Annotated in this window: 40 protein-coding genes (2 of these 40 cut by a window edge); 20 read left to right on the top strand and 20 right to left on the bottom strand. The window is 55.5% G+C overall.

Annotated features, from left to right (window positions below; translation table 11 throughout):
• Window positions 1-2276: the 5' portion of an isoleucine--tRNA ligase gene (ileS, locus tag AMM41_RS10370; RefSeq protein ID WP_089957281.1), read on the bottom strand. Its footprint begins 580 nt before the window's first position; the window shows 2276 of its 2856 coding nt (coding positions 1-2276); it begins with the start codon at window positions 2274-2276; its stop codon lies beyond the left edge, outside the window.
• Window positions 2277-2407: 131 nt separating this feature from the next.
• On the bottom strand, window positions 2408-3445 hold the full coding sequence (locus tag AMM41_RS10365; protein ID WP_089957525.1) for a bifunctional riboflavin kinase/FAD synthetase: 1038 nt from the start codon (window positions 3443-3445) through the stop codon (window positions 2408-2410).
• A 182-nt stretch (window positions 3446-3627) separates the two neighbouring features.
• Between AMM41_RS10365 and AMM41_RS10360 the strand changes: the two genes are divergently transcribed.
• Entirely contained in the window at window positions 3628-4185 is a 558-nt protein-coding gene (locus AMM41_RS10360) for an HNH endonuclease (RefSeq protein ID WP_089957522.1), read from the top strand.
• 109 nt (window positions 4186-4294) lie between these two features.
• On the top strand, window positions 4295-5281 hold the full coding sequence (locus AMM41_RS10355; RefSeq protein ID WP_228769223.1) for a DNA ligase: 987 nt from the start codon (window positions 4295-4297) through the stop codon (window positions 5279-5281).
• 44 nt (window positions 5282-5325) lie between these two features.
• On the opposite strand, the gene AMM41_RS10350 is transcribed toward AMM41_RS10355, so the two are convergent.
• Together AMM41_RS10350 and AMM41_RS10345 are read right to left on the bottom strand one after the other, a co-directional pair.
• Window positions 5326-6441 (bottom strand): acyl-CoA dehydrogenase family protein, encoded by a 1116-nt coding sequence (locus AMM41_RS10350; protein ID WP_089957278.1) that lies wholly within the window; start codon window positions 6439-6441, stop codon window positions 5326-5328.
• Window positions 6442-6451: 10 nt separating this feature from the next.
• A complete protein-coding gene (locus tag AMM41_RS10345) occupies window positions 6452-7633 on the bottom strand; it encodes an acyl-CoA dehydrogenase family protein (RefSeq protein WP_089957276.1) in 1182 nt (393 codons plus the stop codon).
• A 154-nt stretch (window positions 7634-7787) separates the two neighbouring features.
• Here AMM41_RS10345 and purN point away from each other — a divergent pair, with 154 nt between their 5' ends.
• Window positions 7788-8363 (top strand): phosphoribosylglycinamide formyltransferase, encoded by a 576-nt coding sequence (gene purN, locus AMM41_RS10340; RefSeq protein WP_089957273.1) that lies wholly within the window; start codon window positions 7788-7790, stop codon window positions 8361-8363.
• 68 nt (window positions 8364-8431) lie between these two features.
• Here the strand turns inward: purN and AMM41_RS10335 are convergent, their stop codons facing one another.
• Window positions 8432-9607 carry a serine hydrolase domain-containing protein gene (locus AMM41_RS10335; RefSeq protein ID WP_089957270.1) on the bottom strand — a complete coding sequence of 392 codons (1176 nt, stop codon included), beginning with the start codon at window positions 9605-9607 and terminating at the stop codon, window positions 8432-8434.
• Between the two features lie 145 nt (window positions 9608-9752).
• Here AMM41_RS10335 and AMM41_RS10330 point away from each other — a divergent pair, with 145 nt between their 5' ends.
• From AMM41_RS10330 to AMM41_RS10315, 4 genes are all read left to right on the top strand, one after another.
• Complete coding sequence (locus AMM41_RS10330; RefSeq protein ID WP_089957267.1) at window positions 9753-10502, top strand: Fic family protein; 750 nt, start codon at window positions 9753-9755, stop codon at window positions 10500-10502.
• A 319-nt stretch (window positions 10503-10821) separates the two neighbouring features.
• The gene (locus AMM41_RS10325; RefSeq protein ID WP_089957265.1) at window positions 10822-11181 is read left to right on the top strand and encodes a MerR family transcriptional regulator; all 360 of its coding nucleotides are present in this window, start codon (window positions 10822-10824) and stop codon (window positions 11179-11181) included.
• Entirely contained in the window at window positions 11178-11588 is a 411-nt protein-coding gene (locus tag AMM41_RS10320; protein ID WP_089957262.1) for a PaaI family thioesterase, read from the top strand. The genes AMM41_RS10325 and AMM41_RS10320 overlap by 4 nt, the downstream gene beginning before the upstream one ends.
• A 70-nt stretch (window positions 11589-11658) precedes the next feature.
• Entirely contained in the window at window positions 11659-11913 is a 255-nt protein-coding gene (locus AMM41_RS10315; protein WP_089957259.1) for a type II toxin-antitoxin system Phd/YefM family antitoxin, read from the top strand.
• Between the two features lie 154 nt (window positions 11914-12067).
• Here AMM41_RS10315 and AMM41_RS10310 read toward each other — a convergent pair whose 3' ends face one another.
• The 3 genes from AMM41_RS10310 to uvrA form a co-directional block, all read right to left on the bottom strand.
• Window positions 12068-12691 carry a CYTH domain-containing protein gene (locus AMM41_RS10310; protein WP_089957257.1) on the bottom strand — a complete coding sequence of 208 codons (624 nt, stop codon included), beginning with the start codon at window positions 12689-12691 and terminating at the stop codon, window positions 12068-12070.
• 93 nt (window positions 12692-12784) lie between these two features.
• The gene (locus AMM41_RS10305) at window positions 12785-13174 is read right to left on the bottom strand and encodes a glutaredoxin domain-containing protein (protein ID WP_089957255.1); all 390 of its coding nucleotides are present in this window, start codon (window positions 13172-13174) and stop codon (window positions 12785-12787) included.
• A gap of 55 nt (window positions 13175-13229) precedes the next feature.
• Complete coding sequence (uvrA, locus tag AMM41_RS10300) at window positions 13230-16157, bottom strand: excinuclease ABC subunit UvrA (protein ID WP_228769222.1); 2928 nt, start codon at window positions 16155-16157, stop codon at window positions 13230-13232.
• Between the two features lie 159 nt (window positions 16158-16316).
• Between uvrA and AMM41_RS10295 the strand changes: the two genes are divergently transcribed.
• The 3 genes from AMM41_RS10295 (at window position 16317) to AMM41_RS10285 (ending at window position 19193) form a co-directional block, all read left to right on the top strand.
• On the top strand, window positions 16317-17504 hold the full coding sequence (locus AMM41_RS10295; protein WP_089957513.1) for an MFS transporter: 1188 nt from the start codon (window positions 16317-16319) through the stop codon (window positions 17502-17504).
• A 78-nt stretch (window positions 17505-17582) separates the two neighbouring features.
• On the top strand, window positions 17583-18077 hold the full coding sequence (gene ssb, locus AMM41_RS10290; protein WP_089957252.1) for a single-stranded DNA-binding protein: 495 nt from the start codon (window positions 17583-17585) through the stop codon (window positions 18075-18077).
• A gap of 84 nt (window positions 18078-18161) precedes the next feature.
• Window positions 18162-19193 carry an SLAC1 family transporter gene (locus tag AMM41_RS10285; protein WP_089957510.1) on the top strand — a complete coding sequence of 344 codons (1032 nt, stop codon included), beginning with the start codon at window positions 18162-18164 and terminating at the stop codon, window positions 19191-19193.
• A 419-nt stretch (window positions 19194-19612) separates the two neighbouring features.
• Here the strand turns inward: AMM41_RS10285 and AMM41_RS10275 are convergent, their stop codons facing one another.
• The 8 genes from AMM41_RS10275 to AMM41_RS21905 form a co-directional block, all read right to left on the bottom strand.
• Window positions 19613-20077: a type III secretion system chaperone gene (locus AMM41_RS10275; protein ID WP_089957248.1), complete on the bottom strand. Its 465-nt coding sequence runs from the start codon at window positions 20075-20077 to the stop codon at window positions 19613-19615.
• The gene (locus AMM41_RS10270; RefSeq protein ID WP_089957245.1) at window positions 20074-20610 is read right to left on the bottom strand and encodes a hypothetical protein; all 537 of its coding nucleotides are present in this window, start codon (window positions 20608-20610) and stop codon (window positions 20074-20076) included. The genes AMM41_RS10275 and AMM41_RS10270 overlap by 4 nt, the downstream gene beginning before the upstream one ends.
• Complete coding sequence (locus AMM41_RS10265) at window positions 20607-21164, bottom strand: hypothetical protein (protein WP_089957243.1); 558 nt, start codon at window positions 21162-21164, stop codon at window positions 20607-20609. The genes AMM41_RS10270 and AMM41_RS10265 overlap by 4 nt, the downstream gene beginning before the upstream one ends.
• Window positions 21161-21697, bottom strand: a complete 537-nt coding sequence (locus tag AMM41_RS10260; RefSeq protein WP_089957241.1) for a redoxin family protein — start codon at window positions 21695-21697, stop codon at window positions 21161-21163. The genes AMM41_RS10265 and AMM41_RS10260 overlap by 4 nt, the downstream gene beginning before the upstream one ends.
• 17 nt (window positions 21698-21714) lie before the next feature.
• On the bottom strand, window positions 21715-23589 hold the full coding sequence (locus AMM41_RS10255) for a hypothetical protein (RefSeq protein WP_194944732.1): 1875 nt from the start codon (window positions 23587-23589) through the stop codon (window positions 21715-21717).
• 491 nt (window positions 23590-24080) lie between these two features.
• A complete protein-coding gene (locus AMM41_RS10250) occupies window positions 24081-24473 on the bottom strand; it encodes a hypothetical protein (RefSeq protein ID WP_194944731.1) in 393 nt (130 codons plus the stop codon).
• A 46-nt stretch (window positions 24474-24519) separates the two neighbouring features.
• Window positions 24520-26421 carry an ATP-binding response regulator gene (locus tag AMM41_RS10245; RefSeq protein ID WP_089957232.1) on the bottom strand — a complete coding sequence of 634 codons (1902 nt, stop codon included), beginning with the start codon at window positions 26419-26421 and terminating at the stop codon, window positions 24520-24522.
• Between the two features lie 73 nt (window positions 26422-26494).
• The gene (locus tag AMM41_RS21905; RefSeq protein ID WP_194944730.1) at window positions 26495-27022 is read right to left on the bottom strand and encodes a hypothetical protein; all 528 of its coding nucleotides are present in this window, start codon (window positions 27020-27022) and stop codon (window positions 26495-26497) included.
• A gap of 257 nt (window positions 27023-27279) precedes the next feature.
• On the opposite strand from AMM41_RS21905, the gene AMM41_RS10240 reads away from it, so the two are divergent.
• The 9 genes from AMM41_RS10240 (at window position 27280) to AMM41_RS10205 (ending at window position 39136) form a co-directional block, all read left to right on the top strand.
• Window positions 27280-28401 (top strand): HrpJ domain-containing protein, encoded by a 1122-nt coding sequence (locus AMM41_RS10240; RefSeq protein WP_089957229.1) that lies wholly within the window; start codon window positions 27280-27282, stop codon window positions 28399-28401.
• Between the two features lie 31 nt (window positions 28402-28432).
• The gene (gene sctV / locus AMM41_RS10235; protein WP_228769221.1) at window positions 28433-30532 is read left to right on the top strand and encodes a type III secretion system export apparatus subunit SctV; all 2100 of its coding nucleotides are present in this window, start codon (window positions 28433-28435) and stop codon (window positions 30530-30532) included.
• 36 nt (window positions 30533-30568) lie between these two features.
• Window positions 30569-31039, top strand: coding sequence for a type III secretion system chaperone (locus tag AMM41_RS10230; RefSeq protein WP_089957226.1), 471 nt, complete (start codon window positions 30569-30571; stop codon window positions 31037-31039).
• 72 nt (window positions 31040-31111) lie between these two features.
• A complete protein-coding gene (locus AMM41_RS10225; RefSeq protein WP_194944729.1) occupies window positions 31112-31438 on the top strand; it encodes a hypothetical protein in 327 nt (108 codons plus the stop codon).
• A 57-nt stretch (window positions 31439-31495) separates the two neighbouring features.
• Window positions 31496-33634, top strand: coding sequence for a hypothetical protein (locus tag AMM41_RS10220; protein WP_194944728.1), 2139 nt, complete (start codon window positions 31496-31498; stop codon window positions 33632-33634).
• A 9-nt stretch (window positions 33635-33643) separates the two neighbouring features.
• Window positions 33644-33934 (top strand): hypothetical protein, encoded by a 291-nt coding sequence (locus AMM41_RS21900; RefSeq protein ID WP_194944727.1) that lies wholly within the window; start codon window positions 33644-33646, stop codon window positions 33932-33934.
• Between the two features lie 7 nt (window positions 33935-33941).
• On the top strand, window positions 33942-35147 hold the full coding sequence (locus AMM41_RS10215) for a patatin-like phospholipase family protein (protein WP_089957219.1): 1206 nt from the start codon (window positions 33942-33944) through the stop codon (window positions 35145-35147).
• 71 nt (window positions 35148-35218) lie between these two features.
• Window positions 35219-37330: a hypothetical protein gene (locus tag AMM41_RS10210; protein ID WP_089957217.1), complete on the top strand. Its 2112-nt coding sequence runs from the start codon at window positions 35219-35221 to the stop codon at window positions 37328-37330.
• Between the two features lie 126 nt (window positions 37331-37456).
• Window positions 37457-39136: a hypothetical protein gene (locus tag AMM41_RS10205; protein ID WP_089957216.1), complete on the top strand. Its 1680-nt coding sequence runs from the start codon at window positions 37457-37459 to the stop codon at window positions 39134-39136.
• Between the two features lie 85 nt (window positions 39137-39221).
• On the opposite strand, the gene AMM41_RS10200 is transcribed toward AMM41_RS10205, so the two are convergent.
• The 4 genes from AMM41_RS10200 to AMM41_RS10185 form a co-directional block, all read right to left on the bottom strand.
• The gene (locus tag AMM41_RS10200) at window positions 39222-39833 is read right to left on the bottom strand and encodes a FlgO family outer membrane protein (RefSeq protein WP_089957213.1); all 612 of its coding nucleotides are present in this window, start codon (window positions 39831-39833) and stop codon (window positions 39222-39224) included.
• A gap of 87 nt (window positions 39834-39920) precedes the next feature.
• Window positions 39921-40418 carry a type III secretion system stalk subunit SctO gene (locus AMM41_RS10195; RefSeq protein WP_089957211.1) on the bottom strand — a complete coding sequence of 166 codons (498 nt, stop codon included), beginning with the start codon at window positions 40416-40418 and terminating at the stop codon, window positions 39921-39923.
• Window positions 40419-40428: 10 nt separating this feature from the next.
• Complete coding sequence (locus tag AMM41_RS10190) at window positions 40429-40899, bottom strand: hypothetical protein (RefSeq protein WP_089957208.1); 471 nt, start codon at window positions 40897-40899, stop codon at window positions 40429-40431.
• Window positions 40900-40938: 39 nt separating this feature from the next.
• Window positions 40939-43302 carry a secretin N-terminal domain-containing protein gene (locus AMM41_RS10185; protein WP_194944723.1) on the bottom strand — a complete coding sequence of 788 codons (2364 nt, stop codon included), beginning with the start codon at window positions 43300-43302 and terminating at the stop codon, window positions 40939-40941.
• A 532-nt stretch (window positions 43303-43834) separates the two neighbouring features.
• Here AMM41_RS10185 and AMM41_RS10180 point away from each other — a divergent pair.
• On the top strand, window positions 43835-57671 hold the 5' portion of the coding sequence (locus AMM41_RS10180) for a hypothetical protein (protein WP_089957203.1). The gene runs 6728 nt beyond the window's last position; only the first 13837 of its 20565 coding nucleotides appear in the window; its start codon is at window positions 43835-43837; the stop codon falls past the right edge of the window.

The following is a 57671-nucleotide window of genomic DNA, read 5'->3' as shown; positions in this document are numbered from 1 at the left end:
TAGAACGCACCCAGGTCTTCCGAGCAGTAGATCTGCAGTTTGGAGACCACGGGGTGGAACTCGTACTTGTCGAAGTGGGCGCGGATATCGGCCTGCAACTCGGCGGCGCGGGCCAGGGCAAAGCGGTCGATTTCCAGCAGCTGGTCGTCGGGCACGGTGTCTGTGGCCGGGTCGAAGTCGCTCACGTTGGCCAGCAAGAAGCGCAAGGTGTTGCGGATGCGGCGGTAGGCATCCACCACGCGGGCGAGGATCTTGTCGTCGATGTTCAGGTCGCCTGAGTAGTCGGTGCTGGCCACCCACAGGCGCACGATTTCCGCGCCCATCTTGGAGTTGATGGTTTGGGGCTCGACGGTGTTGCCCAAGCTTTTGCTCATCTTGCGGCCTTGGCCGTCGGTGGCAAAGCCGTGGGTCAGCAAACCGCGGTAGGGCGCACGGTCGTACAAGGCGCAGCCCAGCAGCAGCGAGCTGTGGAACCAACCGCGGTGCTGGTCGTGGCCTTCGAGGTACAGGTCAGCCTCTGGGCCTTGGTCGTGGAAAGGCGCCACGCCATACGCGTCTTTGTGGCTGGTGCGCAGCACATGCTGGAAGGTGGAGCCGGAGTCGAACCAGACTTCCAGAATGTCGGTGCTCTTGGTGTAGCTGGGCGCATCGGCCGCACCCAGAATCTCTTCCACCGTCACGCGGCTCCAAGCTTCGATGCCGCCTTTTTCGACGATGTCAGCGGCCTGGTCCAGGATGGCCATGGTGTTGGGGTGCAGCTCGCCACTGTCCTTGTGCAAGAAGAAGGGCACGGGCACGCCCCATGAGCGCTGGCGCGAGATGCACCAGTCGGGGCGGTTGGCGATCATGTCGCGCAGGCGGGTTTTGCCGTTTTCTGGATAGAACTGGGTTTGCTCGATGGCGTCCAGTGCCAGCTGGCGCAGGGTCTTGGGGGCTTTGTCCTTCGTGAACACGCCCTCGCCCTCGTCCATGCGCACAAACCATTGGGCGGCAGCGCGGTAGATGACGGGGGTTTTGTGACGCCAGCAGTGCGGGTAGCTGTGGGTGATGGTCACGGTGGACAGCAAGCGGCCCGCGTTGCGCAGGGCATCGAGTACCACGGGGATGGCTTTCCAGATGTGCAGACCGCCAAACAGCGGGAAGTCGGCCGCGTAGGTGCCGTTGCCTTGCACCGGGTTCAGGATGTCGTCGTACTTCAGGCCGTTGGCGATGCAGGAGTTGAAGTCGTCCACGCCATAAGCGGGCGAGGAGTGGACCAAGCCCGTGCCGTCGCTGTCACTGACGTATTCGGCCAGGTACACGGGCGACAGGCGCTTGTAGCCCGCGTCCACGTCGTACAAGGGGTGGCGGAAGTTCAGGCCGCCCAGCGCGGTGCCCTTGGCAGTGGCGAGCACCGTGCCGCCTTGCAGGCCAAAGCGCTCCAGGCATTTGTCCACCAGCGACTCGGCCAGCACCAGGCAGCCCTTGTCGGTTTGAACCAGCGCATAGGTCAGCTCGGGGTGGGCGTTCAGGGCCTGGTTGGCGGGGATGGTCCAGGCGGTGGTGGTCCAGATCACGGCAAAGCCGCTTTGACCAGCGGGCAAAGCAGTCAGGCCAAAGGCTGCAGCCAGCGCGGCCGCGTCATCGGTTTCAAAGGCCACGTCCAGCGTGTCGCTTTGCTTGTCCTGGTATTCGATCTCGAACTCGGCCAGGGAAGAGCCGCAGTCAAAACACCAGTACACGGGCTTGAGGCCGCGGTAGACAAAACCGCGCTCGATCACGCGCTTGAAGGCGCGGATTTCACCGGCTTCGTTGGCCGGGTCCATGGTGCGGTAAGGGCGTTCCCAGTCGCCCAGCACGCCCAGGCGCTTGAAGTCTTCGCGCTGCTGGCCGATTTGCTCGGTGGCAAAGGCGCGGCTTTTGGCCTGCATGTCGTCGCGGCTCAGGTTGCGGCCATGCAGTTTTTCAATCGCGTTTTCGATCGGCAGGCCGTGGCAGTCCCAGCCGGGGATGTACTGAGCGTCAAAGCCAGCGAGCTGCTTGGACTTGACGATCATGTCTTTCAGCACTTTGTTCAGCGCGTGGCCGATGTGCAGTTTGCCGTTGGCGTAGGGCGGGCCGTCGTGCAGCACAAACAGCGGGGCGCCTTGACGGGCGGCGCGCAGTTTCTTGTACAAACCGCCGTCGTTCCAGTCGTTCACCCAACCCGGCTCGCGCTTGGGCAGGTCGCCGCGCATCGGGAAAGGGGTGTCCATCATGTTGATGCGGGTATCGGGGTTCTGGGTTTTGTCGGTCATGGTGCGTCGGGTCGAGAGGGCTTCGACAAGCTCAGCCCGAGCGGCGGGCCGTTCGGAGAGATCAAGAGGGGGTGGGCCGTGGAGGTCGTTTGCCCTGAGCCTGTCGAAGGCGGCAAACGAGGGCCGGAGCGTCAAATTCGGTCGCGGGTGGTTTGGCGGCTGGTTTCACCATGGCGCGAAGCAAACCACGCCTGTGCGTCGTCGCAGTCTTTGGCGATGCCCTTTGTCAGGGCGTCCAGACCGTCGTATTTGAGTTCGTCGTGTAATTTATGCAGCAATTCCACCCGAATGATTTTACCGTAGCCCCCCTCGACCCCCAGTTGGGCTGGCCAGTCGAAGGCATGGGTCTCCAGCAGCACACGCCCGCCGTTGACGTCATTCGGGTCGAGCGAGGGGCGTATGCCCAAGTTGGCCACGCCCTTCAAGGGCTGATCGGCCAGGCCATGCACCTGCACCACAAAGATGCCGCTGGCGGCGGGTTTCCAGTGCGAAAAACGCAAATTCAGGGTGCGAAAGCCGTCGCCCGCGCCTTCGGCCGTTGCCGCCAACTCTCGGCCCAGCTTGCGCCCGTGCACCACATGGCCGCTGATGCTGTAGGGGCGGCCGAGCAGGGCCTGCACCGCTGGCAGGTCGCCTTTGGCCAGCGCATCGCGCACGGCCGAGCTGGACACGCGCAGGCCGCGCACCTCGTAGCTGTTCATGCGTGCCACATCAAAGCCCAGGTTTTGGCCTGCAGCGTCGAGCATGGCGTAGTCGCCCGCGCGTTTCGCGCCAAAGCGGAAATCGTCGCCCACCAGCACATAGCGCACGCCCAGGCCCTGCACCAGCACTTGCTGGATGAAGTCTTCGGGTGACTGGCTGGCCAGACGGGCATCAAAGGGCAGCACCACCACTTGGTCGACGCCGCAGCGCTCGAGTTCTTGCAGTTTGTCGCGCAGCGTGGCGATGCGGGCCGGGGCCAACTCGGGCTTGTTCAGGGCCTTGGCAAAGTAGTCGCGCGGGTGGGGCTCGAAGGTCATGACGCAGCTGGGCACACCCCGGTGTGCGGCTTCGCTGCGCAAGAGGGCCAGCATGGCCTGGTGCCCGCGGTGCACGCCGTCAAAGTTGCCAATGGTCAGGGCACAGGCGGGAGCCAAGTCGGGGTGGTGGAAGCCTCGGAAAACCTTCATGTCGCTGCTCATGTCCTGCCTGTGCGCTGGGCCCAAGCGCCAGCTTTCACGGATTTGTCAATGTAAGAGGGTATATTGTGACCGAGCCCGATCCCTTCATCCTTGCTCTCCAAGGCATGAGGACCGATCGAGACGGAACTTTTCGTGTCAGTGGTTTTTTAAACTGTTGGATGGAGGCGTCTGTGAAGGTTTTGAAACTCTCGGCCCAAGGCTTGCCGCAATCGTGGATCACACTGGAGCAAGCCGTCACCCATTACGCAGCGGACGAGGTGCGCTGGGAAGCGGGCCAGCAGGTGGCCGTGTTCCATGGCGGACACAACGCGCTCACTGGCCAGCAATCCATCATCACCGTCAACAGCATCATTGGCACCCAGGGGGTGCCCCGCATCAACCCCTTTGACATGCGCTCGGGTTTGACCAACCCCAAGTTGTTTGTGCGCGATCGCAATGTGTGTGCCTATTGCGGGGGGCATTTTCACGAGTCAGTGCTGACCCGTGAACACATCGTGCCCCTGTGCCAAAACGGCCCTGACCACTGGATGAATGTGGTGACAGCTTGCCGCTCATGCAATCACCGCAAAAGCAGCCGTACGCCCGAGCAAGCCCATATGCCTTTGCTGTACGCCCCCTATGTGCCCAGCCTGTGGGAAGACTTCATCTTGCGCAACCGCCGCATCCTGAGTGACCAGATGGCGTTTTTGATGGCGCATGTGCCCAAGAGTTCACGTTTGATGGTTTGAGTGTTGTGGGGCAGGGCCAAACAAGCTGGCCCAATGCGAAAAATCTTTGCCTATTTTTTGAATACCAAAGGTATCATTTCATGATCTGGTGGTATTCAGGAGAGACAGCATGCAAAGACGTCAATTTGTGCCCTCTTTGGCGCATTCAGGGTTCAGTCCACCGTTTCACAAGGGCCAGGATTCTCATCTCGGTGCCCACTTGCAACATGGGTCAGCACCATCACGGGTTGACCGCCGTCAAGCCTTGATGGCCTGCGTCTTTGGGGCGTGGTGGCTGCCCACTGTGGGGGCACAGGCCGCTTCTCCTGACCGACCCACAGCCGCCGTCAAGGAGGTGCAACTCGCCCTTGTTTGGTCGCCTACGCGGTCGCCCCATGGTTTTTTGGTGAGTGAAAAATTCGACGGTGTGCGAGCCGTGTGGGATGGCCAGGTCTTGCGCTTTCGCAGCGGCCGCCCCATCGCGGCCCCGGTTTGGTTCACATCGGCCTTGCCCCGGCAGTCCTTGGACGGTGAGTTGTGGATGGGGCGCGGCACTTTTGACCGACTCTCCGGTGTGGTGCGTCAAGCGGTGCCGAACGACGAGGCCTGGCGTGCTGTGAAGTACCTGGTTTTCGATGCCCCAAGGCACATCGCGGCTTATGCAGAAAGGGTGCGTGGGCTGCAGTCTGCGTTGGCGGCAGCCCGTGTGCCTTGGTTGATGCCGGTGGCCCATCAAACAGTCAAGGACCCGCAGGATTTGCAAAGCTTGCTGGCCGATACCGTGCGTCAAGGGGGTGAAGGTTTGATGCTGCACCGTGCCGATGCCTTGTGGCAATCCGGGCGAACCGATGCTTTGTACAAGTTCAAACCCGACTTGGATGAAGAGGGTTTGGTGGTGGGACATCAAACAGGCAAAGGGCGGTTGTCAAACCAAACGGGGGCCTTGCTTTTGGAGACCCCCCAAGGCCAGCGATTTGCTTTGGGTTCGGGCTTGAGTGACGCCCTGCGCCGTGACCCACCGCCCGTGGGGGCTTGGGTGACCTACCGCTACCAAGACCGCACGCCTTCAGGATTGCCCCGATTTGCCAGTTTTGTGCGTGTGCGTGACCCGGAATGAACAATGCTCCGACCTGGGTCGGAGCATCAAAGCGGGTGACCGACTCAGGCGAACACGCCTGCCGTGTCTTGCATGCGGGCCGAAACTTCGCCCAGTTGGTGCAAGGTGTCGCCAAAGGTCATGTCCAGCTGCGTCAACTTCTTGAAGTAGTGGCTCACGATGTACTCGTCGGTGACGGCAATGCCGCCGTGCAGCTGCACCGCTTGCTGGCCGATGAAGCGCATGGACACGCCCAGCTGGTACTTGGCACGGGCCAAGGCGCGGCGGCGTTCGTCGGCAGGGGCGTGCAGCTTCAAGCTGGCGTAGTAGCTCATCGAGCGGCCCAGCTCCAACTGCATCTTCATGTCGGCCACGCGGTGGCGCAGGGCCTGGAAGCTGGCGATGTTCACGCCGAACTGCTTGCGCGTGTTCATGTAGTCCACGGTGATGGCCAAGGTCTTGTCCATCACGCCCACGGCTTCGGCGCAGGTGCAGGCAATGCCGATGTCCACGGCTTCTTCCAAGGCGGTCAGGCCGTTCAGGGTGATCAGTTGGGCCGAGGCATTGTCCAGCATCACTTCGGCGGCGCGTGAACCGTCTTGTGTGATGTAGGCCTGGGTGCTCACGCCGCTGGTGCTGCGCTCGACCAAAAACAGGGCGATCTGGCCATTCACGGTGGCGGGCACCACAAAAGCGTCGGCTTGGTCGCCCACGGCCACCACGCTCTTGGTGCCGCTCACGGTCCAAGCGCCGCCAGACTCGCTGGCCTGGGCGGCGCATCGGCCCAATTGGTAACGGGCACCGCGCTCTTGCTGCGCCAGCACCACGATGGCTTCGCCTGCCGCCATGCGCGGCAGCCAAGCGGCTTGCAACTCGGCGGAGGCGTGTGTTTGCAGTGTGGCGCTGCAGATCAGCGTTTGGGTCAGGGGCTCGAGCACGATGCCGCGCCCGAGTTCTTCCATGGTGACCATGGCTTCGGTCGGGCCCATGCCCATACCGCCGTGCTCTTCGCTCACGTAAAGGCCCGTGAGGCCCAGTTCGGCCATTTCGCCGTAAGCGGCGCGGTCAAAACCGCCCGCAGCGACGATGGCGCGGCGGCGGTCAAAGTCATAGCCCTTGTCCACCCATTTGCGCACCGCGTCGCGCAGTTGTTCTTGGTCGTCAGAAAAATCGAAATCCATGTGTGTCTCCTTAACCCAGAACTGTCTGGGCGACGATGTTGCGTTGCACTTCGTTGCTGCCGCCGTAAATGGTGGTCTTGCGCATGTTGAAGTAGTTGGCGGCCAGGGGCGCGTTGGCCACCACACCACCAGGGAAGTTGCCTTGCCAGCCGGCGTCCATGGCTTCGAAGATGAAGGGCAGGGCGAAGGGGCCAGCGGCCTGCATCATCAGCTCGGTGTAGCGCTGCTGGATTTCGCTGCCCTTGATCTTCAGGAGACCGGCGATGTCGAGCGAGTTTTTGCCGGACTTTTCGGCCGACAAAACACGCAGCACCAGCATTTCCAGCGCGACGATGTCGACTTCGAGCTTGGCGATTTCGTCGCGGAAGCGCAGGTCGTCGTACACGCCTTCGGCTTTGGCAATGCGCTTCAGGCGCTCCAACTCGCGCTTGGCGCGGTTCACGTCGGCGATGTTGGTGCGCTCGTGGGCCAGCAGGTGCTTGGCATAGTTCCAGCCCTTGTTTTCTTCGCCAATCAGGTTCTCAGCGGGCACTTCGACGTTGTCAAACCAGACTTCGTTGACTTCGCACTCGCCGTCGAGCAGTTTGATGGGGCGCACGGTGATGCCGGGCGACTTCATGTCGATCAACAAGAACGAGATGCCGGTTTGGGGTTTACCTTCGGTGCTGGTGCGCACCAGGCAGAAGATCCACTCGCCGTATTGGCCCAGAGTGGTCCAGGTTTTCTGGCCGTTGACGATGTATTTGTCGCCCACACGCTCGGCGCGGGTTTTGAGGGACGCCAAGTCCGAGCCAGAGCCCGGCTCGCTGTAGCCCTGGCTCCACCAGACTTCGCCGCTGGCGATACCAGGCAAAAAGCGTTGTTGCTGTTCGGCATTGCCAAAGGCCATGATGACTGGGGCCACCATCACCGGGCCAAAAGGCACCACGCGGGGGGCACCGGCCAGGGCGCATTCTTCTTCAAACAAATGCTTTTGCACGGCAGTCCAGCCCGGGCCGCCAAACTGTGTGGGCCAGCCCCAACCCAGCCAGCCTTTTTTGCCCAAAATCTTGGCCCAGCGCTGCAGGTCTTCGCGGGTCAGGCGCATGGCGTTGTGCACTTTTTGCGAAATATCAGCGGGCAAGTTGTCCTTGACCCAGGTGCGGATCTCGTCGCGGAACGCGAGTTCGTCGGGGGTAAATGCCAAATCCATGGGGGTAATTCTCCGTTGGGGTCAGTGTTATTTGAAGCGCTGTGCAAACAAAATCAAACTATCGTGCTTTTTATCACGCAGCAGGCGCTTGCCCATGTCCTTGGAGCGACAAACAAGGGTTTGCAGGGGGTGTGCTGGGATAATTCCCCCTCTCATGAAAAACATTGTCCTTTTGATTTCCGGCTCGGGCTCCAACATGGGGGCCATCTTGCGTGCTGCCGAGCAGGAGCGATGGGCTGAACGCTTGAAGTTGCGGGTGGCCGCCGTGATCAGCAACAAGGCCGATGCCCAAGGCCTGGTCTTGGCTCAAGCGCAAGGCGTGACCACGGCCGTGCTGGACCACAAGGCGTTTGCCAGTCGTGAGGCGTTTGATGCAGCCTTGATGGCTCAGATTGACCAGTTCTCGCCCAGTCTGGTGGTGTTGGCGGGTTTCATGCGCATCTTGACACCGGGTTTTGTGGCGCACTATGCCGGGCGCTTGCTCAACATTCACCCCTCTTTGTTGCCTGCTTTTCCGGGGCTGAACACGCACCAGCGGGCCATTGACGCCGGTTGCCAATTTGCCGGAGCCACGGTGCACCAAGTCACAGCCGATCTGGACCATGGGCCCATACTGGCGCAGGCCGTGGTTCCGGTGCTGGCCGATGACACGGCAGATACGCTGGCAGCCCGTGTTTTGTCCCAAGAACACCTGATTTACCCGCGAGCTGTCGCAGCGTTTTGTCGTTGAAGGTCTTGGATGGCCCATCACGGCACAAATGCCGCTCTCACGGGTAGGGCAGGGCTGCCCGGGTTGACTCACACCAATGCCGCGTACACCAAGTCCCTGAACAGGGGGCGGTAGTAGTCCCGCTGGTTGGGTGCCTGGACCATCAACATGGCGTACATGTCCAGCACCGGGTCCACAAAGAAGGTGGTGCCCGCGATGCCGCCCCAGTAATACAAGCCCACCGAGCCGGGCACGGGCGACAGGCCCAAGTGTGTGCGCACCGCAAAGCCGAGGCCAAAACCATGGCCGGGTGGCAGCAAGGTGCCGTCTGCCGGGATGCTTCCTAAGTGGTCGGCGGTCATGAAGTCCACCGTGTGCGGGCCCAGCAAACGCACGCCGCCCAGCTCACCCCGGTTGCGCAGGCATTGCAAAAAGCGGGTGTAGTCCATGGCGGTGGACATGAGGCCACCGCCGCCGCCCTCCATGGCGGGCACTTGGCGGGGCTCCAAAACCTTCATCGGCACGCCGCCATCGGGGTCGTGTGCAAAGGGCTCGGCAATGCGGTGCTGCTGATCGGGTGGCACGGCAAAGCCCGTGTCCACCATGCCCAGTGGGCCAAAAATTTCGGCTTGCAGGAACGCGCCCAAGCTTTGCCCGCTGACCACCTCGACCAGCCTGCCCAGCACATCGGTGGCGCGGCTGTAGGCCCACACGCTGCCGGGCTGAAACTGCAAAGGCATGGCCGCCAGCGTCTGCGAAAACTCGGCGTTGGTGCGTTCGCGCGAGGCGATCTTCACTTGGCCGTATTGCTGCTGCACGGGCGATGTGCCCAGAAATTCATAGGTCAACCCGGCTGTGTGGCGCAGCAGGTCTTGCACCGTGGCGGCTTGCTTGACGGGCTCCAGACCCTGGGCGGTGGCCACTTGCTGGTTGGCGTATTCCGGCAGCCAGCGGCTGACCGGATCGCTCAGCAGCAACTGGCCGCGCTCGACCAGCATCATCACCGCCACCGACACGACCGGCTTGGTCATCGAATAAATGCGGAAGATGCTGTCGGTCTGCATGGGTGTGCCCGTGGCGGGGTCTTGCTGCCCCACGGCCTCGAACAAAGCTATTTGCCCTCGCCGGGCGACCATGGCCACTGCGCCTGGCAGCCTTCCGCTGTCCACTTCGCGGCGCAGCACGTCCATCAGCCGCTGCGTGCGGTCAGGGCACAGGCCAACGTCGGCGGGTCGGGCGTGGGGCAAAGCGGGGTGTGGGGTCATGGGGCGCTCCAGAAGAAGGGTGTTTTGTACACCAGCCGGGTGCGGTGGCTTATCACCTAAAGCAACTGAGGCGTCCATAATTGACGCATGCACGTTTAAGGGTGCATCCACCGACTTTGACCTTGCCCGCCTTGATAGATTTCACATGAACCTGAGTGACTTTGCCGACCTGGACGCGCTGAAAGCCCGGCTCGATGAACTGCGTCCATTGCCGCCTGCGGCGCTGCGCAATTTGCACGAACAATTGGTGTTGCGTTGGACCTACCACTCCAACGCCATTGAAGGCAACAATCTGACCTTGATGGAAACGAAGGTGGTGCTCGAAGGCATCACGGTGGGTGGCAAGTTGCTGCGCGAGCATTTCGAGGCGATCAACCACCGCGACGCGATTTTGTATGTGGAAGACGTGGTGCGCCGGGCTGAGCCTTTGAGCGAGTGGCAAATTCGCAATCTGCATCGCCTGGTCCTCAAGCAGATTGATGATGACAATGCGGGCCGTTATCGCCAGCTGAACGTGACGATTGCGGGTGCGCGCCATGTGCCGCCAGACATGCTGGCAGTGCCAGAGCAGATGGCGGCCTTGCTGAATTGGTACGACACCCAAGCTGGGCAAATTCACCCGGTGGAGCGGGCGGCACGCTTGCATGTGGATTTCGTGAAGATTCACCCTTTTGTCGACGGCAATGGCCGCACAGCTCGTCTCTTGCTCAATCTCGAATTGCTCAAAGCGGGCTTTCCGGCCATCGTGCTGCCGGTGGAAAAACGACTGGCCTATTACGAGGCGCTGGACAAAGCCCATGTGACGGGCGATGTACGTGACTTCATGGTGCTGGTGACCGACAGCGTGCGCGAGGGCTTTGCGCCCTATTGGCATGTGTTGGGCTTGGAGGGGTGAGGTGCTTGTCTGCTTGAATTTTGTGACCTCACGGTGGCCTATTGATCTGGCACGCTGAAGTTTGAAATGTGTGAGGCATGTCATCTTGTAGGTCTGCACTCGAAGAGTCCAACGTTTGGCAGCTTCGGCACAGACCCATGTCGTGGTCTTTGATCGCCGACCTACAACATCTTTGAGCATTGAAAACTTCACAGGGCTGAATCAATAGGCTGCTGGTGCAGGCCACTCCAAACTGACGTGGTTTCAGATTTCAGGTGTTGTCGCTCATGTGTCATCTCTGAAAACCTTGGCGCTGTGCGAGCGTTGCTAGACTGAATTCATGCGCATTTCAGAACTCTCAGCTAGAACTCAGGTGTCGGTGCATCGCTTGCGGCGCTACGAGGCGGCAGGCCTGATCGCGAGCCAGCGCTTGCCCAACGGCTACCGCGATTACGACGAGAAAACCGTCCGGCATGTGGTCTTCATCGCCATGTCGCGGGAGATGGGGTTTTCACTGCCCTTCATCGCCGAGTATTTGCCGCGCTTCAAAACGGGCAAATTGTCGGCGCAAGACATGATCGACGCGATCTTGGTGCGCGTGGCCGAGATTGACCAACTCATAACCGAGCAACAAGCACTTCGCAAAAAACTGATGGACCACATCGGGTGGTTCAAAACCCAAGCCAGGAGAAAACAATGAGCCCACTTGAGATGCTGAAAAAAATCAACGCCATGGCCGAATTCAACCGCTGGTGTGGCATTGAGGTGACAGTGGCGGAACCCGGATTTGTCGAAATCCAGATGCCCTGGCGTGCTGAGGTGGGGCAGTATTCAGGCTTCTTGCATGCGGGCTTGATCGGCACACTCATCGATACAGCCTGCGGTTTTGCAGCCGGTACCGTGGCGGGGCCGAATTTGTTGGCCGCCAACTTTTCGGTCAACTGCTTGCGGCCCGCTGTGGGGCAAAAGTTCATTGCCCGAGCGCGCGTGGTCAAGCCCGGCAAAGCGCAGGTGTTCACCAGCTGTGACTTGTTTGCGGTGGATGCAGAGGGCGAGAAGCTGGTGGCTAACGGTCAGACCTTGCTCACGGTGGTTCAAGCAAGTTGAGCGCCTGCTCGAGACAAAGCACACGTTCAACGGTGTCATACTAACTCATTGTATTGAGCAAATAGGAGTCATGCGAATCATCAGTTATTCTGAAGCCCGCAGGAGATTGAAGTCTGTCTTGGATGGCATAGAAGACGATGCCGATATCACCATCATCACCCGACGCGACGGTGGTGATGAGGTGGTCATGTCCTTGGCGCAATACCAGAGCATGGCCGAAACCTTGTACCTGCTCTCCAGCCCAGCCAATGCCGCGCACTTGGCGGCATCGATTGCCGAACACAAAGCCGGCAAAGCCAAGCGCCGCGAACTGATCACCCCATGAATCGGGGAGCCACCTCGTTGTCCTGGGTTGATGAGCTGTACGGGCAAGGGCAGGACAAAAAGACGCTCAGGTGCATAACCTGCTGATCCATGCTGCCCGGCGTGACCCGTTTGACGTCGATTGCCTGTCAGGTGGCACTACCCATGATCGTTTTTCAAACCTTGGCGCTTGTTCTGGCCCATAAGACCATTCCCCGCTGCGCCTTGCTGGCATCGCTGGGCGTGAGGCCCACGGGGCCTTGTGGTGTCTGGCGCAGCACATCGGCCAAGGCCATCAAGGCGGATTCGGGACCACTCAGCAGCTCAAGTTCCAGCTCCAGCAGCGGCTCGTTCAAGTCGGTGCCGGACACATGGATGCGGCCTTGGTCCAGTGCGACTTCGATCTGGGCGTCTGCATGCGAGAGGAGCCAGCGCTGGCGTGCAAAGTCGGTGCAAAACAGCGCTTTCAAACGCGGCCGCATCGCCATCAGTTCGGCGGCCAGCATGTCGTCATTCACCAGCGTGTCAAAGGCCAAAGCACCCGGGGTGGTCGGGCCTTCCCACTCTTGCCTGCGCGACAGCCCGTTTTCGCTCTGCCCCGCCGTTTTGACGGTGAGCAGCCACTGATCACCCGCCAGCCGCTCGCGCACCGCCATGCGGCGTTTTTGCAGGTCCAGCTCGGGGGTGTCGAAATAGGTGTTGAGCAGCCGCTGTGTGCTGCCCGGCCCCGCCAGTAGCGGGTGAGTCAGCAGGCGCGGCAGATCAGGCGCAGAAAGGCTGAGTTTGAGTTCGGTTTCCATGGAGTGCCTTTCAATCGGGCATGTCGGACCTGAAGGTGCCGACCTACAAATCACAGTGTTTCACGCAGGTTGGGCCCTCGGATCGCAGAGGCATCAGGCCGCAAAGTGCTCGCGAAAATAAGCCACGATGGCAGACGATTCTTTGAGCCAGCGGGTTTGGCCGTTGCTGTCAGTGATTTTCAAGCAAGGCACTTGGGTGCCGCCGCTGCCTTGCAGCAGTTCGCTGCGGTGGGCGCTGTTGTTTTGTGAATCGCGCAGCTCAATCGGCAAGGCCAAGCGGTGCATTTCCTGGCGCACCTTGATGCAAAACGGGCAGGTGCTGAATTGGTAAAGCACCAGGCTTTGGCATTGCAGGTCCACAGCGCTTTGTGCAGCCGGTGTGCGTTGGATGGCGGCGGGCCGGGTCAGGCGCTCTTTGAGCAGCATGAGGGGGCCGAGCACGATGCGCAGGGTTCGGAAAAAGGCACGGATCAGGGGTTTCATAAGGGTCTCAACAATTCAAAAGTGGATGGATGAAAAATAGGGATGGGTCACGACATCACAGCAAACGCGCCAAGTAGTGGCCCGTGAAGCTGGCCTTGTTTTTGGCCAGTTGCTCGGGCGTACCTTCGCCCAGGACGGTGCCGCCGCCCGCACCGCCCTCAGGACCCATGTCGATCAACCAGTCGGCCGTTTTGATCACGTCGAGGTTGTGCTCGATGATGACGATGGTGTTGCCCGCGTCGCGCAGCTGGTGCAAGACTTTGAGCAGCAGGTCGATGTCGGCAAAGTGCAGACCGGTGGTGGGTTCGTCCAGGATGTAGAGCGTGCGGCCGGTGTCGCGCTTGGACAACTCCAGTGCGAGCTTGACGCGCTGAGCCTCGCCGCCCGACAAGGTCGTGGCGCTTTGGCCCAGGCGGATGTAGGTCAGACCCACGTCGAGCAGCGTTTGCAGTTTGCGCGCAATGTTGGGCACGGCGCTGAAAAATGCATATGCCGTCTCCACCGTCATGTTCAAGATTTGCGCGATGTTCTGGCCCTTGTATTGCACCTCGAGCGTTTCGCGGTTGTAGCGCATGCCGTGGCACACGTCGCAGGGCACGTAAACGTCAGGCAAAAAGTGCATCTCTACCTTCACCATGCCGTCGCCCTGGCAGGCTTCGCAGCGGCCACCGGTGACGTTGAAGCTGAATCGCCCCGGGCCGTAGCCACGCTCGCGTGCGGCAGGCACCTCGGCCATCAGCTCGCGGATGTGGGTGAACAGGCCGGTGTAGGTGGCCGGGTTGCTGCGCGGCGTGCGGCCAATGGGCGACTGGTCCACGTTGATGACTTTGTCGAAATGCTCCAGCCCCAAGATGGCTTCATGGGCTGCAGCTTCGTCGTGGGCGCGGTGGATCTGGTGGGCGGCGGCGGTGTAGAGCGTGTCGTTGACCAAGGTGGATTTGCCCGAGCCCGACACGCCGGTCACGCAAGTCAGCAGACCCACAGGGAATTTCACATTCACGTTTTTCAGGTTGTTGCCCGATGCGCCCACGATCTCGATGAAGTCCTTGCCCGCCTTGTGGCGTTTGGGGATCTCGATTTTCTTGCGGCCCGACATGTACTGGCCGGTGACCGAATCGGGTGCGGCCAGGATGTCGGCGCAAGTGCCCTGCGCCATCACGCGTCCACCATGCACGCCAGCACCCGGTCCCATGTCGATCACATGGTCGGCCACACGGATCATGTCCTCGTCGTGCTCGACCACCAGCACGCTGTTGCCGATGTCGCGCAGGTGTTGCAGCGTGCCGATCAGGCGGTCGTTGTCGCGCTGGTGCAATCCGATGCTGGGCTCGTCGAGCACATACATCACGCCCGTGAGGCCCGATCCGATCTGGCTGGCCAGGCGAATGCGCTGCGACTCGCCGCCCGAGAGGGTGTCGGCGCTGCGGTCCAGGCTCAAATAATTCAGACCCACGTCGTTCAAGAACTTCAGGCGCAGCGCAATTTCGCGCACCACCTTGTCGGCGATCTCGGCCTTGGCCCCGTGCATTTTCAGGCCCTGAAAGTACTGCTGCGACTCGCCCAGGGTGATGTGGCTGATTTCGTAAATGGCGCGGGCTTGTGCGCCTTCACCAATGCGCACATGGCGCGCCTCGCGTCGCAGACGGGTGCCGTGGCAGCTGGTGCAGGCCTGCATGTTGCGGTAGCGCGCCAAGTCTTCGCGCACCACGGCCGAGTCGGTCTCGCGGTAGCGCCGCGTCATGTTGGGGATGATCCCCTCAAACGGGTGTTTTTTGCTGACCTTTTTGCCTTGCGATGCACCCGACTCCATCGTGTAGCTGAACTTGATTTCCTCCAGCCCCGAGCCGTGCAACAACACCTGCTGATGAATGGGTGCGAGTTTCTCGAACGGCGTTTCGATGTCGAACTGGTAATGCTTGGCCAGGCTTTCGAGCATGCTGAAGTAAAAGCCGTTGCGTCGGTCCCAGCCCTTGATGGCGCCACTGGCCAAACTGAGCGAGGGGAAGGCGACGACCCGATCCGGGTCAAAAAACGCCATGCTGCCAATGCCATCGCAAGTGGGGCAAGCGCCCATGGGCGAGTTGAACGAGAACAGCCGCGGCTCCAGCTCGCTGATGGAATAGGTGCATACCGGGCATGAAAACTTGGCGTTGAACAGGTGTTCTTTGCCGGTGTCCATCTCCAGTGCCACCGCGCGGTGCTCGGCCAAATGCAGTGCGGCCTCAAAGCTTTCGGCCAAGCGCTGGCGCAGGGCGTCTCTGGCCTTGGCGTCCTCCTCAGATCGGACTTTGATGCGGTCCACCACCACATCGATGTTGTGCTTCTCGGTCTTTTTGAGTGTGGGCAGGTCTTCCACTTCCACTGTCTGGCCGTTGATGCGAAAGCGCACATAGCCCAGGGCCTGCATCTGCTCAAACACTTTCTCGAACTCACCTTTTTTCTCACGCGCAATGGGCGCGAGGATCATGAGTTTGGTGTCTTCGGGCAGGGCCAGCACGGCGTCCACCATCTGGCTCACGGTCTGCGCTTGCAGGGGCAGATTGTGGTCGGGGCAGTACGGCGTGCCTGCGCGGGCGTACAGCAGGCGCAGGTAGTCGTGGATCTCGGTCACGGTGCCCACAGTCGAGCGCGGGTTGTGGCTGGTGGCTTTTTGTTCGATGGAAATCGCGGGCGACAGGCCTTCGATCAGGTCCACATCGGGCTTGTCCATCAGCTGCAAAAACTGCCGCGCATAGGCCGACAGGCTTTCGACATAGCGGCGCTGGCCTTCGGCGTACAGCGTGTCAAAGGCCAGGCTCGACTTGCCCGAGCCCGACAGTCCGGTGATCACCACCAGCTGATTGCGCGGGATGTCGAGGTCGATGTTTTTCAGGTTGTGGGTACGCGCACCGCGCACGCTGATGTGGGTCTGCCGCAGCGCCGAGGCCAGATACCGCGCTTGATCGGGTTCATCGGGCAAGAGAGAGGGGTCTACAAGGTTCACGGTGGGTGGCCAAATCAGCAAAACCTTCGATTATCCCCGCCAGCGCTGTTTGGGGGGCCAGACCCATCAAGGACAATCAGGGTTTTACTTTTGCCTTGTGCGCCTTCCATGGCGGTCGATTCCGTGCATTCTTCTACTTCTGATTCATCTTCTTTGGCCATGACGCCCATTGAGCGCCGTGCGAGTGCCTCGCTGGCCGGTATTTTTGCTTTGCGCATGCTCGGTCTGTTTTTGGTTTTGCCCGTGTTTGCCCTGGAGGCACGTCAATACCCCGGCGGCGAAGACCCGGTGCTGCTGGGCCTGGCCATGGGCATTTATGGCCTGACGCAAGGCCTGTTGCAGCTGCCTTTTGGCATGGCTTCAGACCGTTATGGCCGCAAACGCGTCATTGTGTTGGGCTTGTTGATCTTTGGCTTGGGCAGTTTTTGGGCCGCCGCCGCCACCGATTTAACCGGTTTGCTGGTCGGGCGCAGCTTGCAAGGCGCGGGGGCGGTGTCTGCCGCCGTGACGGCTTTGTTGGCCGACTTGACGCGCGACGAGGTACGCACCAAAGCCATGGCTTTGGTGGGGGGCAGCATCGGTTTGATGTTTGCCTTGTCTTTGGTGGTGTCGCCCGTGCTGACGGCCTGGGTGGGTTTGTCAGGCTTGTTTGGGCTGACCGGTGTTCTGGCCTTGTTGGGTGTGCTGGTGGTCATTTGGGGGGCACCCACTGCCCCAGAGCCCGAGCCGGGCCAAGCAGCGGGTCGATTGCGGGATGTGCTGGCCCATGCTGACCTGATGCGATTGAATGTGGGTGTGTTTGTCTTGCACGCGGTGCAGCTGGCCATGTGGGTGGCGGTGCCTGCATTGTTGGTTCAGGCAGGCTTGCAGACCGGGCAGCACTGGCAGGTGTATTTGCCTGCGGTGCTGGTGTCGTTTTTGTTTTTGGGGGTAGTGTTTGCGATGGAGAGGCGCGGCCATCTGAAAAAAGTTTTTTTGCTGTCCATCGCTCTGATAGCGGTGGTGGAGCTGGGTTTGTTCTTGCAAACGGTGGGTACCACCCGCTTGAGCGCCATGGCGGTGTTGTTGTTGGTCTTTTTTTGCGGTTTCAATGCACTCGAGGCCACGCAGCCGAGCTTGGCCTCCCGCATCGCGCCGCGCGCCTTGCGCGGCACCGCCATGGGGGTCTACAACACCTTGCAGTCTTTGGGCTTTTTTGTGGGGGGCTTGATGGGGGGCTGGTTGGTCAAGTCCTGGGGAAGCCCGGCCTTGTTTTTGTGCTGCGCTTTGGCCCTGCTGGCCTGGCTGCTGGTGGCCTGGCCCATGCAAACCCCGGGCCGTGGTGCCGCACCTCCACCCACAGCCTGAGGTGATGGCCTGGCGTCTGGATGGCCTCGGTTGAAGCCCGGATTGGCCGCATAATTGACACATCATCGAGGAGTTTTTATGGCATCCGTCAACAAAGTCATCATCGTCGGCAACTTGGGTGCCGACCCCGAAACCCGTTATTTGCCCTCGGGTGATGCGGTCACCAGCATCCGTGTGGCCACCACAGACCGTTACAAAGACAAACAAACAGGCGAGATGAAAGAGGCCACCGAGTGGCACAGCATCAGCTTTTTTGCCAAACTGGCCGAAATCGCAGGCCAATACCTGCGCAAAGGCAGCCAGGTGTACGTCGAAGGCAGTTTGCGTACCCGCAAATACACCGACAAAAACGGCGTTGAAAAATACGCCACCGACATCCGTGCCGACAGCATGCAAATGTTGGGCAGCCGCCAAGGCATGGGCGGTCCTTCTGAAGACGGCGGTGGCGGCTATGCGCCACGTCAAGCCCCCGCACGACCTGCGGCGGCACCTGCGCAACGCCCCGCCGCCGCGCCAGCGTCCAAGCCCGCCGCCAGCAACTTTGACGACATGGATGACGATATTCCGTTTTAAGTTTCTCGCAAGCGCTGATCATGCGCTGGGCTTGACCCTCAACCCGTGGCCGGTGTCACGGGTTTTTTTATGAAACAACAGGACATGACCGAACGCACTGGGGGCTCGTCGCTGCCGTATCTGGGTTTTTCATGGTTTGCCATGGTCATGGGCCTGTGCGGCCTGTCTCTGGCGTGGTCGCGGGCTGTGCCGCATTGGGGGCCCATGGCTGTGCGCTTGTCGCAGGGTCTGGGTTGGTTGGCGGCGGGTGTTTTGGTTGTTTTGTTGTTGGCCCAAGGGTTGCGATGGCTGAAGTTTCCGGCTGCCGTGCAAGAAGATGCGCGGCACCCGGTACGCCATGTGTTTGTGGCCGCATTTCCCTCGTCCCTGGTTTTGTTGGCCACGGTGTGGATGGCGCACCACGTTGTCAACCCGTGGATCGAGGCGCTTTGGATGCTGGGTGCCATCGGCTTGCTGCTGTGCACTGGGGTGGTGCTTTGGCGTTGGCTACAGCCGGGCTTGAGCATTGATGATTTTTGGCTTGGCATCACACCTGCGTTGTTCATTCCTGTGGTGGGCAATGTATTGCCCGCTTTGGCTGGGGTGAGTCTGGGCCACCCGGTGTGGGCTGCTGCCCAATATGGCTTGGCTGCGGTGCTGTGGCCCGTCATGCTGGTGCTGGTCATGGTGCGCATTGGCATGCGGGGTTTGTGGCCTGAGCGCATGCTGCCCGTGACGTTCATCACCATTGCGCCGCCTTCGGTGTTGGCGCTGTCTGGCCATCAGCTGGGTGGGCCCGAAGTCTTGCTGCACATGCTTTGGGGCGTGGCTGCGTTTTTTGCAGCCTTGTCTTTCACCGTGCTGGTGCGGTGTTTGAGGCAGCCTTTTGGCATGTCTTTTTGGGGCATGTCGTTTCCCTTGGCAGCTTTGGCGTCATTGTCCTTGCAGTTGACGCCTGTGGACGGTGGGGCACAGGGCTTGGCCAGTGCTTGGCTTTTGGGCGTCACCCTGGCGATATTGGCTTTGCTGGGGGCGACCTTGCGGGGCTTGCTTCGGGGAGATTTGTTGGGTCCTGAGGTGACGATCACGAGCGCTGTAGGTCCGGTTTCTGCGCCTACCGTGCTTGGCAAGTCCTGACAAACAGGCATGTCAGTTGGGATGAGCCTCAACAGTTACCTCTAAAAAATTCACTTTCAAGCCAACGCTGATCTCGTTGAGCTGTTCGCAGTCGGATTTTCAACACAAAACCATATCAATTGACGGCCAAGTTGACCCAAACCACCGGTTCACAACAAGTTCAAAAAAGACCGATGCCCTTTCAAGGGGTTTGCAAAAGAAATCGGTGGTCACTGCACCAGACAGGCAAATCTTTGAACAGCGAGCGTTCCTTGTCATTACCCTTCATACGTCAAACTGACTGCGAAACCAGAGCCAGCAGCTGGGTCAAAATTTTCAGACATCAATTTCTGCTCAAAGAAAAAACCTTTGAGCCAATGGGGCTTGAGCACCAGACGCAGTACCACATTCAGAGATCACTGCGCCAGGGTCTGTGAGAATCACACACGCACGGGTTCAAACCATTTGGCAGCATGTTGATGGCTTTGATGTGTCAGCAAAGCATCTCGCTCAAAGGCCAATTCACGTGCCATGAGTTGTGCCGTATCGACCAAATTGATGACCATGTTGCCAAAAATCTCTGGTGTCATATTTTCAGGAGAAATTCTGTAACTCAGCATGATCATGTCTCGGTCTTCATCCCAACCCAATATGGCCCCACGGGTTTGGGTTGCATAGGCATTGAGTCGCATGGCCTCGGTGATTCGTTTTTTTCCAAGCTCTCCACCCTCACTGCGAACCAGGTCGATGAATACAAAAATGTCATCTGCATGAGGCGGTAATTCAATGGTGACATCGAATTTATCCATCACCCTGAATCCGCACAAACCTGATTGAAGATTGAACGAGCCTGCAGGCAACTGGGCACCTTGAGCCCAGTTTTGAATCAAATCCACTCGGTTCATACTGTATTTCCTTCCAACTCTTGAAATTGCACCAGTGCTGCAGCAAACCGAAGTGTTGCTGTATCCAAATCAGTCTCTCCTCGGGCCATTTGAATCCAAGGAAGATACGCCACGCCCAAAGTCTTACGCAACATCAAATGCATTTCATCCAACAAAAGACACAAGCCATCGCCATCGCCAGCCAGGCCAGTTACCTGAAGTGAAAGTTCATGGCCAGAACGTTGCAATTGCACTGGAGCCATCAAGTCGGACGTCTCTGCTGCAAAAATGTTCAAGTCTTCAAGTGGACATTGGATCTCAGACAACTCGCTACTGACTGTGTATGTCAGGTAGGTACCACCCAGCAAAGATGTCAACAAAGTCAACTCACCTTCGAGTGAGCGGGTAATTTGCACTGTCCAGACAGCGCCATCCGAAGAGACAGATGAAAAGTCAGCCCCCGACACTTGTGGCGCATGACGATGAGGCTCCAATTGCCTCAAGTTCAAATGCGCTTCCAATTGTTCCACCATCCCCATCATTTGATCGCTCATGACAGTGCCGCCTCCATTCGATCATCGAACACTTGATCCACCAGGGCTTGCGCATCGGATGGCGAAAACTTTGTCCAATCCAGTCGGTTGATGGCAGAGACGAGATAACCCGATAAATCAGCAAGGTATGCGAACCGCTGATCTGGGTCCAGCAAAGCCCCCTCAGTGACAAGCCAGGTGCAATTCAAAACCAAATGCTGACCATCGGGATCAATTTGCAAGCGCAGAGGACTCCAGCGAAGTGAAGCACGCTGACCAAACGCCAGCCAAACAGGATGATGGCGGATTTCGCCTGAATCAGGCCAAGGTAAGGTCGCGGTCAACGTCATCGTGCAAACCTTGTGGGAATGCGGCGCTCTCGTGAAAGAGCACGATCCATTCAGACGAATTTTGGGCGTTTCAATGGGCCAGTCGACTTCCCAAAAGACACCTCTTTGGAGCTCGCCGACTTGCAAGTCCACCGGTTGATATCCAGCGACAACCAACCTGCGTTTGGTTTGATCGCGCAGCGTGTCCAGCAAACTCTGTGAAGCTTGGAGATGGTCACTGCTCATGAAAGATAAGCCTTCACAACGTCGAGCATATAAGCGGCCTGAGTCACTTGATGGCGTCCTGGCGGATCCACCGCCTCATGCAAAATCACACCGTTACGCAACAGCAGCGCATATGGCCTAGGGCGTGTTCCCATGCACAAGTCATACAGACAGACCACCAGATTGAGTGCCTGCGAGAGTGAGCCATCATTGTCAATGACCCACTTCAGTGAGTCACCAACGCCCATGCTTTCAAACCAGCGATCGTTGACCCAAGGATCGTTTGGACTCAGGCACCAAAGACCCGTTACCCCTTCACGCTTGAAGTCAGCGGCCATCTTCACGTACTCTGGCACCTGAACTTGTGTAGCAAAAGGTGTGAATGCACCTGGGACTGAAAAAATCAAATGCGTACCATGCATCCAGAGTTGGCGACTCTTGACAGCCGTCACGGATTCCAAGGATTGATCAGCGGGTTCACCCATGTGATCCACCAAGTCGGATATCAAACTTCTACGTACCAACAAGTCCGCATTAGGAATATGGTTTTGCATCCAGTCAGTCTCCTGCCTCAATAGGCTTTGTCGAGCCTACGCTCATCTTTGGGTGATGGTAATGTGAAAGCTTGCGTGCCCAAATGCAATGGAAAAGTCGCAGCCAAACGCACAGGTTCTGACCTGAGCTTGGTCTCAGCCAGTCGCTCCGTTTGGCGGGCTCCTGAAATCAGGGGGGTTGATCGAGGAGACAACGCTGCGGCCGCCCAAGCACCAGCCTTATGGCCCAAGTTGGGATATGACTTTTCCAATTGAGCCTTTTCTCTTCGGGCCTCAAGTTTGCCTTTGATGAATCCTGACAAAGCGTGCAGTCCAGTGATGCGAAGGAAACTTTCACCGCTGCCTGCTTTGAAGCCGGCCCAACTGATTTTGACGTTTTCACTGTAGAGCGCTTTTTGTAATTGACCTAAGGCCTTCTCTGGATCCGAGGTCAAACGCAGTTGGGTGATTTTTTGATTTGTGAGACCAAAATTGCTCAAGTATTGAACCGCTCTCGCCTTTTGTTCATCCGTACCATTTCGGAGTCGATCAATCAACGCCCTCTCTGCCAAACCTCTATTTTCTGGGCGGGTGAGCGTCTCTTTGAGTTGAGTTCCTTGCTGAGCCTTCGCCGCTGTCCAAGCCTCAGCGGATCCAAATTTTTCGCGATCCTTGTTCAGCTTTCGATTGTGAATACCGTCATAGGCAATGATGGCCAGCGTCGAGGCCGTCGATGCAGCGCCAATTGCGGCTGTAATAGGAGCACCAACACCTGTACCGAGTGCTGCCACTTGTGCGGCAAGAGAGGCGGTATTCAGGGTTGCCGTCATCAAGTTTTTGCGGGACTGAACCGTTCTTTCCTGCTTGATATGTTCAGTGATGCTTTCAAGCACCTCATCGCCTTTGGCATTGTTCCCAGCCAAAGTGGCGTTGTTCAAAGCCACGATGTTGTTGCCACTTTTCCAGATCGCACCAGCTGCATAAGCGCTTGCAGTGACAACACCTAAACCAGGAACGGTTCCCCCGGCCAAACTGATGGCCGAGGAAACGACGGCAACAGTGCCCACCGAAACATCCTTGATTTTTGCAAATCGATCACCTGCCACCTGTAAGCGGCTTTGAGTACGGTCTGCACCAGATTTGTTCACCAGCGCTTCCATGCGTTCAAGTGCTTTGGGGTTTTCCTCCAGACTTTGATTGGGCCCGGTTCTGAACTTTCCAGAGGCTGGATCAAAATCACGAACAAGCCCTTCAAACTCCTTGCGGTCACTGTGCGCTGCGGCATCTTGTGCCAATAACAAGCCTAATTGAACGGTTTCTTTGGCTGTTCCTACAACGCCTGTGATCCCCCAACTTGCGTCCAATGCAGTGCCGATGCCAGTGGCTGCACCCGTGGCGGCGACGTTAGCCGCTTTCGCAGCTGTTGCTGCCGCTCCCAGCGCACGCAAAGCACTGTGCACGCCTGTCGAGATGCCTCCAGTGACCTCAGCCGCTTTGGCATAGTTGAATTCGCTTTGTTGTTTCCCGTCAGGCCCGACTTTGCTTGTTGTCCATGCGGCCCCCGCTGTATCGATCGACAATCCAGGGGCACTCAAAAGATTGAGTCCAGCACTAAAGTCTGAGCCATTGAGGATGGCTTTGTATGCGGTGGCTTCCTCTCCAATGGAAGCCAGGCGAGAACTTGGGTTTTGAATGGCAGATGAAGAGGGCAATCGGTGGCTGGAGGCGCTGAGCAAGCTAGACCCAGATGCCGCAGCTTCAACCCTTGATTCAGCCTGAGTGAGCGATGTCACCCCGGGTAATTTGGCGACCTCTACCGTTGGAGCAGACTGATCAAGGGCCGCCTTTGCCGTTGGCGTGAATGTTTGAATACCAATGGAGTTCGATGGAAGCCTGTTGACGGTTGTATTCATGATCTGCTTACCCAAGGCTCCACACAAAAGGATCTAATCAGGATACCCAAGCTAGAATACTACCATAGTATAATAATGATTTCCAGTCATAATTCAACAAGCCACCACCATCTCACACAGTTGTCGAATGCAAGTGATGATCGACGCTAATTTCAATAATTTGTAGCGGAATCAGATCCATCGAATCTCAACCTCATGAACAACAGTTGATGAACGATGTCAAACAAAACGACCTTATGGTGCAACTTAGGTATGTGACTGTATTTGGCGCTTCACCGAACAAAGCTCATCGCATTTGCTGGCGTAGAGGCCATAGATGTCATTTCGGCCGAGCGCCAGCGTGATAGTGCGTGGTGAGCGGTCAAGGGTTCGAGCGTTATCTCGAAGGGTGAACTTCTGAATGGGTTGGCAGGTGTTGCATTTTGTTCATTAATGCGCCAAATCAAAAATCACGCCTGATGTTGTATTAACTGTGAGGATTATTAAAATAATTATGAATCTGAAGTGGAATGACTTTTGACCTCGACAATTTTTGATCCTAATTTGAGATTGATATTTAATTTAATGCTGGCGCGAAGATCATTGCCACTGTAAATAGCTCGAGCACAAGCAAGAAATGATGGACCAAAGTCTTGCTCTTTTTCAAAGGCACGGACTTTGACTTCAAGATCCCAAAGTTGAAGGTTGACCTGAAGCAATTGAGCTTGTGAAATTTCAAGCCATTCTTGATCTTCCTTGTTGAGTGGATTCGAGAGGAGTATGGAATGCAATTGATTCCATTCAAATTCAACGTGATCGATTGACTTGGTGTTTTTAATTTTGAGTCGTTTAATTTCAAGAATGGTCAGTTTGTCAATTAACTCACCAAAAGAGCAAGGAATCATGATTAGCATGATAAAAATAAATTTAAAATTGTATTAAATTAAATAATTATCTATTTTTTAATGTTTCCATGATGTTTGAAATAAGTTGATCACCTGAAATAGGTTTGTGAACAATTCGAAGACCAGATTCACTGAAAATATTGACGTGCTCAATCGATGTATCACCAGTAATCAGAATGGCAGGTATATTTTCATTGAATTCGTCACGTATGTGCGCTATACAATCCAAGCCATCTTCTGTCCCCAAGCGCCAATCACTGAGAATCAAGTCGGGAACATTTTCAAAGTGACTCAACTTTTGGATGGCATCATGTGATGATATTCCTGTTAAAACTTCAATTTTATATGTTTCCAAAAGCAATCTGGTAGATTGTAAAATATTAATATCATCATCAATAAGAACGACAAATATACCAACTGGTGGTGAATTTTCTTTGGATCCTTTGGGAGGAGTATCCTGGCTATATTTCAAAGCAATGCGCATGGGCAATATGATAGAGAAAACTGACCCCATATTTAAATGACTGTGAACACGAATATCCGATCGAAGACGTTTGGCAATACGGGATGAAATTGAAAGACCTAAACCAATACCTCTTCCTGTATTGCTCAATGGCAAAATATCTTTTTGTGATCCAGGCACTTGAAAAAATTCTTCAAAAATGCGGAGACGCATGGATTTTTCAATCCCTGGACCTGTATCAACAATACGAAATTCAAGATTTTTATCCCGTTTGACAATCGATAAACGAACGCCGCCATGTTGTGTATATCTGATGGCATTGACAATTAAATTACGGAGCAATCTTTCCAGTAAATTTAAATCAGTGGAAACTTCCATAATTTGAAATTGTTTTGGCAGCTTTAACTCAAACTTAAGACCCTCTGCAATCGCAAGGTTTGAGTAATCCATTTCCAATTGAGAAATCATTTTTAAAACTGAAACATAACGTATATCAACACGAACGGCACCAGCATCCAAACGAGATATATCAAGTAAAGATTCAAACATTGAATTGAGATAGCCGGTACTTTCTTTTAAACTGAATAAGCTGGTTTTAACAACCTCAATGCTATGTAAGTCGTTTGGAAGTTTCAATTGCTGCTCATAGCTTCTGGCAAGTGCAGACAGGTAAAGATTGATGGCATGCATCGGTTGTCGCAAGTCATGACTCACCGAGGCCAAAAAACGGGATTTGGCCAAAGTGGCCTTCACTGCTTCATCATGTTTGGTTGTGACTTCATTTAACAAGTTATAAACTTCACTTTGAAGTTGGAAATGACTTCGAAAAACATTTGAACTACGATAAGCAAACATGAGAGAGAGTGCACCCATGAGAGAAAGACCCAGAGGAAGTGTCCAACTCCAGGGTTGCATGAATTCAAAATAATTTAGTAAAGTGATGATGGTGGCGGGAATCAAACCAGCACTGACGTAGGTAGTGAAGGCAACGTGAAAAGTGCTGTAAGAATATAAAGCACCGAAAATAAATGCAACATGGGTAAATAAAAAACCAATCAAAACTAAAGTATTTTCATCTGAAAATAACCACCACCCCCAACCAAACATGCCACCAGTCAATAAACTTACAATAACATTCCATCTTAAAAAAATCGCTGTGTATGGAAAAATGTCTGAATCTTTAATCCATTTATTCGACCAAATATAAATTATCTGACGTAGAATACTTCCACCTAAACCAAGAAATAAAAATACACCAATATCTAAAAATTCATGGTTTAATTCAATAAAAATAAATGTAATAATAATGCAAGACAAAAAACTCGCCAAATTGGCGAGTAACATACTTTTATGTAAATCTTGAGTCAGCATCCGCAGGAATTCTTTTGTGAATTCCTGCATTGGATGCTCATCTTTTTCAAGTCCAATCCAAGACTTAAACGGAAAAATATGTTCGAATGAATTAGCCGTTTTTTCTTTGATCATGGGAAATTATATTTTACAAAAGTATATTAATTAAAATAATATAAATATATAATTATTGTGAAAAATTTAAAAATCAAATATTTGGATCTGTTGTAGGTGCATCAGACAACTTTAAAAGATTCAAACGTGTTTGAATGTCTTTTGTTTCTTGATCAAATTTTCTTAAATGGGATGAAACATGGTTTTCTCTTTTCGGAGACTGTAAAAGCTGTGTCGCTTTTGTACTGGGCGTGTCTCTTTTTTCGACCTTAGCAGAACTCAGCTTCCATTCTTTGTTGGCTTTTTTATCGGCTCTGTAGAGTTGAAATTTATCGTAGAGTGAATGCAAAGCTTCAGAGAATTTTCTGGCTACAAATGCTGCACCCGCCTTGATGTCTTTGACTGTATCTTTGACTGCAGATCGAGCGTAAGCGGCTGTTTCATTGGCTGCCCATTTCCCAACATCCGCAATCAGTTTGACTGTCCGACCTCCAAAGTTATTTGGAGCATGTGCCTCTGATGCGCGTGCTGTGACATTGGAGGAAATTTCGGTTGATGTTGCTGCGCTGATGGTTTTAATTTGTATGTTGATATTCAGCGGTGGGCTTGACTCGATGGGCATATCGTTCCTTTCATGATTGTGGCTATCAATTTTTTAAGAAAGTATAGAGGGCAATAGGTAGATGAACAAATGTTAATAAAGTATGGTGAATAAAGTGGTTGGTAGATTATATTAAATAGTACTATAAAAGTAATAAATATATAAATATTACATCTAAATTATTCTATAAAAATCAAAAAAAGCTCAAATTATTATAGTTTTACATATGAGACCTTAGTAGCATATACTAACACTACCCCAGACGATTTCATCAAGCCATGGCCACCGTAGGCGCTCCTTTTCAGAACCGTGTCGATACAGCAGCGCTAGATGTGCTGGCAGCTTCACGTTTGCAGCAGCCTGCCAAGTCTCAAGAGATCCGAACACCAGATCCCATCATCGTGAGCGATCCGACGTTGATGATGGCTGAAATGGCTGAAGAGCTGGGTTTTCTGAAGGCCGAGGAGCTCGGTGGTGCTGATGAAGCAGAAGGCGATCAAGATGCCGCTTTTGAAGATTTGATCAGCGAGTTGATCAAAAAATCAATGAAGGCCCAAGCCGGTAAAGCTGCACCTGAAGAGACCCAGCAGCAGGCCAGCGCCTTAAAAGACCAATTGCTCAAAGGTGGTGTGAATGCCAAAGATCAGCAGAGACTGAATGACGCGCTGCGTCAATTTTCAGGGGGCTCAAGTCAAAAGGCCCTCGCACTGATGGCCGAGTTGGCCAAGTTAGCGCAGACTGATCCAGCTTTGGCCAGATTAGGCTTTGGTCAGCAAGCGATTGTTGATTTTGCGCTTTCCCATGAGCAAGGTTTGCAAGCTGCATTGAATATTGCAGATGCCCTTGCGCAGGCTCCTGACATCGCACAGGATTCAGCTCAAAGAATTTTGAGTTTGTATGAAGAATCCATATCTTCCAGTCAAAGTGTCCTGCAAACATTTCAACGTTTGGGACAGACAGAAGGTATTGCCACACTGAGCGATTGGAGAGCTTTCCTCACAGAGGCCGTCGCCGCTGATTTGGCTAAACAAAATTCTGGGGGAGACAAAATTCAACTTCAGTTGATCCTCACAGAACTCAAAGGCTTTCGGACATTTAACACCTTGACTCAGGGTCTTGAAAGGCTCATGAAGTCTTTACCCAAGGACGATGGACATGAGCCTCCTCGGATGATGCAGGCCACGCTTGACTACATAGAGCAACCATTAAGAGAGTTTCCTAATTTTGAAGCCTGGGCTCAAAAACTTGTCCTGGCACGAAAAATTCTATTTTTTCAAAAGTTCAGAAATTTATTGAAGTCATTACCTGACGATGCTTATGCAAGCGCTGAACAAAAAGCAGGAACTTTAATTCCTTTTCAAAAAAGAGTAGACGATCTCACTTGGAGTGAAGACATATGAGCATCAGAACGCTCCAAATGAAAAAAGGTCAATGATGAATATGCGCAAGATTTCGGATCTTTTGAAAGACAGGCAAGACATCGTTTTGGCGGTCTTTGTGGTCTCGGTCATTTTCATGATGATCGTTCCACTCCCAACATGGTTGGTGGACACCTTGATCGCTTTGAACATGAGCATTTCAGTGGTGCTCTTGATGGTTGCGGTCTATCTCAAGTCACCGCTTGATTTTGCTGCTTTTCCAGCAGTTCTCCTGATCACGACGCTGTTTCGACTGTCCATTTCGATTTCAACAACACGATTGATCTTGTTGGAAGGCGATGCAGGTCACATCGTTGAAGCATTCGGCAATTTCGTCGTCGGCGGCAATCTTGTGGTGGGCGTCGTTATTTTCTTGATCCTGACGATTGTGAACTTTGTGGTGATCACAAAAGGTGCTGAACGTGTGGCTGAGGTCGGTGCACGTTTTTCATTGGACGCGATGCCAGGCAAGCAGTTATCGATCGATGCTGACATGCGAAACGGAGCGATCACCCAGACAGAGGCCAAAACACTGCGAAACAAGGTATCGCAGGAAAGCAAACTCTTTGGCTCCATGGATGGCGCGATGAAGTTCGTCAAAGGTGATGCCATTGCCAGCATCATCATTGTGTTTGTGAACTTGTTGGGTGGATTGGCCATTGGCACCTTGCAGAAAGGCATGTCGGCGGGTGATGCCATGAATCTGTATGCCGTCTTGTCCATTGGTGACGGCCTGATTGCTCAAATTCCAGCACTGTTTATTGCCATTTGTGCAGGCATTATCGTCACGCGTGTGTCCGATGGCGACACCAGCAAAGATTTGGCGGGAGACATTGGCGCACAAGTGATGGCTCAGCCCCGTGCACTCACAATTGGTGCCGCCATGCTCTTGGTCTTTGCACTGGTTCCTGGCTTTCCTGCACCAGTTTTTGTCTTGCTTGCAGCTGTTTTGCTCATACCCGCTGTATTGGCTTGGAGAACCAAAAAATACGGTGGTAAACCACGTGCAGAGGCATCGAAGCCTCTGGAGCCCTTGATGGCTCCACAAAAAGAGCAGATGAATCGTCAAGACTTCACGGTCGAACAAGACGACATTTTTTCGCCGACGACACAACTTTTGGTCGAATTATCAAGCAGTCTGGAACAACACCTGTCCAATTACAACCTGCGAGCTGAAATCAACAAGGCACGCCTGCAGATTTATTTTCGCTTAGGTGTGAGTTTGCCACCCATCGAAGTTCGACGAGGCGAAGGCTTGCCTGACAATCATTACCGAATATTTGTGGCAGAAATTCCATCTGCAGATGGTGAGGTCATTCCTAACCATTTGTTGATTTTTGACGATGCCAGAAATCTTGAACTCTATGAAATTCCATTCACGGAAAAGGACGAGTTGGTACCGCGAATGAAAGCAATTTGGGTGGATGAAAAATATGAAGCCCAGTTGAAATCAGCCACCATTCGATACAAGACTGAACTAGAAGCGATCACTTACCACGCTGAATTTGTTTTTGCCAAATACGTTGGGCATTTTATTGGCATTCAAGAGGTGCGACAGGTTCTTACGCGACTTGAAAGCAAATACCCTGATCTGGTCAAGGAAGTGCAGAGGGTCGTACCGATGCAAATGATGGCTGAACTTTTTAAGCGATTGGTGCAAGAATTCGTCTCGATTCGTGATCTTCGCGCGATATTGTCCGCGATGATCGAATGGGGAGCCAAAGAGAAGGATCCGGTGGTTTTGGTTGAACACATCCGTATTGCTTTATCACGCCAGATTAGTCACCAATATGCGGCCCGAAATAATGTTTTATCCGGAATCTTGTTGGATGGTGAAATTGAAGAAACAGTGAGAAATGCCATCCGTCAAACTTCAGCGGGCAGTTATCTGTCTTTGAGCCCAGAAATATCAAAAAGAATTGTTCAACGTATACGCGACAAGGCTCTGCCTGTGCTTTCCAACGGCGCACCTTGTAGTTTGATTGCCGCCATGGATGTACGGCGTTATATACGTCGAATGATTGAAAGCGAACTTCCCGAGTTGCCCGTCTTGTCTTACCAAGAACTGGCCAATGACATCACCCTTCAGCCTGTTGCTCGTGTGACAGCTTGATATTTCCTGTAATTTTTAACAACAACGGAGAAAACTATGCAAGCAGCTCGTAATCTGATCAAAGAACTGGGACGTCATATTGGACTTGACAGTCTTGAGCTTGATGAATCCGGTCAATGCACTTTGGCCTTTGATGAGACGATTGTTTTGACATTTGTTGGCGACATGGACGATGGTCTGAACGTCGTGAGTTATATCGGTGACCTTGAATCCAATAATCATGGTGTTGCTTGCAAGCTGCTGGCTCAAAATTTTGTACCCAATGGGCTCGGTGGTGGTCGGGTCGCCATGGAACCAGACAGCGAGCGAGTGGTATTGGTTCATCGTTGGGATGGCATGCGAACAGATTTCGGTTCGTTCACCGCAAATTTAGAAAGCTTCGTCAATGCGGTTGAATCTGTTCGAGCAGAACTGGAAGCAGGCGCTTCAGCTGGCACAGGATCCAGCTCTGCAATTGACTCGCCCATTCGTGGCCGGGATTTGCCCCCTGCAGGCAGTTTTGCTTGATGGATTTTTCCGATGGTGAGGAGGTAGACCGATTCACCATCACATCTGTTCAATCTTGTCAGGTCACATTTCATGTCTGAATCAAAAACTGAACCAGATGATGGTTTGATAAATAAATTGAATGATCAATTGAAGCATTGGGAAAATTTTGTGCAAGAGCAAAACCAAAAACGAAAAGAGCAAGCCTCGATGCTGCAAGATTTGCTCAATGAATCTGGACTGATGGAGCGAGGTCTCAATCCGCTGTCACCCGAGTTTGCTGAGATAGCCAATGATCTGGAATTTCAAAAACAAATGAGCTTGCATTACGGTTTAAAACTGGACAAAGGCCTTCCCATTGATACCAGCAAACCCGATGTATCGCTGTGGCGTCAGCGCACACGTGCACTCAAAGTGTGATTTGCGAGGAGAAAAAACTGGGCAGTCGATCAATTGAGTTGATGAATAAAAAAGTATATGCCACCACCAACCATACACAGAATTACCGATGTCAGTGCCTACCTTGGTGTTCTTCAACGGGCTGAGGCTGCCGGATTACACGTTCGACTTGGAGTGGATGGAAAGACACTTGAAGTTGCAGACATGCCGGTGCTCAAAGGGGAAAGACCGTCCCCAGAAATGCAACGCGAACAAAAAGCCGTTTCCGGGCGGCTTGATGAGTTGATTCGGCAGCAGATGTGGAGCACTTTTTATGGCACTTCTCGCAACGTCAATGCGCCTCCTCTTCACAAACGAGAAGCCAAGCATGAAATCAATGCATCGGATACACCACGTGGCATCAGCAAATCTGCTGTGTTGGATGCTGCAAGCCATGAAGGGCTTTCATACAAACACACGGCCAAAGACAGTCCAGAATTTCGTGCCGAGTTGAAACATGCTTTGCAGGATTTGCGACAAATGGCACTGCAAACAGGTCTGAACACGGTGGATCAATTTGCAGAGGATGCCCTGGATGATCTGACTGATGAGCGAATTCCAATGCATGTGCGTTTGAGGATGATGGCAGAGCGTGTTCCTGATGTCATCAACGAGTTTGGTTACTTGGGCAGTACTGCGGGATCAAACGACAAACGTTTTTTGGAGATGATGAATAAGCTGGCACATGCCTTGTCCTTGGCGGCTGGGCCCATTGAAGAGGCATTGCAAGATAACGATACGGCTGCACAGCAAAAGAAGCAACAATTCTCTGCTCAAATTGAGAAAACGCGATCCGAGCGAGCCCAATCCATGAACAAACAGGAGGCGGCACGTTTGATTGCGACCCAAGAGGGGCGGCATATCATTGAGCAACATTTGCAACAAGCTCTCCATGCCGCAAGGGAGGTCGTAAGGCAAAACAATCCAACACGTCCTGACGAGGCCATGGCGCTGCACAACAAGCTCGGGCGGGTTGAAGACCGACTTGTGACCCCCAAGCCAGGTGAACAAGATGCCAGCCGTTGGGAGGCTGCGATCGATATTGCGCAAGAGCACCAAGATGCACTGCAACGGCAAACAGCCCAGCAAGATGAAGGAACACAGGACAAGACCACTGTGATGAGTGGATTGATGGAGCGCTTGTCAGATATCCGACAGATGCTCAGTCAATGGAATACCCGCACCCCAACACAAGGGGGAAAGCCACCCACCGAGTTGGGCCATCAAGAACGCCATGAATCAGCGACCACCCAAGGCCCGCCATCGAAAAAATCAGAGCCTGTCTCCCATGGTGTGCAAAGAGAGGTGGCCACCTGGTCGGAGGCCGGATCACAAGCTGCACATGTTCGCACGGGTGGTGAAGCGCGAATGACGCTGGAAACCTTGGCCAAACAGACTCTGCGCAGCATGATGGACAACATGGTTCAATTGGCTGGAGTGGTGGCAGCTGGAGGTGGACATGCGGCCGCAATGGGTCAAATGTTCATCAAGGAACGATGCGACAGATCACGCGCCATGATGGCAGCTCTGGCAGTGGCTATTTCTGAAATCGAGTACACCTACCGTAACAATTCGCGCGAAAGACTTCGTGCGGCATGCAGTCACATCATTCCGCATTTAGGGAACATTGATTCACTCATTGGCATGGCTGCGGCCATGGATGACAACGAGACCGTGCAGCGATTATTCCGTTTGCGTAAATGCCTGGTGAGTGCACACGGCAACGTTCAGCCGCCCTATCTGGCTTTTCAAGCAGTGCCATTGCCACCCGAAATTTTCAGAGAAATCGGACGCAGCATGGGGTCCGCAGCAATGGGTGGAGCTGGCGCAAAGAGTTTGCTTCCTGAAGAAATGGGTGTTGCAGATCTTCTCAAGGCATCGTGTGAAATCATTGATCGCGTGTTGCGGCAATTGCTTGAATTGTTGGAAAAAGCAAAAGGTGCAGCTTCATCGCATCGATCAGGCCCAGTCCTGCAATTGGTGATAGACACATTGGGCCACAGCGAAATGGCAATGACCGAGAAATCAAAATTGTCATTGGCTCTGTTGATGGCGATTCAGCCTGAGCTGCAGATGGCCTTCGATCATTCTCAAGATCCATTGGAGAGGCAAAAATTGCAAGCAACGCTGGCCGAATTGGTCAATTTGCAAAATTTGCTTTACCCCATCAAGGCTTGATCGTTCTCGATGGTCAGTTCTTTGACGTTGGCACAAGTGCTACTGGCATGTACATTGGTTTTTGCCATGGGCATTGCCATTCAAGATGATGGCAATGCGATGGTGGCCGCCGTTGATGAGTGGCTGAAGGAGGGCGCAACAAGCCGATCAAGAGTGGGCGCACTGATCTATGGCTGGCAACGCAGTGGACGTCCAAAGAATCCTATGGATGGGGCATTCTCTTGCTTTGGTCATTTGCTAGGTGTGCAATGGCCTCGAGGGTCATCACCATCGCACTTTTTTGGAAACTTCAGCAGCTGATGCATCCATGAATTCAGATCGAGCTCAGACAGCGCTCACCGGACTCATTCTCACTGGCGGGGGAGCGCGAGCAGCCTATCAAGTTGGCGTGTTGCAGGAAATCGCTTCCATGCGCAAAGCGGCTGGCATGGCTTTGGGTAACCCGTATCAAGTGATATCTGGGACATCTGCAGGCGCCATCAATGCCAGCATGTTGGCCTGTGCTGCAGATCGTTTTGATGATGCACTGGACAATTTGAGTCAAATATGGCGTGAGTTCAAAGTCGAGCAAGTTTACAGATCAGATGTATTGGACATGATCCGTTCAGGCGCTCGCTGGATGACGCTGCTTTCATTGGGTTGGTTATTCAGTCAAAAACGTTTGCGTCCAAAGTCTTTGCTGGATAACTCTCCACTGGGGCGGTTGCTCCACGAACACATCGACTTTGACCGATTGCCCGCATTGTTGGCTGAGGGGCATCTGCATGCTTTGGCCGTATCGGCCTCCAACTACAGCAACGGTGAGCATGTCACCTTTTACAACAGCAAAAGCAAAATTGAGCCTTGGGTGAGGAACCAACGTGTGGCCATGCAATGTGAGTTGAAGCATGAGCATTTGCTGGCCAGTTCAGGCATTCCCTTGGTTTTTCCCGCTGCATGTCTGCAAGGTCCTCAAGGCATGGCATGGTACGGAGATGGTGCCATGCGTCAAACAGCGCCCATATCGCCTGCGATTCATTTAGGTGCAGAAAAAATATTGGTCATTGGGGCGGGTCGGATGAACGAGCCTGAGGGGCAAAAACAGCAAGAATCCCTCAATTACCCGTCCATGGCCAATATTGCCGGCCATGCATTGTCCAGTATTTTTTTGGATTCATTGGCGGTGGATGTTGAGTTGCTGCAACGTGTCAACAACACCATTCGCTTGATCCCTGAGGACAAACGCGTCGAATCCAAACTGAAGTCGATTGAGTTGTTGGTGATCTCACCGAGTGAGCGATTAGACCTGCTGGCCATCCAACACGCCAGTGCCTTGCCTTCAACCGTACACAACCTCCTCAGGACTTTGGGGGCTCAATCCAAAGGTCAACTGGGGCAAGGTGGCGCTTTGATCAGTTATCTGTTGTTTGAGTCAGCCTACACACAAGAACTCATGGCCTTGGGGCAAAAAGATGCCCGTCTCAAAGCCCAAGAAATCCATGACTTCTTTGGATGGCAACAAGGTGCAGATTAATAGTTTTTTGAAACCGGCCAACCGTGCAAACTCTCCATTCAGTTCATTAAATCCGATTCAGGACCTTGACCATGCCGACAAACAAGATCAACACCACGCCTGCAGTGCCCCAACAATCAGTGCAGGTTTTCAGCAGTCCGAGTGTGACGGTGACCGTGGTGTCACCTGCGGTGACATACGGGCCTCGTTCAATTGCAACGGTCAATCTTGGGGCCTTGCCTGCGCCAACAGTGGGTCAGCATGGCATCTTGCACAAAGCGCAAGCCTTGGCGGACGCCTTTGCCGACAAAATCCATCAATTTGTTGGGCGTGCACAAGCTGCTGTTCGACGAACACCTTCGACGCTGGATACAACGCGACTGCAAGCCCTGGTGGGTCAATCCATATCGCCCAAAGTGGCGAGCCAATTCATGGATCGATTGGAGTTTGACCACATTGGGCGCCTCACCGGGGCCAAGCCTGGCGCAAACCTCAAACCCAAAGAATGGGCTGCACTAGAAGGTGCTGTGCAAGACCGTCATTTGACTCAGACCAACGCAGCGGGCTCACGAGATGCGGCCCGCACAGACCGTGAAATCCTTCTTGACATCAGTGGTCAGATTGATCGAGCCCTCGGTCAAGCTTCTTCTTCATTGAAACCCGACCTTGAGGCAGCCCAAACATTGGTCAAGGAACACTGGCTTAATTTTCATGTAGCTGGCAATGCGCCAACGCCTCAGTTGCTCAATTTTGTGGCGGACAAATTTGTCGCCACAGCGCCAGAACTGTCGGCCGCAGCAAGAAGCTTGGCGCAAGAGGCAGCGAAGCCCAAGACGGCCACACAAGCGTATGACAACACGTTTGGCCGGCAATTTGAATCGGCTTTGGTGCATGAATTGGTCAAACAACCACCCGCGCCCGTGCTCAAGGCGGCAGCGCAGACAGGTGACTTCCTGTTTCGCCAGATCCTGTCATTGCCTCCCCAAGCGCAAGCAGAAACGCTCAGGAATCTGGCCTACAACCTGGGACATGACCCACGCCCTTGGCACGCAGAAACCCCCGATGTGGCTCGTTTTTTGGCCAAGCCTGACATCGACAATTTGCAGGCCATGCTCAAACCTGCCAACCTCACTGGCTATGATGCGGTGAAAATTTCTTGGATCGGGGTCAAAGCGTCGATTTCCTATCCTCCATCAACGCCTGCGCCATGGATGGCACAAGCCAACGACAACTACGCAAGCACCGTCGTGGCAGCACGATCACAACGTGATGCTTTAGGCGGAGTGGGCACAAAAATTCAGACCAGCGCATCCCACTTCATCCAGAAGGATCTGGAAAAACTGTTGGCCCCCCGTAAAGCCGATCCCAACACCCGCGCCACCTCTGAAGATCAGCACAAATACATTCGGCAATTGATGGATCGGGTGGCTTTCGGTGCGAATACCCCCGCCCAACTGTCGGTCGTTATGGGGCAGTTGCGTGACCATTTCCAGCCCCTTGACCCACAAGTGGCCAATTTTTTTGCACACTACCAAAACCATTACGCCAACGAACCTCACCCTCACCTTGCCTTTGAGACAGTGCACACGGCTTTGGATGTTTATGACAAACAACAAATGGCAAACCAAGCCGTGCAATTCACACCGCTTCAGACGTCGGGATATGGCACGGTGTTGGCCCATCAACCTCAGTTGGAGGGGGGTGCCAATTGGGGCAAAGGACTGTCTGTGCAGGGAAAGACAACCCTTGACCTGGACAAGATCAAGGCATTTGATGCCAACGCCTTGAGCCATGAAATGAACTCTGTGAACGGACCATCCGGTTCAACCAACATCATGAGCTTCATGTATTTGCAAATGCAAAAAGAAGATCCGCAATTCAACTTGCAAGACGCCTTTGCGGGCACCATGATGTTCTTGACTTTCGACGGTGGGCATTCTTTGCCCGAATCCGTCGGGACGTTCCGATCCATCACCTCAGATACCCGTCCAACACAAGTTGGGGGTAAGCCCGTCGCTGAGCACAGTCAGATCATGACCCAGCGCAGGCAGGTCCTTGAAAACAATGTATTGGCCTATGGGCAACTCCAGCAATTGTTCGGCAGCGGTGAGACCGCCCATGGTGTGAATGCTGCTGTAGAGCGTGCTTGGGAACGGACACGTCAAACTTTTGATGCTGTTCATACCGAAAGAACAAAAGCCTGAGTGACGATATTGCATTTCAGTGCAGCTGACTCTTTGTCATTTCGTCAAGCCACAGTCCACCGGCACCACTTTGGAATGAAACGCCCAAGTGGATGCCCGGAACAACACATTTAATTGGAGAAAAACATGGTCGGAAAAATTGGTGCCAACACAAGCACTCATCAACTGGCAGTCAGTGAGTTCAGCAACGAACAGCTCAAAAACACAGCCAACAGAGAGTTGCGTGCTTTAGACCGGAGCAGAGGCGGTTCGTCAACGATTCTCGACAAAGGCACATTGGGTCGGTTTGTTGCGCATGCCTTGCATCTTGGTCAACGTACCGAGTTTGTGAGAGAGCAAAACACCAAAGTCGTGGCGGCCTTTGCAAGGGCCTTGGATCACAAAGGTATCGATGGGGCCTTGCGAGATCATGCTGTCCAAAGTTTGCGTGAGCGTGTGGCCACCCTCAACAGCCAAAAGACCATCTTGACATTTGCTGATCTGGACAGTGTGCTAGAGCAAATGGATTCAAAAGCTCTGGACATCGTGACCTCCTATCTGCCAGCCACTTCGGACAGCTCCAAGGGCATGCTCAAAATCAAAGCAGATGGCGCTCAATTTTCGGCAATTGCTGAGAAGCACAAGTTGGAGACGCCTGAAATCAAAGAGAAGTTCCGCAACGCACTGGAAGCTCGAATCCTGGGCCTTGCCAACGACCCCCAAGTGGGGCCAAGTGCCGTTTTACACAGCCTTCACGAACTGGCCGAAGAGTCGGCCGTTGGTTTGACACCAGGTCACTATGAAAAGCCTGTCTTGGACTTGTTCAACGAGTTCCCCGTTGGACTGACCGATCCCAAAATCATCCAAGATGGCAGCTACCAAATCCAGGGCAACCCCAAAGAGGGGGCTCAGACCTTCATTTATTTCAAACGCAACAGTGCTGACAACATTCCCTATGACGCGCAAGGGGCGGTTGATCGACGTCAAGCCGCACTTGGAAATACCGCAAAGGCTGACACCCCGGCGGCCAAGGGCTTATGGGCCAATGCAGAGCAAAAATACCACTTCAGTGTGGACAAGCAAGCGCTTCACAATGGCCAAGCTTGGCCCTTGCTGCATGATCTGCTGACCTCAGAAGAAAACCCCTTTTTGCAGTGGAAGATCGGCAACCCCAATGGGCTTGGTGCATCCGTCAAGAGTGATTTGGATCAATTGAAAAAGGATTTTTTTGAAACCGGCCCGCGACTTGTCAGCGACTCTTCCGGTCAGAAAAAAACCTATCCCCCCATTCCGCAGATGGAGCAAGATCTTGAAAAGGCCAAAAACCTTCAGGGCCTGCGAAAGGACATGGTGATCCAAGGCAGCATGACTCAAGACGATTACAACAAATATGGTCGTGCATTGGCTGCTCAAGAAGCCGAATTGAATTTCGTTCTCGGTGAATTCAAGAAGAAACACGAGGACCTCAGCAGCGATGGTCGTTGTGTGGATGGCGCACAGTTCACGCTCTACACCCAAAACGATCCTGACAAGCCATGGCAAGCGGATGATGTCAAAAAATACACACAGTTTCTAAGCAAGCTGGAAGGCATTCTGACCAATGCAGGGATTGAGCCTGGTCAACTGCCTGAATCGGATGTGGTGGTGCCCGGTCTGCGTTTTGCCACATTCCGAGATGAAGGTATTGGTGATGCGGCTGAAAGAAGCCATGCTGGATTGGACTACCAAAACCCACCTGAATGGCTCAAGCAGCAGTACAGAGACACCGATTTTTTCAAGCTCAGTGCTCAAACCGTGACCCTTGAAAATCCCGCCATCAAGGCTTAAAAACTTCAGGCCGCTCCATCATCAGTCACAGGGTCGATGCAAATGCACCGACCCTGTGAAGAGGGCGAAAAAAGTCATGACGGTGTCAATATCGACCCAAAAGCTTTCGAACATTGACATCGTTTGGGATGACAAATTCAGAAGATGATTCGATCACGCCATCCACTGTTCGAATCGCCTTCAAGTGCACAAATGTGACGGTTTCAGCGGCTGTATAGGTGCCTGTGACCATCAAGGATGAGGGTTGAGTCTTGGCCTTGTTCTCGGCCAGTGTCGATGCATCAGGGGGCATCACCTGTTCACCAGAGCTGTCGCGTGACGGCGCGGTTTCACGCAGGCCCGTATCCATCACACCAAAACCATGGGCGACCATGCTGGATTGAAGTTGCTCCGAAAGCATGCGGCTCAATGCTGTCGACGAGCCTACTTGGTTGGCATCCACCACGGTACCCACCAAAATTGAATGAGCTCGATAAAGTTCAGGAATGCGTTCAACCAGTTTGTGCACAGCCGAACGGACAACTTCGGGCAAGCGCTGAGATTGGGCATCTTGCCAGTTGTGATCTGGCAAAGGTTTGGGGGGGGCGCCACGCAGCACATGACTGGCTTCGAAGGGAGGGAATCGGGCAGAACAGGCAGACAACATGGCTGTCGTCAAAGCCAGTGTGGACATGCCCACAAGACGTTTCAAATTCATAGGAACCACCTTCATTGATCGGATCATGGGCAAACACGCTGGATGTTGCCTTCGCTGTTCATCATTGATTTGCATTTTTTCAAGGGCTCAAGCGGCCTTGCGCATCTTGCGCACAAACTTAGAGCTGGCCAATTCGTCCAAGACCTTGGCTTGAGCACGCGCTTCAATGACCTGCATTTTTTGCCGCTCCGCTTTGATCAAATCCCTCATGGCATCGAGCTTGACCCTTTCCAGGTTCAAGAGACGTTGGGCTTCCAAGGTGGCCATACGTGCAGCTTCCAACGATTTTTCTGCTTCAGTCACCTTGGCTTTGTAATCTTCGACACGAGCCCGCAATTGCGTTTCTTCATAGGTCTTTTCAGCCAAAAATTCACGACTCACCAATCGATTCATGCAATCGGCATAGAGCTGTTCGATCAGACCGGGGAGTTTGCGTTGGTAATCTTCCAGCGCCTGCTTGGCGTTGATCAAAGCCTGTTCAGCTTCGCGCTGCTGTTTTTGCATCATGCGGAAATGCTCTTCCGCCTGGTCCACCCGTTTGATGCGGATCCCCTCAATCTCCCGCAAGGCCCTGATTTCACTCATTGCCGTGACCTTAAGGCATAAAAATCACATGATTGAAATCGTCTCCAGCACGGCGTTGTGTGCGACTTTGTCCTGGAACAGGCATCGTGCTCCAGGCTTTTTCGACCAACTTTCCGAAAAGTCGCAGACGCTGACGCCATTGTTCATCCGGCAAATCCAGGCCAGGTACCCACCAAGTCAATCGATAGAGACTCGCATTGGACGGGTCTTGCACAATGCCACAGGGCAAATGGTGCAATGCGTTGCGATTGAACACCAAAGCCTGTTGCATGAAATCAAGATAGGCGGCCGAAGTGACAGGCACTGGCCATGCTTCAGACGTGACCCGAGCCATGAACGATGGATTGACCTCGTCCACCACAATGTTGACCGAAGCCTGTCCCTCCAACAACAAGCGGTAGCTGGCAAGGGTGCCATCGACGGTTCTATTGAGATCGCGGCGTTGTGCTGTGCGTTTCAGGTAATCGGCAAGTGTAGACATCACTTTATGTTTCTTGCATGAATCTCAGTGACTTCCGGCTCATTTGCTGGAGTTGTCTAAGCGCTTCAACTCGGAGCGCAACGACGCTTGGTCGCGTTGTGCCCGTGCCAAAGCAGGTTCGGCCAGTGCGCCTCCTTGCGCAACTTCCTGCGACAAACGTGAAACGGCTTTATCCGCCCGTTGCAACTCTGCTTCGATGATGCGGCGAGACGCTTGATCACGAAGAGCTTGCCCACTTGAACTGCCAGTCTCAGATCGGTTGTTTGACGGTGGCGATGGGGAAACTGCGGGAGGTGTTCTCAGTGGCGGGGTCAAACCAGAACCCTTGCCTGGCGCATTTTGTGGTTCGCTGCTGCCAAAGGGTGTTCCGGGTGGACGCCATTGAGGATCATTGGGATTCCATTCCTGCGTGTCTTCTTCAGAATCTGAATCTGAGTCTTTGCGCTCCTTCTGGCTTCGACTGGAGGAGCTTTCTTGGTTGGTGTCTTCCTTGGTCGGGGCAAGGGGCACAATCGCTGCTGGCACGGGGACGACCAAAGGCGCCATCGCAGGTGTATTGCTGTCCGAGTTCAATGGACCTTCATTTTTGGGGTTGGGTACATCGATGCTCAAATCCGAACGACGAGGAGTCAAACCACTGCCACGAATCAAATCCGGCACCCGATCCAGAACACGATGGCTGTTGGTGTCGGGACCTTCGGGGCCCAATGGCCCACTGAGCTGAGATGAGTCTTCACCCAGCAGGCGAGGGCGCACCACGTAAATACGAACATATTGTTCAAACTCATCGGTGCGTGAACGTGCCAGTGCTCCGAAGATGGGTAAATCTTGCAAAAACGGAACACCGGAATTGCGGTTAATGCGTTTTCGAACCACCTGACCACCAATGACCAGCGTGTCGCCTCCGCGAACAACCGCCTGAGTTGAAATCTGGTTTTCCAGCGTTCGTGGCAAGTTGTCCACCACAGCACTTGTGCTCGCATCAATCGATCCATCCTGAATGCTGATCAACAGTCGAATGCGCCGGTCATTGCCGGTCTGTCCACCCGTTTGTGCCACCAACGGCGTGACTTTCAGCAGGGTTTCGGCCGTGACACGCGTCAAGGATGCATCTTGGTTGCCTGAAACCTTGACAAAAAAGCTTTGACGGGCAGAGAACGTTGCCTCAAGGTTGTTGAGTGTGACCACGGAGGGCACAGTCAGCACCTCGGTATCACCATTGCTTTCGAGGGCCCTGATATTGGCCAGTAACTGTGCTCCTCGAGAAGCTTGCAAAATCACATTGGCACCGGCCACTGCCGAGCCTCCGGGCAGAAATTGCCGAGTCAGTTGTGAAAAACCATCGGCCGCTTGTGACGCAGCGCTGGGCGATTTGCTGGCCCAACTCAATCCCAAACCAAACTCATCGATTCGAGAAGCCTTGATGTCGATGACAAAAGCATCGAGTTGCACCATGTCTGCGGCTTGGTCCAAAACTTCCACCAATTGACGATAGCTCTCTTGTAAGCTGGCCCGGTCACGAACAATCAAAGCATTCATGCGTGCGTCGGCAATGACCGCAGGTTGATTGGCGGCAATTGCCAATGACACCGGATCCAAGGGACGGTTGGGGGTATACACAATGCTTGAATCTTGCTCACGCCCATTGGCATTTCGACCACCTGCCAATGCGTCCAAACGGGCCACCCGGCTGATGCCGGTACCCGTAGGCGAAGAAAAAGACCCTGCGCCATCATTTTGTGGTGATCCCAAACCAGTGAATTGTCGGAACAAGCTGGCCACACCTGCAATGCGGATCTGGTTCGACCCCACAGTCAGCTGTTTGTCGTCCACATAAGCATTGTTGAGGCGAAACACCATCATGCTCAAGGGTTCGGCGGCGGGAGGCTGTGGACTGGCCAATGGGGGTGCCGTTGCTGTCACCGTTGCCGCAACACCAGGGGTCTGTGATCGAGCAGCCGTCTGAGGAGTGGGCTTGGCCATGGTGCGCTGGACAAAATCGACAATCACCGGGACCCGCAGGGAAGCAATTTGGTTGAGCCAAGCAGGGATGCCGGTGACTTCAATTTCTTTGCGCTTGGCGACAACCCGAATGCTCGAGCCTAGATTTTGAAATTCTTGATTTGCCAACACAGCCACGCGTCTGGCCGCTGAAGACTTGGACGCGGTGAACGTCATGGTGCGAGTCTCGGCGACCGAACTCAAAAAAATGCCTTCCCGTCCAATGGCCCACTCCAACCTGAGTTTGCGGGCCAAATCACGCACAAAAGCCAAACCATTGTTGCCAGCAAACTCGCCTGTCACCAGCATCTCATTGAGACCACCGGTCAGAATCAATCGGATGCCCAGTGCGGATTCAATTTGACGCTGTAACTCGGCAAGTGGTCGGTTATTGCTGGTCATCCGAACCGGCAGTTTTGTCAGATTGGGGAGAACCTCAGAAACATCCCATAAGTTGGGTTGATCTGACGGTGATGCGTTTTGAACTTGCTGAGATGGAACGGGCAATCGTTGCGAAGTGATTTGTCCATCCGATCGTTCTGAAGCCGTGGAATTCTGGGCTGTGCCAATGGCCGGTCCCAAAAGCAGGGCACTGACCAATCCGCATCGACAAAGATGACAGCGAATTTTCTGGATGAAAAAGGCGTGAAAAGGCATCAGAACAATGACAGTGAGTTCAGGACATCCAACAGGATGCATTAGACTAAAGTGTATACGTATTTCGGATGATGTCCACCGGGCCAGGCATCCTCTGCTCATCGGGCAGATTAATTCTTGAAATGCCTCAACAGCTGTGACTCAATGGTGTCAATCACCTCAAGATGGATGAATTCAAAGAGTTCATTGCAAACTTTAGGGGGCCAATTGGGCCCATTGACGTTGCTACTTTGGTATTGCCCATTTTTTGGGCAATCGTTGCAGGAAAAAGTAAAACATGACCGCGATCTCTCTTTCGTCCAATGCTGAAATCCAGTCTTGGGAACTCAACCACCAAAATGCCGACCTCACCGTCAACGGTGTCACATTGGTGGGAAATGAAGCCGCAGCCTATTTGTTTGGGATGGCCCTCAGTGGCATCGACCTCAGTGCTTTCGGCAGCTTGGGACAAGACCGCTTTTACCGCACCGATGCGGTGCTCGAATTCCCGCCCGGCAGCGGTCAACGCGTTTCGTTGACGGAAATCAGCGACGCCCTGCGTTACAAATACAGCATCGACCCCTTGGTTGAGTTTTCCAGCAACCTGGGTTTGGCTGGCTACAACCTGGCCGATGTCAACAGCATCCTCTCGTCTCTCAATGCCGAATTCAAGGGCCGTTTTGAACTGGCGCTGCTCAACCGCACCGAAGACGGTGCTCAAACCGTTTTTATCTCTCAGCCCACCGTGGCTGCCAGTTTGCAAGACTTGCTGACCGACCCAGGACGCAAGGCCTTGGTCGATTTGGCCAAAAGTCTTCGCGCCACCATCCTGTCCAGCACCAACCTGCAGCAAAAACTCAACCCTTTGCTGGGCATTGACCTGAACGAAGCTGTTTTTCCAGGCGCAAGCAACGGCAGTACGGCCAGCTTGAACCAGCTGCTCGAAACATTCAATCAAGCCATTGGGGGCGATTTGCAAACCCTCATGCCTGACCTGTTTGCCGACGGCAAGCTGCATTTGAATGACTTCAATGTGCTGCTGGCCGCAGCCCGTGAGGCCGTGCCCGCCGAAGCCGTCAACCTTGCTGAGCTGTCGCTCGATCTGATCCGGGTCACCCAAGGCAGCCAAATCTTCACGGGCAAGCAGGCCTTGGCCATGCTGACGGCCAAGACCTTGGCCACACTCGACATTGAAAAACGCACAGGCTTGAGCATCAGCGAGGCCCCTGTCATTGGTCTGGATGACCAGGTTTTCACCAACCCCCTGATCAGTGGCCAAAAATTATCCTTGGGCCAGTTGATCGAGCGCATGCAACAAAACACGGGTTATGACCCTCTGGCGCACCTTCAGCCTCGACCCAATCAGTGGACCTTGGAAGACGTCAATGCCCTGATCGACGGCATCAACACCGCGCTGCAGCCCAGCACCGCGGTCAGCCTGCTGAGCTTCAACTTTGTCAACGCAGACGGTTTGGCCATCACGGCGCAGCAGGCCTACGCCTACAACCTGCTCAGGGCTTTGAACAGTGCGGGGTCATCCAGTGCCTTGTCGGGCGTCTGGTCCACTTATGCCAATGCTGCCAACGGCACCAGCAGCCATTACACCGGCACCACGGTCAATCTTTCGGACCTGCAAACCTTCAACAACGCGGTCACTGGGAACGCCGCTTGGACACTCCCCAACGCGTGGACACTCAGTGGCAGTACCCGGGCCTTGACGGGCGAGTCGCCTTTGTTGAGCGATGGTGCCAATTCCCCCACCGTGTTTTTGACCCGGGCACAAGCACTGGCTGTGCTGTCCACTTTGCCGAACGGCAGCATCGTCTATGCCGGAGATGACAACGGTGACGTTTGTCAAATCGCCAAACAGCTCTCAGGCACGATCACAGAACGCAATTTCGGCACGTCAAGTGCTTTACGGGAAACCCTTGCCAATCAGTGGGGATTTTTCACCATTCCTGGCTATGGACCCTCCGACCCAGATCCAGGGGTGCGAACCGGTCTGAACATCCGCACCAGCAGCCCAGAAGTTTTGAAAGCCGGCATGGCCATGCTGGTTGGGCAAGCCACTACAAGTGGTTATTACAACCATTTAAACCCATTGACTGAGTTCCCTTACCCAGCACCCGCTGTTCAGTATGGTTTTTTTGGTCTCTCATTCAATCCAGGCTTTACCCCTACATCCTTCAATCCGCCTTACCAATTGACCCGTGGTCAAAATCTGGACGCCCAGCTGTTTGAGTACCCCTCAGGCGCTGGTCAGCGCTTGAGTTTGCGCGAGTTGTCGGCCGCCTTGGCACAAGACTTCAGAGGCTCGGCTGCTGCGGGTGCGCACAACGGGGCCCTCAGCCTCGAAGACTGGTTCATGGGTTACGGCTCGTCCTACAGCGGCCAAGACGCTACGGGCTTTCCCACGGGTTATGGCGACGTGTTTGCGGCAGCGGGCGAATACTTCAACGCCAACGGCGGCACCGCAGCTGGGCCGCAGGTCGTGGGCGTGGGCACCTTTTCGGACCCCACCAAAACCACCCCTGTCACCGAGTGGTCCATCAAAGCCGCCATGCTGGGTCTGTACTGGGCCAATCCGGCCAGCAGCACCGACGATTACATCACCCCGGTGGTGGCCAACAACTACCAACTGGGCGCCGTGGCCAGTGCCGCCAAAACCGCCAGCACTTTGGTGGGTGGGGTCAATACCACCTATGCCACGATCACCCGCACTTTCAACAGCTATTCCACACTGACGCTGGACAAGTTGCGGGCCAATCTCGCGACCGCAGCCGACAAGCCTGCGTACATGGATGACCTGGCCGAACTTCGACGCCAGATCGGTTCTTTGAGCACCCACAGCTCAGCAAGCTTGGACATGGGGTCCTCGCGCGTGGAAATGGTGGGCAGCCTAGAGGTGGCCACGGCGCTGCAAGCAGGTGTGCTGGCCAACAGCGGACTGCTCGCTCGCCTGTCTTTTGACGCGCCCATTGGCTTGGATGAACCGCTTTGGCAAGACAACCAAGGCCAAGTCCAGACCCTGCGCGAACTGCTCGCCAGTGCCAATATCCTCAATCAGGTGCTCAGTGCACTGCCCCGCTTGAGCACCAACGGGCTCGACTTTGATGGCTTCAACCGATTGCTGGCCACCGCTCGCCGGCTCAACCCCGAGGTTCCTCGGCAACTCGAATGGGTGCAGCCTTGGTTTCAGCCCTATGTCACCGCCAACCAAAGTTTCCAAGGCGGCAACGCCATGCTGCTGCGATTGGCCGACAGTCTGTTTGCGCAAGTGGGCCAGCGCACTTACCAAAACAAACCCTTGGTCAGCACCGAACGCGTGTTTGTGGATCCGACCGATGCCAGCGGACAGCGTCAACTCTCCATCGATGACATCAGCCAACTGCTCAGCCGACTCTTGGGCGTCAATCCCTTGCCACGGCGCGATACTTGGTATGCACAAGACATCGAACAAGCTGTCAAAGACCTGTATGCGGGTGTTCAACCCGCCATTGCCGCGCCAGGCCGTGCCAGTTCTGCTGCCATCACCTCTGCCGAATTGGTGAGCTTTGTCAACGCCTTGGTGCCCGCCAACGGGGCCACATTCGGTCCAGATACCTTCAATGCGTCTGATGCCCTGTTCAGCCACACCGTCAATGGGGTCACCCGCAGCCGCAGCTTGAACGAGCTGCTGCAGACTTTCAGTGCCCAGTCCTACAAAGACCTGGCCCCACGCCTGCAGGCGCTGGGCATCTTGCGCGATGGTGAGACGGTGCAACTGCGAGGCCTCAATGCCTTGCGCACCTGGGTAGCTTCTGCCCAGCCAGGTCAAGTCACCAGCGCGGCACTGCCCGTCACCGGCACAGCCACAGCTGTCGATGCCAGCGTTGACTACGCCAGCGTGCTGGCCGCCAACCAGGACGAGGCCTGGGGCCTGGGCGCACTGCAGCGCCTGATGGCCGAATGGGCCTTGGTGCCCGACGCTGACCGCGGTCGCGAATGGTCGCGCTGGCAAATGCGTTTTCAGGCGCTGTTGGCCGACCTGGACGACAGTGTGGGCGGCTTGGCCGGACTGGGACTGGACAGCGGCACACAAGCGGCCTTGCGCACCCTGACCACCAGCGACACAGCACCCGAGTTTTTCCCTCAGGGCGCGGCCATTCAAAGCTGGCTGGGCACGCTCCAGACCCGCCTGGCAGCGGCCTTGGTCACGGTCAAGCAGGACCTTCGCAACCTGAGCCTGTCCATCAACAACCCAGCTTATGCGTCAGTCCGCAACGACATGGCGCAGCGCTTGGCCACCTTGGAGCAACAGGTGCTCGAGCTGCAGCAGGGCAGTGACATCGTCAGCCGTCTCAAATCCGCAGGCAACACGCTGGGTGCCTTCCAGGCTGCATTGGCTGCCGAGCAAAACGGCCAGCGCCCTGATGTGCTGGCCTGGCTCGCCCGTTTTGACATTCCTGCAAGCGACCTTGGCAGTGCCAGTTTCCGCACCAGCACGGGTGGTTTGGATGCTTTTGACCTGACGGCCTGGATCAATCAAGCATCGGACGCCCCTTTTACCAGCGAAGAATCTGTGGCCACACTGGCCGCAGCGGAAGCGGACTGGCAAACCACCGCAGCGACCTGGAACGATTGGCTTGGCGATCTCTACTCGTCCCGCTTGCCTGCGCTGCGCAGCAGCCTCACGGCCGACCTGCAACTGCAGCAGGCCTACAAAGCCGTGGACCCCAACAACGCCGTGTGGGACCAAAACATCACCCGCATCCAAGCGCAATTGACGCGAACCCAGGCTCTGCTGGAAACCATACCGGCCCTGCGCACCGCGATGTTGGCTTCGCCCGACGACCTGCGCACCGCCATGCAGTCCGCTCAAACCCGATTGGGCGTGACCGACATCTTGGCCGAATTGGCGTACTACGACGTTCCAGGCGCAGATCTGACCAGTCCCACCCACACCTTGCCGCCAGTCACTTACTTTGATGCAGATGCTTTTTGGGCCTATGAACGCCAAGGTGCTGCGGGCTCGACGGGCTATCCGAAGCAAGAGATCCAATTGGCCACGCAGCCCAATACCACTTGGCTCACGGCCACAAGACCCGTGCTGGACTGGGTGGAAGATGCACACACCCGGATGCAAGGCGTGCTGGCCCAAGTCAATAGCGCCATTTCTCGACTGACCGCGAGGTGGGAAGAACCCGCCACCAGCAACGCTGACCGTCTGAGCTTGGCGTCGGCCATTGACGCATACCGCCAGTTCAGAATCGAACAACAAACACGGATGGCTGTTGCAGAACGCCTGCTGGCTGCACAAAACGATGCCGTGGCACTCGACACGGCGCTGACGGAACTGCAGACGTCCACTGGTGGACCCGTGCTCAGTGCTTTGGCCAGCTACAGCTTTGATCCGGCCAGCATTTCGGGCACAGGCAAGGATGTGGTCAGCGTGGCCGGCGTCAGTTGTCCAGACCTGACTGCGGCTGCGGCTGCTGTCCAACCCGCATATGCCAACGACAGCGTTTTGAGCGACGCTTTTTCGGCCTGGAACACAGCCATGCCCAATTGGCGCAGTTGGATGACCGCCCTCACCAGCCGCACAGCTGCCGTTGTTTCCGACCTCGGCGTCAGTCTGGCCACTTTGCAGCTGCAGCGCTCTCAAGTGGGCAACACAGCTGCAGAAAATCAGGCCATCGACCAAGCACTTTGGCGCATCCAAACGCGTTTGGCGCAATTCACAGCGGTCAAGGACAGCGTCGCCCGTTTGCAAGAGCTGTGCCATCAACCCGCCGCTTTTAATGCAGCCGTGCCGCGCGAAGTACAAGAACTTGCCCGCTATGCCGACGATCTGCCAAAAGGTCAGACAGGCATCAGCGACTTGTTTAACTTCCTCAGTTACTTCGATGTGGATGCCATGGAGCGCATGAACAGGCGTACCACTGTACCCGTCACAGTCGAGCGCTTCGACTTGACCAGCTGGCTCAGTGCCTATCCCCAAGGCCATACACCCCGAAACACGGATGATTTGGCCACAGCCTTTGGCAACTGGGACAGCCGGGCCAGCTATCGCAGCTGGTTGACCGAGGTCTCCACGCAAGTCAACGCCACCCGTGACATCTTGCAAGCAGACCGCGGTCGCCTGTACCAAGCCCTTGCAGCTGATGGCAACGACGACGCCGCTGTGCAAACGCTGATCAACCACGTCATTGCTGACCAGCAACGCCTGAGTCCAGTGTTTGCCGCCTTGGACAGACTGCGTTTTGCGCCCGACACCGCCGCAGGTTTTGCCGCCGCCGTCACCGCTGCCAAAACAGCGGCTGGTCTGTCCCCAAGCACCGACCTTTTCGATTGGCTGTCGGGTTTCAATGTGCCCACCGACAGACTTTTGAAACCAGATCTGCGGCGGGGTGCAGCAGCCATCGAAAGTTTTGATCTGACAGCCTGGCAGACAAGCCAAGCTGGCGCAGCGGCCTACACCGACAGCACCATCGGCACCTCCAACCCCGCATCATGGGTACAAGCGCTGGACAGCATCAACACCCGTGCTGCTGTGGTTGAGCAGGCCCTCACCCAAGCTCAAATCCGCACCGGCTGGACTTCGACCAACGCGGCCAATACCGCATTGGCCGCCGCCATGGCAGCCACCCCCGCCATCGTTTCCCAGTCGGCCAGGGCCTCCACGCTGGCGCTGGCCGTGGCGGCCGCAGACCGACTGCAGCAGGCCACCACCGATGTTTTGCGCAGCCCCTTGGTCGATGCCGAGGGCAAGCTGCGCAGCCGCAGCCTGGAACAAGGCGACGACGGTCGTTTCTATTACGACAGCCAAGCTGTGCTCGTGCGCGTGGGGCGCATGCTCGCCAGCCTACCGATTGAACACCCCATCGTCAGCCCCAGTCAGGCTGTTTTCACCGATCCCATGTGGGGCAATCGTCGCCTGAGCCTGGCGGACATCATGAGTTGGTGCCGCGAAGCCGCCGGTTTTGACCCGTTGACCCTGGCCGATCCGGCCAACCAACGTGCCAGTTGGACCCGGGCCGAACTCAACTTTCTCGTTGACGGCATCAACCAGCAACTGCGCTCCGACGCCACACAGCCCGTGCTGACCTGGCAAGGCACAGCGGCCCATGTGCTCGTCTCCAGTGCCACCCCAGCAGCTGGTCAGCAGGCCGCACAGATCAGTCAAGCCGAATTCCAGAACCTGTTGCATGCGCAAATTTTGGGCAGCGATCTGTCGCAAACCGTGGTCGAAACCGAGTTGCGCGACGAACTGGTCGGCGTGATCAACTTGCTCGGGCAGATGGACAGCGGCGACTTTGCCCTGGCCGCGTCCACAGGCGGCAACACCGACGCCATTGACACCTTGCTTCAGGAATTGGCGGCCTATGACGACGTCCTGACCGATCCGACACGCCGTACTCAAGCGCTGACGGCTTTGAAAGATGTCGTTGCTGTGATCGACGCCCCACAAGGCATGGCTGTGGTGCGCAACCAGCTCGACAGCCTCCTGACCCGGGCCACCACCCTGCTCAGCAAAGGCAACGCGGCATCGCCCAACGCGGCAGAGGCCGATCTGGCCTTGGTCGACTTGGCCATCAACAGCATCAACACCTTGAGCCGTGCTGCCGAATCGGGGGCCACCCCCCTGCAGACGGCCATCGCCAAACTGAATGTGAGCCTCAACGCCACCTCCATCAATGGCACCACCTTGTTCGTGACCGATGTGTTCTCGTGGTTACAACGTTTTGACGTACCCACCGACACAAGCTGGAGCCAGTGGACCACATCCACGCCACCTTTGGCGGGTGCCAACACCAGTTTGAACACCGAAGCCGCCGTCCATGCCATGGCCATCAACGCCAGCCCGTCCAACGGCATAGAGGCCACACGCCAGCTGCTCCAGCGCATGCTCACGGCGCAAGGCAACAGCTTGGGCGTGAGCGATTGGCTCGACATCATCCTTCGCCAGCTGACGGGGACGAATGTCAGCAATGTCAGCGATGCCATCAATGGCATCAGCCCCTTTCTCACCCATCTTCAAGACCTCAAGACCAGCGCACTCCGTTTGCAGGGCTATTACAGCGAGCGCGAAGCGGTTTACAGCCGCATGGCCAACCCCAGCTTGTCCAGCGCCATCCCGGCTGGCCTCAGTGGCATCAGCGACCCGGCGCTGGCCACCAGCGTCACATCGGTGGCCAACAGTTTGCTGAGCACTTACAACGCTGCTGGTGCGACCCTGCCCAATTTGAGCGCCACCCTGACCACCGCTGCGGCTGGCATCACACCTGCCGTCACTGTGGCCAACATCGGCCAATGGGCTCAAGCTGTCTTTGGCACCGGCAGCGCTCTGAGCGCCGCACTCAACCGCAGCGAAGTACAAACCTGGCTCACCCAGCTGACCACCAGAACCCAAGGTCTGCAGGACTTCTACACCGCCCGCGCCGCCGAAGCAACCGCCCGCGTGCAAACCTATGCCGCAGCAGCCGGGGCCTATGATTTGGACCCATCGTCAACCGCCAACAACAACCGCCTCACCAGCCTCAACACACTGGTGACGGCATTGACCAGTACGATTGACGGCAACAATTGGGTCACTCAACCCAGCCAAAATTTGGCCACTTGGCTCGACACAAACGCTGGCGTCAACACCACACGCAGTCAGCTGCGCGAATGGTGTCTGGCCGTGTTGGGGAGCACCAGCAAATTCGCCAATGCGGTTCCAGCCAGCGGTGGGAGCGCTGTGGCTCAAAGTGCTTGGCAAGACGCTTTGACCGAAATCACCGCACTTCGAGATGGGCTGCAGCTGACGCTGGACGCCATGGTCCCAGCCCATTTGAAGTCCCTGGACACTTTGCTCAAGCAGCCCTACTTCGACAGTTATTCATCGGGGGTCAACCTGGACTGGACCACCATTGAAGCCACCGGCCTCAGTGTCCCTCTACTGCGCAGCTGGGCCAGTGCCCTGTTCGGACCGAGCAGTGCACTGGTCACAGTCATTGACCAAGGCAATTCGGAAAAACCAAGTTTTGTGACGCAAACTGAATGGTTGGACGCCACACGTCAGCTCAAAGAGTTGATGGACTGGATGCCCTCTCGAGGCCAACTGGCCAGTGCTTGGACCACCGCCAAAGCCTCGGTCACCTCTGCGCAGGCAGCGCTGCGCGAAGTGCAGGCTGGCCAAGCGGCACTGCAAAGGCTGAACACCGCCGCCGCCACATCGGGCGCAGCACTGGCAACTCAATGGCAGACCCTCAGCACTGCCGCTGTGGCCGGCACTTTGGGTCAGACCTTGACCGGGACCACCCCAGCAGCCTACACCGGTAGCCTGCAAGAATGGCTGCGCCGTTTTGACGTTCCTGCAGCATCCTTGACCGCCCAAAGTGTGACCCAGCTGAGTGTGAAGTACAACAACTATGGCAACGGCACGACGCCCGACTCCAAAGACACCACGGTCACCCTCAACCTCACCGCCGACGCACTTGGCCAGTCGCGAACCAGCTCCTTCACCGGCAGCCCCCCCGGGCTGAGCATCTACCAAGTGGTGCAAAAGGCGATGGTTGAAGCCGAACTCAACACATCGCCTTATCGCTTCGACTTTTTCGACAACAACGACTGGACCGCGTGGCAAACAGCCAAGACCGGTGCCGCTCTCGGTTTCACCGATGCCCAGGTCAGTGCGCGTTTGACGGGCGGCCCATCCGCCAGCATCGATTGGGTCCGTGCCCTGCAAGAGCTGCAACAACTGCCCGCCTTTGTCGAAATGGCCGCCCAAAGCGGCGTGGCCCAGGCCTTGGCTGCTGCCGCTGGCAGCGCCACCCAACAGTCCGCCCGAGTGAGCGACGGTTTGACGGCCATCAATGCCTTGCTCAGCGCCGCCCAAAACGGGACCAACGCACTGGCTGCCAAGATCACTGAACTCAAAAATACCTATGCCAGCCAAATCGGTGCGGGGGGTGACCTGTTCACCTGGCTGCGTGGTTTTGACGTCCCAGCCGACCAACTGACCTCACCTGTGCCCAACTCGGTCACCCTCAGCACCCGCGTATACAGCGGTGACACCGACGTCACGGGCACCTTGCGTACCGAGACCCGCCATTTCAACCCCAACGGTGCCGTGCTCGGAGGCTTGCCCACTGGCACCGGCTTGACCGGCGCTCTGCCTGGCTTGAGCGAATACGAACTCGGCCTGTCTTCGCTCATTGACACCCTGGTCAACGACACCAGCGATTTCTTTGACGGTGCGCAGTGGACCAGCTGGCGAGCCAACCCCACAGGTGCACGCCCGGGCTATACCGATGCCCAGGTCAACACCTTGATTTCAGTAGGCTTCAGCAACGACACGGCCAATCTCATCCGGACCCAAGCCAACACCCTCGTCGGCAAAATGGAAAGTCTGGTGGCCTTGCAAAGCGGCACGAGCTCAGCTGCATTGGCCGTAGCGACCCAAACCGTCAATGTTTTGGGCATGCCTTTGTCGGACCCGACACGCCGGGCCGAGCTCTTGCGCTCACTGAACGACCTCAAATTGTTACTCGACAACAACACAGTCGACACCAACCTCAGCCAGGTGCAGCGCAACCTGTCGCTGCAGCAGCAGCTGGCTGTCATGAACACGCAGTGGGGCGTGACCGATGTGCTGTCCAACCTCACCAGCGGCCGTTTGACATCGGCCAACCTGGGCGGGCTGGCCGAAGTGCGGGCCTACCTGACCGAGACCAAAACCACGGCAGAAAACCTGCGCACCTTTTATGACGCGCGGTTGAGCGAAGCGGGTGCCCGCAAATCAGCCTACGAAAAAGTCAGCCCGGCCTACAGCTTCAGGGCCAGTGATGCCACACGCAATGCCAATGTGCTGGCCAACCTCGAAAGAGGGTTGGCGTCGATGCAAACCACGTACGAAGCCAGTAATGCCGCTAACAGCTGGCCCACCTACTATATGGTCGCTATCTTTCACAACGGTTCTTTGCACAACACAGGCAATGCCAATACGGTGCATTGGGACGACGTTTCTTCTTGGGCCAACAAACTGGGCATAGACACCTCCAACTACCTGACCAAAGACCTGATGACGGCCAACAATGCGCCCATCACCCAGGCCCAATGGAAAGCCACCATGGTGGCGCTGCAGCAGGTCATTGGCAGCATGCGCACCAGCATGGGCCGTTACAGCGGCGAAAAATTCGACCGCCTCGAATCGATTTATGCTGGTTTGCGAGACCAAGGCTTTGTGGCCAACTTCAGCCAACAGGTCAACAGTTTTGGCTACTCCCTGTCGCCCAGCGACCCCACAGCCTCGACCACCACCAACCTGCGACCTTCTACGCAGCGCATTGACGCCGCCGAACTGAGCACCTTGGCGGTGGGCCTGTTTGGCACCGACAGCCGCATCAAGGTTGCCATCGATGCGGGCAGCAACTGCACCCAGGCCCAATGGCAGGCCGCACTGCAGGAATTCAATGACCTGTTCGTCCTGCTCAAGACCCGCAACCAACTGCAGGCAGCCTGGGAAACCGAGCAAGCGCTGGAGCATGCGGCCTACCACAGCCGTGAAGAAATCACGGCCGGCCTGAGCGCCATGACCAGCCTGATCACCGCCACCAACACCTCGGCCAGCGCCTTTCAATCGGCCCTGACCAGCGTGGGCACGGCCCAGCAGGCTTGGAAGAAGGGCCAGGACGTCATGACCTGGCTGCGAAGTTACGACGTGGACCCGACGCTCCTCACCTACGGCAGCCAAAGCAGCCTGGCCACCAGCTACGCCCAATACGCTAACAACTCGGCGCTCGACCCCACCATGTCGACTTGGACGAGTGCCAGCGTCAACTGGGGCAATGCCAGCATGGGACTGGGCGTGCCCAGCACCTTGCCCACGGGGGCCAGCGCAGCACTGGACACAGCCAACCTGGCCATCAAAGCCGCTGTCGAAGCTGAGTTGCGCGGCGACTACCACTTTTTTGACTGGACCCGCTGGAAGCTGGGCAGTGTGGACGAAGCCGATCTGGCGGGCATGAACCGCGCCGACACCGCACGCTTGTACACCACGCTGGAGAGCACCCGTATCTCTGCCGAACGGCTGGAAGACCATTACACCGACCGCCTGAACGAAGCCCAAGACCGGGTCACGGCCTTCCAGAACATGGTGCCGGGTTACGACTTCAGCGAGCCGGCAGTCAACACCGGGCACTTGGCCTTGCTGGATGCTTTGGTTACCGACATGACCACCGTTTCAACAGCAGCCCCCTACACATCGAACGAATTCAAATACTATGTTTTCAGCCGTGTGTATTACGCTCAGGGCGCGGTCGTATGGGGTCCCAATCCACAACCCACTCGAGCGCATCCCATCGACACGGGCATGTTCATTGATTGGTCGGACAAACTGTTTGGCGCTGACAGCCAACTGTCGCAAATGCTCCGCATCAGCTGGATCAACCCCAGCAAAGTGCAATGGGATGCAGCCCTGGAACAAATCGAGCAACTGCGCGGGACTTTGCGTGCAGCGGTGGAGGCCAACGCCGCGGCGCCCGTCGATCCCAACCTTCCCAACCCTTCCGACCCTTTCACTGCGCAGGCCGATGGCATCGCCAACCTGATCACCGACCTCGAAGTCGCCCCGGCCAGCCTCCGGACGCTCTTTGACGCTGCCGGCAGCACGGCCCGGTATGGGATGTCATTGTCAAATTTAAACAATTTGTCGAGTAAATTAATTGGATCTGGTTATCTTTCGGATTACTCACTTGTTGGTCAAGCCGCCCACTATGTCATCGGCGATAGTTTTGGTGTGCGATCCTCAGTGATTGCACAACTGCGCCAAATCGAGGCTGAACTGCGCGTCCCCGATCAATTGGCCAGTTTGCAAAGCACCATCATGGGGCTCAATGATCGCTTGTGGCCATGGTCGACACCTCAAAACTTGGCCTCAACGGTAACCGATGCACAAGGTAACGCGCAATTGCTGCAAATGGCCATCGGCCTCAACGGCAGCAACTCCAAAATCAAGTTGGCTTGGAATGCCGGTTCAGCGGTCACGCAAAGTCAGTGGACCGATGCCGTTCTTGAGGCCAGAGACCTGCTGTCTCACCTCAAGGCCTTGGCGCAACTGGGCACTGCCCGCACCCGTGCCCTGGATGACGCCGCCACAGCGCAAACCGCTTTGACTGAAGTTTCTGCCGCACGCACCGCGATCGGCACACTCAGCACGGCCGCCTACGCTGTGACAAACGCCACGGCAGGAACAGCGGCCGAAACCAATGCGCTGACGGCGTTGCAGGCCGCTTTCAATGCCGTCACCACGCCAAGTGGTCAAGACGTCATGGACTGGCTACGCAACTTCCAGGTCAATGCCAGCAGTCTGACCTACTCCGATCCCAATCGCTTATCGATCACATCCCATACCAAAGGATCTCCCGGTGCAGCTCGGTGGGAGTTGACATCCACTTCCCCGGCGTCCACGGCCTGGGTCTCGTGGGACGACCTGCTCATGGGCATTCCCCGAGGCACACGCCCCAACCCTTATTCTTTACAACCCACATTCCGCTCAGCGCAGATCGCCGCCATCGAGGCCCAAGTGGCCAACCGCTTCACCAGCTTCGACTGGGCTGCCTGGAAAGCCAGCGTGGCCGCCTACACGCCAACGGCGGGCACAGCACTGCAAGGCGCCAGCACCGGCTACACCAACACCACCGTTCAGGCGGCTGCCGACCGCGACTTGAGCACCAACGGTTGGAGCAGCTTGGGCACGTCACTCGGCACCGCCATCGATGCTGTTGAAAAACTCCAAGCCCCCGACGTGCTGGTGGTGCCCAACGGCGTGACCGACATCACCCTGCGCAATTTGGACGAACCCGATGACTTGGCCGCTTACGGTGGCCTGGTGGCCGACGTGACCCGGCGTGACGCCGTGCAATCGGCCGTGAGCAGTTTGGTTGACAGCCTGCAGGCCAACGCTGACCTCAGCACCGACCAGCAAATCAGTCGCCTCTCAGCCCAATTGGGACACTTGCAGGACAGTTTGGAAGTCGACGACCTGTTGGCCGAACTCACCCAGGGCGTGTACAGCACCGACAACCTGACCGGCTCATTGACTGGGGTGACCCAGTACCTCAACACTTTGACCACCAATGCCACGGGCCTGCAAACCTTCATGACTCTGCGTC

This window comes from Limnohabitans sp. 2KL-3, assembly GCF_001269405.1.
In the GTDB taxonomy this organism is placed as follows: domain Bacteria; phylum Pseudomonadota; class Gammaproteobacteria; order Burkholderiales; family Burkholderiaceae_C; genus Limnohabitans_A.
Note: the sequence above shows the minus strand (reverse complement) of the source record. Positions and strands in the feature narration are given on the sequence as shown.

What these genes read in the sequence shown, in the direction of transcription:
- AMM41_RS10365 (WP_089957525.1), bottom strand. Translation starts at nt 3,445, where the DNA reads ATGAAGGTTTTCCGAGGCTTCCACCACCCCGACTTGGCTCCCGCCTGT.
- AMM41_RS10355 (WP_228769223.1), top strand. Translation starts at nt 4,295, where the DNA reads ATGCAAAGACGTCAATTTGTGCCCTCTTTGGCGCATTCAGGGTTCAGT.
- AMM41_RS10350 (WP_089957278.1), bottom strand. Translation starts at nt 6,441, where the DNA reads ATGGATTTCGATTTTTCTGACGACCAAGAACAACTGCGCGACGCGGTG.
- AMM41_RS10345 (WP_089957276.1), bottom strand. Translation starts at nt 7,633, where the DNA reads ATGGATTTGGCATTTACCCCCGACGAACTCGCGTTCCGCGACGAGATC.
- purN (WP_089957273.1), top strand. Translation starts at nt 7,788, where the DNA reads ATGAAAAACATTGTCCTTTTGATTTCCGGCTCGGGCTCCAACATGGGG.
- AMM41_RS10335 (WP_089957270.1), bottom strand. Translation starts at nt 9,607, where the DNA reads ATGACCCCACACCCCGCTTTGCCCCACGCCCGACCCGCCGACGTTGGC.
- AMM41_RS10330 (WP_089957267.1), top strand. Translation starts at nt 9,753, where the DNA reads ATGAACCTGAGTGACTTTGCCGACCTGGACGCGCTGAAAGCCCGGCTC.
- AMM41_RS10325 (WP_089957265.1), top strand. Translation starts at nt 10,822, where the DNA reads ATGCGCATTTCAGAACTCTCAGCTAGAACTCAGGTGTCGGTGCATCGC.
- AMM41_RS10320 (WP_089957262.1), top strand. Translation starts at nt 11,178, where the DNA reads ATGAGCCCACTTGAGATGCTGAAAAAAATCAACGCCATGGCCGAATTC.
- AMM41_RS10315 (WP_089957259.1), top strand. Translation starts at nt 11,659, where the DNA reads ATGCGAATCATCAGTTATTCTGAAGCCCGCAGGAGATTGAAGTCTGTC.
- AMM41_RS10310 (WP_089957257.1), bottom strand. Translation starts at nt 12,691, where the DNA reads ATGGAAACCGAACTCAAACTCAGCCTTTCTGCGCCTGATCTGCCGCGC.
- AMM41_RS10305 (WP_089957255.1), bottom strand. Translation starts at nt 13,174, where the DNA reads ATGAAACCCCTGATCCGTGCCTTTTTCCGAACCCTGCGCATCGTGCTC.
- AMM41_RS10295 (WP_089957513.1), top strand. Translation starts at nt 16,317, where the DNA reads ATGACGCCCATTGAGCGCCGTGCGAGTGCCTCGCTGGCCGGTATTTTT.
- ssb (WP_089957252.1), top strand. Translation starts at nt 17,583, where the DNA reads ATGGCATCCGTCAACAAAGTCATCATCGTCGGCAACTTGGGTGCCGAC.
- AMM41_RS10285 (WP_089957510.1), top strand. Translation starts at nt 18,162, where the DNA reads ATGACCGAACGCACTGGGGGCTCGTCGCTGCCGTATCTGGGTTTTTCA.
- AMM41_RS10275 (WP_089957248.1), bottom strand. Translation starts at nt 20,077, where the DNA reads ATGAACCGAGTGGATTTGATTCAAAACTGGGCTCAAGGTGCCCAGTTG.
- AMM41_RS10270 (WP_089957245.1), bottom strand. Translation starts at nt 20,610, where the DNA reads ATGAGCGATCAAATGATGGGGATGGTGGAACAATTGGAAGCGCATTTG.
- AMM41_RS10265 (WP_089957243.1), bottom strand. Translation starts at nt 21,164, where the DNA reads ATGAGCAGTGACCATCTCCAAGCTTCACAGAGTTTGCTGGACACGCTG.
- AMM41_RS10260 (WP_089957241.1), bottom strand. Translation starts at nt 21,697, where the DNA reads ATGCAAAACCATATTCCTAATGCGGACTTGTTGGTACGTAGAAGTTTG.
- AMM41_RS10255 (WP_194944732.1), bottom strand. Translation starts at nt 23,589, where the DNA reads ATGAATACAACCGTCAACAGGCTTCCATCGAACTCCATTGGTATTCAA.
- AMM41_RS10250 (WP_194944731.1), bottom strand. Translation starts at nt 24,473, where the DNA reads ATGATTCCTTGCTCTTTTGGTGAGTTAATTGACAAACTGACCATTCTT.
- AMM41_RS10245 (WP_089957232.1), bottom strand. Translation starts at nt 26,421, where the DNA reads ATGATCAAAGAAAAAACGGCTAATTCATTCGAACATATTTTTCCGTTT.
- AMM41_RS21905 (WP_194944730.1), bottom strand. Translation starts at nt 27,022, where the DNA reads ATGCCCATCGAGTCAAGCCCACCGCTGAATATCAACATACAAATTAAA.
- AMM41_RS10240 (WP_089957229.1), top strand. Translation starts at nt 27,280, where the DNA reads ATGGCCACCGTAGGCGCTCCTTTTCAGAACCGTGTCGATACAGCAGCG.
- sctV (WP_228769221.1), top strand. Translation starts at nt 28,433, where the DNA reads ATGATGAATATGCGCAAGATTTCGGATCTTTTGAAAGACAGGCAAGAC.
- AMM41_RS10230 (WP_089957226.1), top strand. Translation starts at nt 30,569, where the DNA reads ATGCAAGCAGCTCGTAATCTGATCAAAGAACTGGGACGTCATATTGGA.
- AMM41_RS10225 (WP_194944729.1), top strand. Translation starts at nt 31,112, where the DNA reads ATGTCTGAATCAAAAACTGAACCAGATGATGGTTTGATAAATAAATTG.
- AMM41_RS10220 (WP_194944728.1), top strand. Translation starts at nt 31,496, where the DNA reads ATGCCACCACCAACCATACACAGAATTACCGATGTCAGTGCCTACCTT.
- AMM41_RS21900 (WP_194944727.1), top strand. Translation starts at nt 33,644, where the DNA reads ATGGTCAGTTCTTTGACGTTGGCACAAGTGCTACTGGCATGTACATTG.
- AMM41_RS10215 (WP_089957219.1), top strand. Translation starts at nt 33,942, where the DNA reads ATGAATTCAGATCGAGCTCAGACAGCGCTCACCGGACTCATTCTCACT.
- AMM41_RS10210 (WP_089957217.1), top strand. Translation starts at nt 35,219, where the DNA reads ATGCCGACAAACAAGATCAACACCACGCCTGCAGTGCCCCAACAATCA.
- AMM41_RS10205 (WP_089957216.1), top strand. Translation starts at nt 37,457, where the DNA reads ATGGTCGGAAAAATTGGTGCCAACACAAGCACTCATCAACTGGCAGTC.
- AMM41_RS10200 (WP_089957213.1), bottom strand. Translation starts at nt 39,833, where the DNA reads ATGAATTTGAAACGTCTTGTGGGCATGTCCACACTGGCTTTGACGACA.
- AMM41_RS10195 (WP_089957211.1), bottom strand. Translation starts at nt 40,418, where the DNA reads ATGAGTGAAATCAGGGCCTTGCGGGAGATTGAGGGGATCCGCATCAAA.
- AMM41_RS10190 (WP_089957208.1), bottom strand. Translation starts at nt 40,899, where the DNA reads ATGTCTACACTTGCCGATTACCTGAAACGCACAGCACAACGCCGCGAT.
- AMM41_RS10185 (WP_194944723.1), bottom strand. Translation starts at nt 43,302, where the DNA reads ATGACCAGCAATAACCGACCACTTGCCGAGTTACAGCGTCAAATTGAA.